This is a genomic window from Pseudomonas sp. Marseille-Q0931 (assembly GCF_940789645.1).
GTDB lineage: Bacteria > Pseudomonadota > Gammaproteobacteria > Pseudomonadales > Pseudomonadaceae > Aquipseudomonas.
In genome coordinates this window covers 1-55,299 of the sequence record NZ_CALNWT010000020.1, presented here as the reverse complement: position 1 = coordinate 55,299, position 55,299 = coordinate 1, and the positions used below count along the sequence as shown (strand labels likewise).

The 55,299-nt window shown below is 63.8% G+C and carries 54 protein-coding genes and 2 pseudogenes (1 of these 56 only partly in view); 36 read left to right on the top strand and 20 right to left on the bottom strand.

Annotated elements, in window-relative coordinates:
- The 15 genes and pseudogenes from fliI to P3C50_RS23265 form a co-directional block, all read left to right on the top strand.
- On the top strand, positions 1 to 176 hold the 3' portion of the coding sequence (gene fliI / locus P3C50_RS23335) for a flagellar protein export ATPase FliI (RefSeq protein ID WP_013717781.1). 1,141 nt of this gene lie to the left of the window's left edge; the window shows 176 of its 1,317 coding nt (coding positions 1,142–1,317); the start codon falls outside the window, past its left edge; it ends in the stop codon at positions 174 to 176.
- On the top strand, positions 173 to 598 hold the full coding sequence (locus P3C50_RS23330; protein WP_197858541.1) for a flagellar FliJ family protein: 426 nt from the start codon (positions 173 to 175) through the stop codon (positions 596 to 598). The genes fliI and P3C50_RS23330 overlap by 4 nt, the downstream gene beginning before the upstream one ends.
- A 78-nt stretch (positions 599 to 676) precedes the next feature.
- Positions 677 to 955 carry a flagellar biosynthesis anti-sigma factor FlgM gene (flgM, locus tag P3C50_RS23325; protein ID WP_161867928.1) on the top strand — a complete coding sequence of 93 codons (279 nt, stop codon included), beginning with the start codon at positions 677 to 679 and terminating at the stop codon, positions 953 to 955.
- Positions 952 to 1,398: a flagellar export chaperone FlgN gene (gene flgN, locus P3C50_RS23320; RefSeq protein ID WP_275547780.1), complete on the top strand. Its 447-nt coding sequence runs from the start codon at positions 952 to 954 to the stop codon at positions 1,396 to 1,398. The genes flgM and flgN overlap by 4 nt, the downstream gene beginning before the upstream one ends.
- A 180-nt stretch (positions 1,399 to 1,578) precedes the next feature.
- Positions 1,579 to 1,725, top strand: a pseudogene (locus tag P3C50_RS23315) (flagellar protein FlgN); the annotation flags it as partial.
- Between the two features lie 454 nt (positions 1,726 to 2,179).
- Positions 2,180 to 2,731 carry a chorismate--pyruvate lyase family protein gene (locus tag P3C50_RS23310; protein WP_275547779.1) on the top strand — a complete coding sequence of 184 codons (552 nt, stop codon included), beginning with the start codon at positions 2,180 to 2,182 and terminating at the stop codon, positions 2,729 to 2,731.
- A 197-nt stretch (positions 2,732 to 2,928) separates the two neighbouring features.
- Positions 2,929 to 3,819, top strand: a complete 891-nt coding sequence (ubiA, locus tag P3C50_RS23305) for a 4-hydroxybenzoate octaprenyltransferase (protein WP_275547778.1) — start codon at positions 2,929 to 2,931, stop codon at positions 3,817 to 3,819.
- 87 nt (positions 3,820 to 3,906) lie between these two features.
- A complete protein-coding gene (gene phoB, locus P3C50_RS23300; RefSeq protein ID WP_003242584.1) occupies positions 3,907 to 4,596 on the top strand; it encodes a phosphate regulon transcriptional regulator PhoB in 690 nt (229 codons plus the stop codon).
- A 36-nt stretch (positions 4,597 to 4,632) separates the two neighbouring features.
- Positions 4,633 to 5,952: a phosphate regulon sensor histidine kinase PhoR gene (gene phoR / locus P3C50_RS23295; RefSeq protein WP_275547777.1), complete on the top strand. Its 1,320-nt coding sequence runs from the start codon at positions 4,633 to 4,635 to the stop codon at positions 5,950 to 5,952.
- A 62-nt stretch (positions 5,953 to 6,014) separates the two neighbouring features.
- A complete protein-coding gene (locus P3C50_RS23290) occupies positions 6,015 to 7,355 on the top strand; it encodes a hemolysin family protein (RefSeq protein ID WP_197858546.1) in 1,341 nt (446 codons plus the stop codon).
- A gap of 230 nt (positions 7,356 to 7,585) precedes the next feature.
- Positions 7,586 to 8,341 carry an outer membrane beta-barrel protein gene (locus P3C50_RS23285; protein WP_275547776.1) on the top strand — a complete coding sequence of 252 codons (756 nt, stop codon included), beginning with the start codon at positions 7,586 to 7,588 and terminating at the stop codon, positions 8,339 to 8,341.
- 256 nt (positions 8,342 to 8,597) lie between these two features.
- The gene (locus tag P3C50_RS23280) at positions 8,598 to 9,746 is read left to right on the top strand and encodes an NAD(P)/FAD-dependent oxidoreductase (RefSeq protein ID WP_275547775.1); all 1,149 of its coding nucleotides are present in this window, start codon (positions 8,598 to 8,600) and stop codon (positions 9,744 to 9,746) included.
- Positions 9,747 to 9,934: 188 nt separating this feature from the next.
- On the top strand, positions 9,935 to 10,207 hold the full coding sequence (locus tag P3C50_RS23275) for an HU family DNA-binding protein (protein WP_003242571.1): 273 nt from the start codon (positions 9,935 to 9,937) through the stop codon (positions 10,205 to 10,207).
- Positions 10,208 to 10,356: 149 nt separating this feature from the next.
- Positions 10,357 to 10,752: a helicase gene (locus P3C50_RS23270; RefSeq protein ID WP_197858549.1), complete on the top strand. Its 396-nt coding sequence runs from the start codon at positions 10,357 to 10,359 to the stop codon at positions 10,750 to 10,752.
- Between the two features lie 82 nt (positions 10,753 to 10,834).
- Positions 10,835 to 11,587, top strand: coding sequence for a hypothetical protein (locus tag P3C50_RS23265; RefSeq protein ID WP_275547774.1), 753 nt, complete (start codon positions 10,835 to 10,837; stop codon positions 11,585 to 11,587).
- Positions 11,588 to 11,605: 18 nt separating this feature from the next.
- Here P3C50_RS23265 and P3C50_RS23260 read toward each other — a convergent pair whose 3' ends face one another.
- The 3 genes from P3C50_RS23260 to P3C50_RS23250 all read right to left on the bottom strand — a co-directional run bounded on the left by P3C50_RS23260 (position 11,606) and on the right by P3C50_RS23250 (position 16,117).
- Positions 11,606 to 13,012 (bottom strand): aminoacyl-tRNA deacylase and HDOD domain-containing protein, encoded by a 1,407-nt coding sequence (locus tag P3C50_RS23260; RefSeq protein WP_275547773.1) that lies wholly within the window; start codon positions 13,010 to 13,012, stop codon positions 11,606 to 11,608.
- A gap of 91 nt (positions 13,013 to 13,103) precedes the next feature.
- Positions 13,104 to 15,179: an ATP-dependent DNA helicase RecG gene (gene recG, locus P3C50_RS23255; RefSeq protein WP_275547772.1), complete on the bottom strand. Its 2,076-nt coding sequence runs from the start codon at positions 15,177 to 15,179 to the stop codon at positions 13,104 to 13,106.
- An 8-nt stretch (positions 15,180 to 15,187) separates the two neighbouring features.
- Positions 15,188 to 16,117, bottom strand: coding sequence for a hydrogen peroxide-inducible genes activator (locus tag P3C50_RS23250; RefSeq protein WP_017360510.1), 930 nt, complete (start codon positions 16,115 to 16,117; stop codon positions 15,188 to 15,190).
- A gap of 251 nt (positions 16,118 to 16,368) precedes the next feature.
- On the opposite strand from P3C50_RS23250, the gene P3C50_RS23245 reads away from it, so the two are divergent.
- Both P3C50_RS23245 and P3C50_RS23240 read left to right on the top strand, forming a co-directional pair.
- On the top strand, positions 16,369 to 17,226 hold the full coding sequence (locus P3C50_RS23245; RefSeq protein WP_275547771.1) for an NAD-dependent epimerase/dehydratase family protein: 858 nt from the start codon (positions 16,369 to 16,371) through the stop codon (positions 17,224 to 17,226).
- A 33-nt stretch (positions 17,227 to 17,259) separates the two neighbouring features.
- Positions 17,260 to 18,027 (top strand): AraC family transcriptional regulator, encoded by a 768-nt coding sequence (locus P3C50_RS23240; protein ID WP_275547770.1) that lies wholly within the window; start codon positions 17,260 to 17,262, stop codon positions 18,025 to 18,027.
- Here the strand turns inward: P3C50_RS23240 and P3C50_RS23235 are convergent.
- Positions 17,990 to 18,567: pseudogene (locus P3C50_RS23235) on the bottom strand (AAA family ATPase). The gene P3C50_RS23240 and the pseudogene P3C50_RS23235 sit on opposite strands and share 38 nt — an antisense overlap.
- Before the next feature lie 78 nt (positions 18,568 to 18,645).
- On the opposite strand from P3C50_RS23235, the gene P3C50_RS23225 reads away from it, so the two are divergent.
- Positions 18,646 to 19,263 carry a LysE family translocator gene (locus tag P3C50_RS23225; protein ID WP_275547768.1) on the top strand — a complete coding sequence of 206 codons (618 nt, stop codon included), beginning with the start codon at positions 18,646 to 18,648 and terminating at the stop codon, positions 19,261 to 19,263.
- A gap of 35 nt (positions 19,264 to 19,298) precedes the next feature.
- Here the strand turns inward: P3C50_RS23225 and P3C50_RS23220 are convergent, their stop codons facing one another.
- From P3C50_RS23220 to P3C50_RS23195, 6 genes are all read right to left on the bottom strand, one after another.
- The gene (locus P3C50_RS23220) at positions 19,299 to 20,024 is read right to left on the bottom strand and encodes a hypothetical protein (protein WP_275547767.1); all 726 of its coding nucleotides are present in this window, start codon (positions 20,022 to 20,024) and stop codon (positions 19,299 to 19,301) included.
- A gap of 56 nt (positions 20,025 to 20,080) precedes the next feature.
- The gene (locus P3C50_RS23215; protein WP_024310054.1) at positions 20,081 to 20,461 is read right to left on the bottom strand and encodes a RidA family protein; all 381 of its coding nucleotides are present in this window, start codon (positions 20,459 to 20,461) and stop codon (positions 20,081 to 20,083) included.
- 68 nt (positions 20,462 to 20,529) lie between these two features.
- The gene (gene spoT / locus P3C50_RS23210; RefSeq protein WP_275547766.1) at positions 20,530 to 22,641 is read right to left on the bottom strand and encodes a bifunctional GTP diphosphokinase/guanosine-3',5'-bis pyrophosphate 3'-pyrophosphohydrolase; all 2,112 of its coding nucleotides are present in this window, start codon (positions 22,639 to 22,641) and stop codon (positions 20,530 to 20,532) included.
- Positions 22,642 to 22,704: 63 nt separating this feature from the next.
- Positions 22,705 to 22,968 (bottom strand): DNA-directed RNA polymerase subunit omega, encoded by a 264-nt coding sequence (rpoZ, locus tag P3C50_RS23205; RefSeq protein WP_003242550.1) that lies wholly within the window; start codon positions 22,966 to 22,968, stop codon positions 22,705 to 22,707.
- Between the two features lie 94 nt (positions 22,969 to 23,062).
- A complete protein-coding gene (gene gmk / locus P3C50_RS23200) occupies positions 23,063 to 23,683 on the bottom strand; it encodes a guanylate kinase (protein WP_197858558.1) in 621 nt (206 codons plus the stop codon).
- A gap of 147 nt (positions 23,684 to 23,830) precedes the next feature.
- Entirely contained in the window at positions 23,831 to 24,694 is an 864-nt protein-coding gene (locus tag P3C50_RS23195) for a YicC/YloC family endoribonuclease (protein ID WP_275547765.1), read from the bottom strand.
- A 175-nt stretch (positions 24,695 to 24,869) separates the two neighbouring features.
- Between P3C50_RS23195 and rph the strand changes: the two genes are divergently transcribed.
- From rph to P3C50_RS23180, 3 genes are read left to right on the top strand one after another with little or no spacing between them, the layout of a single operon-like run.
- Positions 24,870 to 25,589: a ribonuclease PH gene (rph, locus tag P3C50_RS23190; protein ID WP_024310050.1), complete on the top strand. Its 720-nt coding sequence runs from the start codon at positions 24,870 to 24,872 to the stop codon at positions 25,587 to 25,589.
- Positions 25,590 to 25,616: 27 nt separating this feature from the next.
- Positions 25,617 to 25,988: a DUF4870 domain-containing protein gene (locus tag P3C50_RS23185; protein WP_197858560.1), complete on the top strand. Its 372-nt coding sequence runs from the start codon at positions 25,617 to 25,619 to the stop codon at positions 25,986 to 25,988.
- Positions 25,989 to 26,047: 59 nt separating this feature from the next.
- Positions 26,048 to 26,737, top strand: coding sequence for a tetratricopeptide repeat protein (locus P3C50_RS23180; protein ID WP_232106471.1), 690 nt, complete (start codon positions 26,048 to 26,050; stop codon positions 26,735 to 26,737).
- Positions 26,738 to 26,979: 242 nt separating this feature from the next.
- On the opposite strand, the gene P3C50_RS23175 is transcribed toward P3C50_RS23180, so the two are convergent.
- Positions 26,980 to 27,759, bottom strand: a complete 780-nt coding sequence (locus tag P3C50_RS23175; RefSeq protein WP_275547764.1) for an exodeoxyribonuclease III — start codon at positions 27,757 to 27,759, stop codon at positions 26,980 to 26,982.
- An 81-nt stretch (positions 27,760 to 27,840) separates the two neighbouring features.
- On the opposite strand from P3C50_RS23175, the gene pyrE reads away from it, so the two are divergent.
- A complete protein-coding gene (gene pyrE / locus P3C50_RS23170) occupies positions 27,841 to 28,482 on the top strand; it encodes an orotate phosphoribosyltransferase (protein ID WP_013717752.1) in 642 nt (213 codons plus the stop codon).
- 20 nt (positions 28,483 to 28,502) lie between these two features.
- Positions 28,503 to 29,105: a DUF4124 domain-containing protein gene (locus P3C50_RS23165; protein WP_275547763.1), complete on the top strand. Its 603-nt coding sequence runs from the start codon at positions 28,503 to 28,505 to the stop codon at positions 29,103 to 29,105.
- Between the two features lie 11 nt (positions 29,106 to 29,116).
- Here P3C50_RS23165 and P3C50_RS23160 read toward each other — a convergent pair whose 3' ends face one another.
- From P3C50_RS23160 to ltrA, 6 genes are all read right to left on the bottom strand, one after another.
- A complete protein-coding gene (locus tag P3C50_RS23160; protein WP_197858563.1) occupies positions 29,117 to 29,563 on the bottom strand; it encodes an acyl-CoA thioesterase in 447 nt (148 codons plus the stop codon).
- A gap of 222 nt (positions 29,564 to 29,785) precedes the next feature.
- Positions 29,786 to 30,691, bottom strand: coding sequence for an acetylglutamate kinase (argB, locus tag P3C50_RS23155; protein WP_197858564.1), 906 nt, complete (start codon positions 30,689 to 30,691; stop codon positions 29,786 to 29,788).
- A 24-nt stretch (positions 30,692 to 30,715) separates the two neighbouring features.
- The gene (gene algC, locus P3C50_RS23150; RefSeq protein WP_275547789.1) at positions 30,716 to 32,110 is read right to left on the bottom strand and encodes a phosphomannomutase/phosphoglucomutase; all 1,395 of its coding nucleotides are present in this window, start codon (positions 32,108 to 32,110) and stop codon (positions 30,716 to 30,718) included.
- 1,231 nt (positions 32,111 to 33,341) lie between these two features.
- The gene (gene dut, locus P3C50_RS23145) at positions 33,342 to 33,797 is read right to left on the bottom strand and encodes a dUTP diphosphatase (RefSeq protein WP_197858565.1); all 456 of its coding nucleotides are present in this window, start codon (positions 33,795 to 33,797) and stop codon (positions 33,342 to 33,344) included.
- A gap of 2 nt (positions 33,798 to 33,799) precedes the next feature.
- Positions 33,800 to 35,008 (bottom strand): bifunctional phosphopantothenoylcysteine decarboxylase/phosphopantothenate--cysteine ligase CoaBC, encoded by a 1,209-nt coding sequence (gene coaBC, locus P3C50_RS23140; RefSeq protein ID WP_275547762.1) that lies wholly within the window; start codon positions 35,006 to 35,008, stop codon positions 33,800 to 33,802.
- Between the two features lie 207 nt (positions 35,009 to 35,215).
- Entirely contained in the window at positions 35,216 to 36,949 is a 1,734-nt protein-coding gene (gene ltrA / locus P3C50_RS23135) for a group II intron reverse transcriptase/maturase (RefSeq protein WP_275547761.1), read from the bottom strand.
- Positions 36,950 to 38,081: 1,132 nt separating this feature from the next.
- Here ltrA and radC point away from each other — a divergent pair.
- The 3 genes from radC (at position 38,082) to rpmG (ending at position 39,547) form a co-directional block, all read left to right on the top strand.
- The gene (radC, locus tag P3C50_RS23130) at positions 38,082 to 38,756 is read left to right on the top strand and encodes a RadC family protein (protein ID WP_197858567.1); all 675 of its coding nucleotides are present in this window, start codon (positions 38,082 to 38,084) and stop codon (positions 38,754 to 38,756) included.
- Between the two features lie 388 nt (positions 38,757 to 39,144).
- Entirely contained in the window at positions 39,145 to 39,381 is a 237-nt protein-coding gene (gene rpmB / locus P3C50_RS23125; protein ID WP_003242523.1) for a 50S ribosomal protein L28, read from the top strand.
- A gap of 10 nt (positions 39,382 to 39,391) precedes the next feature.
- Entirely contained in the window at positions 39,392 to 39,547 is a 156-nt protein-coding gene (gene rpmG / locus P3C50_RS23120; RefSeq protein WP_003464575.1) for a 50S ribosomal protein L33, read from the top strand.
- A 260-nt stretch (positions 39,548 to 39,807) separates the two neighbouring features.
- Here the strand turns inward: rpmG and P3C50_RS23115 are convergent, their stop codons facing one another.
- Positions 39,808 to 42,687, bottom strand: a complete 2,880-nt coding sequence (locus tag P3C50_RS23115) for an EAL domain-containing protein (RefSeq protein WP_275547760.1) — start codon at positions 42,685 to 42,687, stop codon at positions 39,808 to 39,810.
- Positions 42,688 to 42,850: 163 nt separating this feature from the next.
- Complete coding sequence (locus P3C50_RS23110; RefSeq protein ID WP_275547759.1) at positions 42,851 to 43,909, bottom strand: fatty acid desaturase; 1,059 nt, start codon at positions 43,907 to 43,909, stop codon at positions 42,851 to 42,853.
- 103 nt (positions 43,910 to 44,012) lie between these two features.
- On the opposite strand from P3C50_RS23110, the gene P3C50_RS23105 reads away from it, so the two are divergent.
- From P3C50_RS23105 to P3C50_RS23075, 7 genes are all read left to right on the top strand, one after another.
- Complete coding sequence (locus tag P3C50_RS23105) at positions 44,013 to 45,026, top strand: AraC family transcriptional regulator (protein WP_275547758.1); 1,014 nt, start codon at positions 44,013 to 44,015, stop codon at positions 45,024 to 45,026.
- Entirely contained in the window at positions 45,023 to 46,099 is a 1,077-nt protein-coding gene (locus P3C50_RS23100; protein ID WP_197858571.1) for an FAD-dependent oxidoreductase, read from the top strand. The genes P3C50_RS23105 and P3C50_RS23100 overlap by 4 nt, the downstream gene beginning before the upstream one ends.
- 341 nt (positions 46,100 to 46,440) lie before the next feature.
- Positions 46,441 to 48,012 carry a methyl-accepting chemotaxis protein gene (locus P3C50_RS23095; protein ID WP_275547757.1) on the top strand — a complete coding sequence of 524 codons (1,572 nt, stop codon included), beginning with the start codon at positions 46,441 to 46,443 and terminating at the stop codon, positions 48,010 to 48,012.
- A gap of 154 nt (positions 48,013 to 48,166) precedes the next feature.
- On the top strand, positions 48,167 to 48,328 hold the full coding sequence (locus tag P3C50_RS23090; protein ID WP_275547756.1) for a hypothetical protein: 162 nt from the start codon (positions 48,167 to 48,169) through the stop codon (positions 48,326 to 48,328).
- Positions 48,329 to 48,448: 120 nt separating this feature from the next.
- Positions 48,449 to 49,816, top strand: a complete 1,368-nt coding sequence (locus P3C50_RS23085) for a glutamine synthetase family protein (RefSeq protein ID WP_275547755.1) — start codon at positions 48,449 to 48,451, stop codon at positions 49,814 to 49,816.
- Between the two features lie 214 nt (positions 49,817 to 50,030).
- Positions 50,031 to 51,338, top strand: coding sequence for an NAD(P)/FAD-dependent oxidoreductase (locus tag P3C50_RS23080; RefSeq protein ID WP_275547788.1), 1,308 nt, complete (start codon positions 50,031 to 50,033; stop codon positions 51,336 to 51,338).
- A gap of 92 nt (positions 51,339 to 51,430) precedes the next feature.
- Positions 51,431 to 52,426: a LysR family transcriptional regulator gene (locus P3C50_RS23075; protein WP_275547754.1), complete on the top strand. Its 996-nt coding sequence runs from the start codon at positions 51,431 to 51,433 to the stop codon at positions 52,424 to 52,426.
- Here the strand turns inward: P3C50_RS23075 and P3C50_RS23070 are convergent.
- Positions 52,423 to 52,884, bottom strand: a complete 462-nt coding sequence (locus P3C50_RS23070) for a RidA family protein (RefSeq protein ID WP_197858576.1) — start codon at positions 52,882 to 52,884, stop codon at positions 52,423 to 52,425. The genes P3C50_RS23075 and P3C50_RS23070 overlap by 4 nt on opposite strands.
- A 262-nt stretch (positions 52,885 to 53,146) precedes the next feature.
- On the opposite strand from P3C50_RS23070, the gene P3C50_RS23065 reads away from it, so the two are divergent.
- The 3 genes from P3C50_RS23065 to P3C50_RS23055 all read left to right on the top strand — a co-directional run.
- The gene (locus P3C50_RS23065) at positions 53,147 to 53,833 is read left to right on the top strand and encodes a hydrolase (RefSeq protein WP_197858577.1); all 687 of its coding nucleotides are present in this window, start codon (positions 53,147 to 53,149) and stop codon (positions 53,831 to 53,833) included.
- A gap of 65 nt (positions 53,834 to 53,898) precedes the next feature.
- Positions 53,899 to 54,477 carry an antibiotic biosynthesis monooxygenase gene (locus P3C50_RS23060; protein WP_275547753.1) on the top strand — a complete coding sequence of 193 codons (579 nt, stop codon included), beginning with the start codon at positions 53,899 to 53,901 and terminating at the stop codon, positions 54,475 to 54,477.
- A 137-nt stretch (positions 54,478 to 54,614) separates the two neighbouring features.
- Positions 54,615 to 55,299 (top strand): amidohydrolase (locus P3C50_RS23055; protein WP_275547752.1); only part of this gene is annotated, 685 nt, incomplete at its 3' end.

Here is a 55,299-nt window from a genome sequence, read left to right as displayed (position 1 = left end):
CCTATGAAAAGATCAAGGAGCTGATCCCGCTGGGTGGTTACACCCCGGGCATGGACGCCAAGACCGACCGCGCCGTGCAGCTGGCGCCCAGCCTCGAACGCTTCCTGCGCCAGGAGGTCGGTGCCAGCGCCGAGCTCGGCGCCAGCATCGCCACCTTGCAGAGCATCATCAAATGAAAGAACAGCTGGAAATGCTCGGACGCCTGGCCAGCCTGCGCGGCAGCAAGGTGCAGCAAATGCTCGGCCGGGTCAGTTATCAACAGAACCTCTGCCAGCGCTACCGCAACAACATCACCGGCCTCAGCCGCTTGTGCGGCTTCACCGTGCCGATGACCACGCCTCTGCAGCGCGACAATCAGCAGCGCTACAAGGCGACCCTGTACAAGATGGTCGAACTGCAGCGTCGCGAGCTGGCGCTGGCCGAGGAGAACCTGGCGCGTATTCAGCGCGAGCTGCTGGCGGCGATGCGCAGCGAGAAGGTCATCACCCAGTTTCTCGAGGGCAAGATGGGGCAGTGGCAGGAGCAGCTTGCCCGCCAGGAGCAGAAGATTCAGGATGGTCTGGCCGCGCAGGCCTGGTGGCGCACCCAGGTCAGCTAATTTTCATTCGACGTGTTTAAGTTCTTGCCGTGCCCGGTCGCTCTTAGGCCATAACACCACGCGAGTTGGATTCGAATCATGGAAATCAGCAGGCATCTCAAGCCCAGCCTCAACCTGCCCAGCGACGCTCCGGCGCAGGTGCAGAGCGCCCGTCCGCAGCCAGGCGCCAATGCCCGCACCAGCACCAGCCAGGAACCGCGTCTGGAGCAGTTGCAGGACGCCCTGCGCAGCCTGCCGGACGTCGATCTGGACAAGGTCGCTCAGCTCAAGGCCGCCCTGGCGCGCGGTGAACTGAGCAGCGATCCGGCCGCACTGGCCGGCAGCATGCTGACCTACCACAGCGGTAGCGATGCGTGACCACTGCGCGTGAGCAACAGCTGTTGCAGATCGTCGAGCAGGACCTGCATCAGGACTGCGCCGACTATCTGACCCTGCGCGGTCTGATGCAGGAGCTGTATCAACAGTTGCTCAAGCGAGACAGCAGGCAGATCGACCTGCTCAACGAACAGATCCTGCCGCTGGTCGACCAGGCCAAGGCGCGCGCGGAACGCCGCAGCAAGGTGCTCGCCGCCTTCCAGCTGGGCAGTGGCAACAGCGCCATGCAAAAGCTGCTGGCGCGTTATCCACAGGCCCAGCGCAAGCACCTCGAACTCACTTGGGAACAGCTCGGCCAACTGGCCGGCCAGTGCAAGCGTCTCAACGAGCGCAACGGCAAGCTGCTGGCTATGCATAACGAGATTCTCGAGCAGTTGCTCGGCGAGCCGGGCGCCGGCCAGCTGTACACACCGCAGCCGTATTGAGCACTCAGCACCTCCTTGGCCCTTGTTGGAGCGGACTCGTCCGCGAGCTTTAGGCAGGCCAGCATTCGCGGACAAGTCCGCTCCCACGGCCTGGCGCCTGTATCTCCAGCGACGAACTGAAGGCACCTGCCGCAGCTGCTGGCGCGTTATCCACAGGCCCAGCGCAAACACCTCGAACTCACCTGGGAGCAGCTCGGCCAACTGGCCGGCCAGTGCAAGCGTCTCAACGAGCGCAACGGCAAGCTGCTGGCTATGCATAACGAGATTCTCGACCAGTTGCTCGGCGAACCGGGCGCTGGCCAGCCGTACACACCGCAGCCGTATTGAGTACTCAACACCTCCTCGGCTCTTGTGGGAGCGGACTCGTCCGCAAGCTTTAGGAAGGCCAGCATTCGCGGACAAGTCCGCTCCCACAGTCTGGCTCCTGTACCTCCAGCGGCGAACTGAAGGCACCTGCCGCAGCTGCTGGCGCGTTATCCACAGGCCCAGCGCAGACACCTCGAACTAGCGCAACGGCAAGCTGCTGGCCATGTACAACGAGATTCTCGACCAGTTGCTCGGCGAGCCGGGCGCCGGCCAGCTGTACACACCGCAGCCGTATTGAGTACTCAACCCCTCCTCGGCTCTTGTGGGAGCGGACTCGTCCGCGAGCTTTAGGCAGGCCGGCATTCGCGGACAAGTCCGCTCCCATGGTCTGACGCCTGTACCTCCAGCGGCGAACTGAAGGCACCTGCCACGCCGTGCTAGACTCGCGCGCTTTCGATCCGTGGTGATTCCTCCCGTGCCTCACGCTGCTCTCGCTCATCCGCCGCGCTGGCTGACCTGCGCCCAGTTGCATCCGCAGCCGGCTGCCGGTGTGCGCGACTGGTTGTTCAACGAAGACTCGCTGACCCGCCGCCTCACCGCGCTGTCGCATGACGGCTTCTCCGTCACGCCGCTGCAGGAAGGCTGGCAGCGCCTGCGCAGCGACGAATGCGCGCTGATCGGCGTCGCCGAAGGCAGCCAGGGCTGGGTGCGCGAGGTGTACCTGCGTGGTCACGGGCAGCCCTGGGTGTTCGCCCGCAGCGTCGCCGCGCGTAGCGCGCTGGAAGGCTCGGGGCTGAACCTGGCCGAGTTGGGCAGTCGCTCGCTGGGTGAGCTGCTGTTCAGTGACCGTGCCTTCGACCGCGGCGAGTTGCAGGCCTGTCGTTATCCGGCTGCCTGGCTGCCACCGGAGGTGCGCGAAGAGCGCCTGTGGGCGCGCCGCTCCTGCTTCAGCCGTGGTGCGCTCGGCGTGCTGGTGGCCGAGGTGTTTCTGCCGGCGTTCTGGCTGGCGGCGGGCATCGAGGCCTAGAGTTCGCAATACCGTCGCTCAGGCATGTTGGCCCATGGCGTGCTGCTTCGCGACGACTGCATGGATGCAAGGTAGAGCGACGCAGCAAGCCAAAGCCGAGTACGCCCTGGGCGCCTGTGGCAGTGAGCATCGCCGCTAAAGCGCCTCCCACACGCGCTTGCCCGTATAATCCGCGCAACCTGCACGGAGACGCTTCGATGTACACCCGCCTGCTGCAATCGACCACCCGCCTGCACCCGCGCGCCTGGGACTTCATCCAGCTGATGCGCCTGGAAAAGCCGATCGGCATCTACCTGCTGCTGTGGCCGACCTTGTGGGCACTGTGGGTGGCGGCCGAAGGCGTGCCGAGTGCGAAGAATCTGTTCATCTTCGTCGTCGGCGTGATCCTGATGCGCGCCGCCGGTTGCGTGATCAACGACTATGCCGACCGCAACTTCGACGGCCACGTCAGCCGCACCCAGGCGCGCCCGCTGGCCAGCGGCAAGGTCAAGCCGCGCGAGGCGCTGGTGCTGTTCGCCGTGCTGGTGGCGCTGAGCTTCGTGCTGGTGCTGTTCACCAACGCCACCACCATCTGGCTGTCGTTCGGCGGCCTGGCCCTGGCCGCCTGCTACCCGTTCATGAAGCGCTACACCTTCTACCCGCAGGTGGTGCTTGGTGCGGCCTTCTCCTGGGGCATGCCGATGGCCTTCACCGCCGAGACCGGCAGCCTGCCGCCTGAAGCCTGGCTGCTGTACATCGCCAACCTGCTGTGGACCGTGGCCTACGACACCTACTACGCCATGGCCGACCGCGAGGACGATCTGAAGATCGGGATTAAATCCACTGCCATCCTCTTCGGTGACGCCGACCGCCTGATCATCGCCAGCCTGCAGGGCCTGGCGCTGCTCTGCCTGTTGCTGGCTGGCGCACATTTCGAGCTGGGCCTGTACTTCCACCTCGGTCTGCTGGTGGCCGCCGCATGCTTTGCCTGGGAATTCCATGTGACCCGCCGCCGCGAGCCACTGGTGTGCTTCAACGCCTTCCTGCACAACCACTGGGCGGGGTTGGCGATCTTTGTCGGAATCGTGCTGGACTACGCATTGCGCTAGGCACTGCCGCTTACCTGTCATATCGCTGCAATAATTCCGTTATCTAATGCGGCGCAGACAGAGAAACGAATAGAGGCTAAGGCCCCCATGGTTGGCAAGAACATCCTGATCGTCGATGACGAAGCACCGATCCGCGAGATGATCGCGGTGGCCCTGGAGATGGCTGGCTACGAGTGCCTGGAAGCGGAGAATACCCAGCAGGCCCATGCCGTGATCGTCGACCGCAAACCCGATCTGATCCTGCTCGACTGGATGCTGCCCGGCACCAGTGGCATCGAGCTGGCCCGGCGCCTGAAGCGCGACGAGCTGACCAGCGATATCCCGATCATCATGCTCACCGCCAAGGGCGAAGAGGACAACAAGATCCAGGGCCTGGAAGTCGGCGCCGACGACTACATCACCAAGCCCTTCTCGCCACGCGAACTGGTGGCGCGTCTCAAGGCCGTGCTGCGCCGCGCAGGGCCAAGCGACAGCGAGGCGCCGATCGAAGTGGGCGGCCTGCTGCTCGACCCGATCAGCCATCGCGTGACCATCGACGGCAAGCCCGCCGAGATGGGCCCGACCGAATACCGTCTGCTGCAATTCTTCATGACCCATCAGGAGCGCGCCTATACCCGCGGCCAACTGCTCGACCAGGTCTGGGGCGGCAACGTCTATGTCGAGGAGCGCACCGTCGACGTGCATATCCGCCGTTTGCGCAAGGCCCTCGGCGATGCCTACGAAAACCTGGTGCAAACCGTGCGTGGGACTGGGTATCGTTTCTCCACCAAGGGTTAATCGCTGGCGCGAATTTGCGCCAGCCGCTCGACAAGGATGCGCTCCATCGTGAATCAAGACTGGCGTGGCGCCGTGGTGCGTCGGCTGTTGCTGCTGGTGGGTGCTTGCCTGCTGCTCGGTTTCCTCACCGGCGAGTACGCCTGGGTGCTGGCCCTTGGTCTGGCCATTCACCTGGGCTGGACCCTCAGCCAATTGCTGCGCCTGCACAAATGGCTGCGCGAGCACAAACCCGATGAACCGCCACCGGATGGCTACGGCCTGTGGGGCGAGGTGTTCGACAGCATCTATCACCTGCAGCGTCGCAACCAGAAGGCCCGCGGCCGTCTGCAGGCGGTGATCGATCGCGTGCAGGAGTCCACGGCGGCGCTCAAGGACGCCGTGGTAATGCTCGACAGCCAGGGCAATCTGGAGTGGTGGAACCGCGCCGCCGAGACCCTGCTGGGCCTCAAGACACCGCAGGACAGCGGCCAGCAACTGGCCAACCTGGTGCGCGACCCGCGTTTCAAGGAATACTTCGAGCGCGGCAGTTACACTGATGCGCTGGAGATTCCCTCGCCGGTCAACGACCGTCGTCGCCTGCAATTCCATATCACTCGCTACGGCAATCGCGAGCACCTGCTGCTGGTGCGCGACGTCACCCGTCTGTATCAGCTGGAACAGATGCGCAAGGACTTCGTCGCCAACGTCTCCCACGAACTGCGCACGCCGCTGACGGTGATTGCCGGCTATCTGGAGACCCTGCTGGACAATGTCGAGGCGGTCAATCCGCGCTGGCTGCGGGCGCTGCAGCAGATGCAGCAGCAGGGTGCGCGCATGCAGACCCTGCTCAACGATCTGCTGCTGTTGGCCAAACTGGAAGCCACTGACTACCCCTCGGACAACCAGCCGGTGGCGGCCGACCTGATGCTCTTGTCAATCAAGAATGATGCCCAGGCTCTTTCGGGCGATCAGCACCACCGCATCAGCCTAGAGGCCGATCCACACCTCAAGCTCAAGGGCAGCGAGGCGGAGCTGCGCAGCGCCTTCTCCAACCTGGTGTTCAACGCCGTGAAGTACACCCCGGCCGGTGGCGACATCCGCATTCGCTGGTGGGGTGACGAGAAGGGGGCGCACCTGGCGGTCAGCGACACCGGCATGGGCATCGACGCCAAGCATCTGCCGCGTCTGACCGAGCGCTTCTATCGCGTCGATTCCAGCCGCGCCAGCAACACCGGCGGCACCGGCCTCGGCCTGGCCATCGTCAAGCATGTGCTGCTGCGCCACCGCGGCAATCTGGAGATCAGCAGCGTGCCCGGCAAGGGCAGCACCTTCACCTGCCATTTCGCTGCGGCGCAGGTGGTGCAGCGCGCGCGCTGAGTGCTTGCATTCGCCACGACGAAGCTCCAACCTCTAGCGATCATTGGCCAATCCGAACCTTCATGGACCCCTCCACGAGTCTCCCCGCTTCTGCCTACTTTGCCGATTTCGGCCTCATGCTGTTCGCCCTGTTCCTGGTACTGCTCAACGGTTTCTTCGTCGCCGCGGAGTTCGCCATCGTGCGCCTGCGCGCGACCAAGGTCGATGCCCTGGCCGAGGCCCACGGCTGGCGCGGGCACATCCTGCGCACCGTACACAACCAGATGGACGCCTACCTCTCGGCCTGCCAGCTGGGCATCACCCTGGCCTCGCTGGGCCTGGGCTGGGTCGGTGAGCCGGCCTTTGCAGAATTGCTCACGCCGCTGCTGGTGGCGGTGGGCGTTGAGTCACCTAAGCTGATTCACGGTATCGCCTTCTTCACCGCGTTCTCGATCATTTCCTACCTGCACATCGTCATCGGCGAGCTGGCGCCCAAGTCCTGGGCCATCCGCAAACCGGAGCTGCTGTCGCTGTGGACAGCCGCGCCGCTGTACGCCTTCTACTGGCTGATGTATCCGGCGATCTTCGTGCTCAATGCCAGCGCCAACGCCATCCTGCGCATCGCCGGGCAGGGCGAGCCGGGGCCGCACCACGAGCACCACTACAGCCGTGAAGAGCTCAAGCTGATTCTGCATTCCAGCCGCGCCACCAGCGACAACGACCAGGACCTGCGCGTGCTGGCGTCGGCGGTCGAGCTGGGCGAACTGGAAGTGGTGGACTGGGCCAACTCGCGTGAAGACCTGATCTTCCTCGAGCTCAACGCTGGTCTGGACCAGGTGTTCGCCACCTTCCGCCGGCATAAGTACAGCCGCTACCCGATCTTCGACGAGAGCAAGGGCGAGTTCGTCGGCGTGCTGCACATCAAGGATCTGCTGCTGCATCTATCGCTGCTGGAGATGCTGCCGTCGGCGCTGAAGCTGGGGGACCTGATGCACCCGTTGGAGCGCGTCAGTCGGCATATGCCGCTGTCGCAGCTGCTCGAACAGTTCCGCCAGGGCGGCGCGCACTTCGCCCTGGTCGAGGAGGCCGACGGCAAGGTGATCGGCTACCTGACCATGGAGGATGTGCTGGAAGCGCTGGTGGGCGATATCCAGGACGAACACCGCAAGGCCGAGCGCGGCATTCTCGCCTACCAGCCGGGCAAGCTGCTGGTGCGCGGTGACACGCCGCTGGCCAAGGTCGAGCGGCTGCTCGGCGTCGACCTCGACCATATCGAGGCCGAGACGCTCGCCGGTCTGATCTACGAGACCCTCAAGCGCATGCCTGAAGAAGAAGAGGTGCTGGAAACCGATGGCCTGCGCATCATCGTCAAGAAGATGAAGGGACCCAAGGTGGTCCTGGCCAAAGTGGTCAAGCTGGACTGACGCCGCAGGGCGCCAGGCGACGGCGCCGCTGCGGTGAAAGGCCTCATGGCGATTGATCGCTGAGTCGGAACTTGACGACAAGTTCATGGACGTTAGCTGCTCGTTCAGCGCCTGTTCAGCTTGGCGACCGCTCATCGGGCGGGGCGAATCACTCCCTACAGGCTCAGTCTAGGTACTTGCGTCCCACCTCGCGCGGGGACGTTATCCACTCAATTGCCAAGGAAATCGTCATGCAGCTGTCCAGCATAACCCCCAAAGCAACACTCGCCCTTTGCCTGGCGGGCGCCTCGCAGGCCTATGCAGACTCGGTCACCGACCCCATCTCCACCTTTGGTGTCATCGCTTCGCACAATCAGTACAAGCTCACCGTGGACGATGAAAGCGACAAGGAACGCCTCAACCAGGGCGGCCTGTTCTACCACTTCGGCAACAAGCTGACCGGGCAGGAAGGCTTCATCTACCAGGCGGGCATCGAAGGCCAGTACCGTGACAAGGACGATGTGGAATACAAGTCCGCGCGTGCCGATATCGACCTCGGCCTGCGCGCCGCGCTGAGCACCAACAATTATGTCGACGTGATCGTCGGTGGTGGCTACGACTGGGGCCGCATCGAGCAGGACGACGTCGGACCGTTCGACAGCAACGTCAAGCTGACCAGCAAATCGCCCTTCGCCAAGGCCGGGCTCGGCTACAACTACCTGACGCCGGATTACACCCTGCGCCTGGAAGTGGGTGCTCGCTATTCGATCGACGCCGAAGCGCGCCTGAAGATCGATGGCGACAGTGATTCCGTGGACCTCAAAGACAAGGTCAATCCCTACGGTGAACTGACCGTGCTGTGGAACAAGGGCATCAATAACCTGCCGATCAGCACCAGCCTGTACTACACCCAGACCCGCTATGAGCTCGACAGCAACAGTGCCGTCGCCGAGCGCAGCAAGCTCAAGCAGGAGCAGGTCGGCCTGCGCGTCGGCCTGGCGTTCTAAGCCAAGCCGCATTCTAGAAACCGCCCGCGCTGTCGGGCGGCTCTACCTTCGCTACCGCGCCACTTCTGGCCAGTTGCTGCCTGATCCAGTAGGGTGTGGTGGCGCCACTTCCAGTGAGATCTCTCAGTCGACTGACCCAGGCCTGCAACGACTGCGGCCCAGTTCACTTCGAGCGTATCGAGCGCACCTGAATCTTTTGAATCAATGGTGACGGCCAGCGGGCCGTTGCGTTGTTTGTGTAGCGAGGAATCACAGCATGAGTGCACCAGTCGTCATCGTCGGGACCGGCCTGGCCGGCTACAACCTGGCCAAGGAATGGCGCAAGCTCGACACGCAGACGCCCCTGCTGCTGATCACCGCCGACGACGGCCGTTCCTACTCCAAGCCAATGCTGTCCACCGGCTTCGGCAAGAACAAGGATGCCGATGGCCTGGCCATGGCCGAAGCCGGCGCCATGGCCGAGCAGCTCAACGCAGAGATCCGCACTCATACCCGCATCACCGGCATCGACCCCGGCCACAAGCGTCTGTGGATCGGTGAGGAGGCCGTGCCTTATCGCGATCTGGTGCTGGCCTGGGGTGCCGAGCCGATTCGCATCCCGGTGGAAGGTGATGCCCAGGACGCGGTGTTTCCGATCAATGACCTGGAGGACTATGCGCGCTTTCGGAGCGCCGTGGCCGGCAAGCGGCGCGTGCTGATTCTCGGCGCGGGCCTGATCGGCTGCGAGTTCGCCAACGATCTGACTGCCGGCGGCTACCAGGTCGAGTTGCTGGCGCCCTGCGAGCAGGTGATGCCAGCTCTGCTGCATCCGGCTGCGGCATCTGCCGTGCAGGCTGGCCTGGAAGATCTGGGCGTGCGTTTTCATCTCGGCCCGGTGCTGGCCAGTCTCGACCGCCAGGGTGACGCGCTGCAGGCCACGCTGTCCGATGGTCGCCTGATCCCATGCGATGCTGTGGTTTCCGCAGTCGGACTACGCCCGCGCACCGCACTCGCTGCAGCAGCCGGTCTGGACATCAACCGTGGCGTGATGGTCGACCGCCACCTGCGCACCTCGCACGCCAATATCTATGCCCTGGGAGATTGCGCCGAGGTCGATGGCCTCAACCTGCTTTATGTCATGCCGCTGATGGCCTGTGCCCGGGCATTGGCCAAAACCCTGGCCGGCGAGCCGACAGCGGTGGGCTACGGGCCGATGCCGGTGACGGTCAAGACGCCGGCATGCCCGCTGGTGGTCTCGCCGCCGCCGCGTGGTAGCCAGGGAGAGTGGACCGTCGAAGGCAGCGGCCGCGATATCAAGGCGCTCTGCCGCGAGGCTTCCGGCGCACTGCTCGGTTATGCGCTGACCGGCGCCGCGGTGCAGGAGAAACTGGCCCTGAACAAGGAGCTGCCTGCGCTGCTGGCATGATTGCCTGCCGTTCTGTCGGATACGCCACGAATTTGCCTGGTTAAAGTGGCGGGCGAGACTGGCGCGGCGCGATGCGGCATGCCATTCTCCCAAGGGTCTGCCGCAGCGCAGAGCTGTTGCGGCGCCTTGGGCGCTGTTCTGGAAGAACAGCACGGACACAACAACAAAAAACCGTCAAAGAGGCATCTATGCGCAAACCGGAACTCGCCGCCGCCATCGCCGAAAAGGCTGATCTGACCAAGGATCAGGCCAATCGTGTACTCAACGCCGTACTGGAAGAAATCACCGGTGCACTGAACCGCAAGGACAGTGTCACCCTGGTTGGTTTCGGCACATTCGTTCAGCGCCACCGTGGCGCCCGTACGGGCAAGAACCCGCAAACCGGCCAACCGGTGAAGATCAAGGCCAGCAACACCGTTGCCTTCAAACCGGGCAAGTCCCTGAAAGACGCGGTCAACTGAGCCCGCTGCCCGGAGCCGCTCGGCTCCGGGATCCCCTACGCAGTCTGCTTACCTCACCAGCCATCGCAGGCATGCTTTCGCCAGGCTGTAGTCTTGCTGAAAAACCACTACAATGCGCGCCCATCATCTTCGATCACGAGGGCCTGTGCATGAAATTCCGTTTTCTTTTGTGGATGCTGGGCCGCCTGATGGCCAAGGCCAGCCGTGAAAATCCGGCATTCCGCCAGCAGCTCGAAGGTCGCGACATGGTCTTTCAACTGCATACCCTGGATGGCAAGGTCGCCCGCCACTTCATCGTGGCCGGTCAGCGCGTCACCAGCAAACGCGGTGTGGCTCAAGAGCCCGCTTTCGCCATTGGTTTCAAGGACGCCGTCTACGGCTTCGAAACCATGACTGCGAAGAACAAGCAGCTGGCCTTCATGCAGGGTATCCAGAACAAGGACATCCAGATCCAGGGCAATCCGGCGCTGGTCATGTGGTTCCAGGGGCTTACCAAGTACCTGATGCCAAAGAAGAAGACCGAGGCACCCAAAAAGGCTGCCTGATAAGCACCAATTCGCGTCGCGGCTGGCCGCGACGCTGCGCTTTGGTTAGGCTGCCAGGCACGTTCCTGTGGAAAGCCTGAGCATGCGCCTTTTCCTCCTGCCCCTGCTGTTGCTGGCCGCCGTCACGGCGCGAGCCGAGCCAGCCTCCGCCAAGACCCTGTTGCCGTTGTTCGAGCTGGCGGGCATCCATCTACTCTGCGAGCAGAGTGCGCCGCTGCTGCAGCGCGGCCAGGGTGATGCCGAACAGAAACGCCTTGCGCGACTGTTCGCGAGCGAGGCGTTTTGTCTCGATTTGGCTAAACGGGTCGGATCCCGTTTCGATGCTACGCAAGCCGAGCAGGCTCATGAGCGTCTCGACAGTCCACTGGCGCAGCGCTTCACCGCTGCCGAGAGTGCGGTTGGCGAGCAGCCCGAAGGCCTGGCTGAGTATCGCCAACGGCTGCAGGCGCAACCGCCACGAGGCGCGCGCCTGGAGTTGATCAAGCGGCTCGATGCGGCTGCGCGCACCACCGAGTTGGCCAGCCTGCTGCGTTACGAAGTCGGCAAGACCCAGGCACTGCTGGCGCTAAGGGCGCGGGGCGAGAATCTCGCTGAGGCCGAGCTGCAGGCGCAGACGCAGAAGCAGGCCGATGCCATTCGCCAGTCCAGCGAGCAGGCAGTGGAAACCTTCATGTTCTATGCCTATCGGCAGATGCCCAGCGATCAACTCGCCGAGTATGCGGCGCTGTACGAGCACGCCAGCGTCAGCCAACTGCTCGCCATCAGCCTGGAAGTGGTGCCGCAGCTGTTCGCCGAGCGTCGTGAACAACTGCGCAAGCGGGCCGGCAAGCCGTAATGATCGAGCCGGGCGCTGTCAGAGTGGATGCTGATACTGCGCCGCCAGCTCGCGCAGGGCGACCTCGGCACTGAGCACCTTGCTGACTGCGTCTTCGGCTTTTTCCCGGCTCACGCCCAGGGCCTCGAACAGGTCATCTGGAATATCGCTCTGCGGCCCGGCGCCGATGCCACGGTTACGCAGCAGGCTGACCGCCAGGCACACCAGATTGGGGAAGGCCGCGCTGTCACCGGCATAGGACGGGTCGTGCTGGAAGCGCAGGGCGCTGGACAGCTCCTCCGGCATATCCCAGTGGCGCATCAGCCAGGCACCGATCTGCTCGCGGGTGATGCCCAGCAGGTGCTGCTCGATATGGCTGTGCGACAGATGCGGGTTGACCTCCAGATGACGGCAGATCAGCGAAAAGTGCGGCGGGAAGACGTGCGCCAGGACCAGATAACCGAAGTTGTGCAGGAGGCCGGCAAGGTAGGTCAGGCCGGCTTCCGGGCGTTGTGCGCGCGGCATGGCGCGGGTCAGGCCTTCGATCACCGCGGCGGTGTAGATCGCCTGTTGCCAGTAGGGCGTGGCGTGTTGCGGCTGGTCCTTGGGCAGGCTCAGGGTCTTGCCCAGGGCCAGGCCTAGCGCCAGGTTGATCACCAGGTCGAAGCCCAGCACGCGGACGATGGCATCTTCCACCGAGCGAATCCTGCCGGGCGCGGCGTAGTAGGGCGAGGCGGCCCAGCTGACCACCTGGGCCGCCAGTGCCGGGTCGGTCTCGACCACACCGGTGATATCGTCCACCGTGGCATTGGGATCGACCCGCAGCTTGATGATCTTCTGCGCGGTTTCCGGCAGTGGCGGAATCTCGATGGTTTCTTCCAGGCGCTGCTGGATGCGCCGCGCGGTAAAGGCCTGCACGGCCTGGGTAATCTCCGCGCGGTCATCATGCGGGCGATCCAGATTCGGTTTGATCGCGCTAACCGGCTCACCGAAACGCGCGGCGCTGGCCTTGCTCAGCAGCGTCTTGAAGGCTTCGGTGGGGACTTCCAGCAACACGCCGGGCTGGCCGGAGTCGATCAGTAGGCTGGGTACCTGCAGCAGGCGCTCTTCATAGAGGCAGGGCGAACTGGTCAGCGGTGGCAGGCCAGGCAGGGCGGCCAGGTTGTGCTTGCCGAGCATGCGCTCCAGGCGCTCGGGTTTGACCGCAGTGAGCTGACGCCCGGTCAGTTCCGCCAGACGCGACAGATCCAGCAGGTGGCTGCGCGGGTAGAGCACCAGCAGCGCGCCGACGGCATCGTCCACCAGTACGGCCTGCAGGCGCGCCTCGCTCGGCTGGCCTGGTCGCTCCGCACGCACCTGGTAGGGTACGGCGAGTTTCTTCAGCAGTTGCACGATCACGGCGGGCGGTTGCGCAGTGGCGTTGGCGGCGAGGGCAGCTTCAGTCATATCGATATCCAGCGTTGGCGCATATGCCTCGGAGTATAACCAGCGAGGATTTGCGCAATGGTTCGTGGCGACGGTTGTCCTGTGAACAGGTTCACACTTGACCGTATTGCTGGCCATGACGCAACCAGCGTTCCAGCAATGGAGCCACATGTTGTGGCCAATGTTCCAGAAGTGCCTGCGCGGCATCGCGAACCGCAGGTAGCAGATCGGCGTCGCGCATCAGATCGGCGACCTTGAACTGCAGCAGACCGGTTTGCCGGGTGCCGAGCATTTCGCCGGGGCCACGCAGTTCCAGGTCTTTCTCGGCGATAACGAAGCCATCGGTGGTTTCACGCATGATCGCCAGGCGTTCGCGGCCGAGCTGCGACAGCGGCGCGTGGTAGAGCAGCACGCAGTGGCTGGCCGCACTGCCCCGACCAACCCGGCCGCGCAACTGGTGCAACTGGGCCAGACCGAGGCGCTCGGGGTTCTCGATGATCATCAGGCTGGCGTTGGGCACGTCGACGCCCACCTCGATCACCGTGGTGGCCACCAGCAGCTGCAGGTGACCCTGCTTGAACTCGTCCATTACCGCGGCCTTCTCGGCCGGTTTCATGCGTCCGTGGATCAGCCCGACGCGCAGCTCGCCGAGCGCGGTGGAGAGTTCCTCGAAGCTGGTTTCCGCAGCCTGGCAGGTGAGCTCTTCGGATTCTTCGATCAGGGTGCACACCCAGTAGGCCTGGCGGCCCTGCTGGCAGGCGTTGCGCACCCGTTCGACGACCTCATCGCGGCGGCTGTCGGCGATCACCAGGGTATTGACCGGCGTGCGTCCGGGCGGCAGTTCGTCGAGGATCGAGGTGTCCAGATCGGCGTAGGCGCTCATCGCCAGGGTGCGTGGAATGGGCGTGGCGGTCATGATCAGCTGATGCGGGCTCAAGCGCCCGTCGATGCCTTTCCGGCGCAGGGCCAGGCGTTGCTGCACGCCAAAGCGATGCTGCTCGTCGATGATCACCAGGGCCAGGCGCTTGAACTTTACTTCCTCCTGGAACAGCGCGTGGGTGCCGACCACCATCGGGCAGCCGCCGGCGATCTGTTCCAGTGCGGCGGCGCGGGCCTTGCCCTTGAGCTTGCCGGCCAGCCAGGCCACTTCCAGGCCAAGTGGTGCCAGCCATTTGCTGAAGTTGAGGAAGTGCTGCTCGGCAAGAATTTCAGTGGGCGCCATCAGCGCCACCTGATAATCGGCTTCCAGCGCCTGCAGCGCGGCCAGGGCGGCGACCACCGTCTTGCCGGCGCCGACGTCGCCCTGCACCAGCCGCAGCATCGGCTCGCTTTGCGCCAGGTCGTATGCAATCTCGGCGCTGACGCGCTGCTGCGCGCCGGTGGGGGCGAAGCCGAGGTTGGCCAGGTATTGCTGCGGCAGCTTTTTCGCCGGCGGCAGCGCCGGCGCCTGTTGCGCGCGCACCTGTTCGCGCAGGCGCTGCAGGGATAACTGGTGAGTCAGCAGTTCTTCGAAGGCCAGGCGGTGTTGCGCCCAGTGACGACCCTCGGCGAGTTCTTCGACATCAGCGTCTGGCGGCGGCCTGTGCAGGTAGCGAATGGCCTCATCCAGGGGCGCCAGGCGATAGTCGCGGGCCAGCTCGTCGGGCAGCCAGTCCGGCAGGCTGCGCGGGCCGAGCCGCGCCAATGCCTGCTGGCTGAGCTGGCGCAGGCGCTGTTGGGTCAGGCCTTCGGTGGTCGGGTAGATGGGCGTAAGGCTCTGTTCCACCGGCGCCGCTTCGTCACCGCTCTGTGCGCGGTACTCCGGGTGGTAGATCTCCAGGCCGGTGGCGCCGGGGCGTACTTCACCGTAGCAGCGCAGGGCGGTGCCGCGCTTGAGGCCTTCCTTCTGCGCCTGGCTGAAGTGGAAGAAGCGCAGGCTCAGGGTGCCGCTGCCGTCCTGCAGGCGCACCAGCAGGCTGCGCCGGCGGCCCATGACCACGTCGGCACCTGCGACGATGCCTTCGACCACCGCATCCTGCCCGGGGCGCAGCGCGCCGATGGGGGTGATGCGGGTGCGATCCTGGTAGCGCAGCGGCAGGTGGAACAGCACGTCCTGCAGGTTTTCCAGGCCGACCTTGGCGAGTTTTTCCGCCAGCGCGGCGCCTACGCCTTTCAGCTCGGTGACGGAAACCGCTGACAGCTCGCTCACTTCCGGCCTCAGGCGCTCTTGGTCTGCGGGCTGCGGGCGACCGAGCAGAGGCGGATGGAGTCGGCCAGTACTTCGATGGCGTTGGGCCGCGGGAAGCTGGCGCGCCAGGCGATGGCCACGGTACGGAACGGCACTGGCGCGCTGAGCGGACGCACTTCGATCACGCCAGGCGCATAGTGATGGCTGTCCACCGCCGAGAACGGCAGGATCGACACGCCCAGGCCGGAGGCGACCATATGGCGGATGGTTTCCAGCGAGCTGGACTCCACCGTGGTGTGCTTGCCGTGGTCATCACCGCCCTTGCGCAGGGTCGGGCAGGCTTCCAGCACCTGATCGCGGAAGCAGTGGCCTTCGCCGAGCAGCAGCAGGCTCTTGTCGTTGAGCAGCTTGGTGTCGATGGTTTCCATCGCCGCCCAGGGGTGGCCGGCTGGCAGGAGAGCGTAGAACGGCTCGTCGTACAGCGGCTTGGTCAGTACATCGGCTTCCTGAAAGGGCAGGGCGATGATGATGGCGTCCAGCTCGCCGGTGCGCAGCTTGTCGCGCAGGATGTGGGTGAAATTTTCCTCGATGTACAGCGGCATGTCCGGAGCGACCCGGTGCAGCTGCGGAATCAGGTGCGGGAACAAGTAGGGGCCGACGGTGTAGATCGCGCCGATCTTCAGCGGCGCGGCCAACTGGTTCTTGCCGGCCTGGGCCAGCTCGCGAATGCCCTGGGCCTGCTCCAGCACCTTCTGCGCCTGGGTGACGATGCCTTCGCCGACCGGTGTCAGGCGCACGGCGCTCTTGCTGCGCTCGAAGATCAGCACACCGAGCTCGTCCTCCAGCTTCTTCACGCCGACCGACAAGGTCGGCTGGCTGACATGGCAGCGCTCGGCGGCGCGGCCGAAATGCTGTTCCTGGGCAAGGGTGACGATGTAGCGCAGCTCGGTGAGGGTCATAGTGTTTATCCATTAAGTTGCCGCCAAGCATAGCCTTTGCAAACAGATGAACCAACCGCGCTAATAGGCTGTTGCAAAACTATCTCGACTTTCTCGTTTGCGGCGCCCTTTTCCCTACAGCCGATGCGGTCCGCTAACTGCCTCGGCTCGGGTGTCCTGCTTCGCTCTACCTCTGCATCCATGCAGTCGTCGCCGAGGTTTTCAAGCGGCCTGTTACACTGCCCGTTCGCTTAAAAGTCAGGGAGAAAAGCATGTCGGGATGCAACAGCCTGCTGATCGCCGGGTGCGGGGACGTCGGTACCCGTCTTGGTCTGCGTATGGCCGAACAGGGCTGGCGCGTGCTGGGCATGCGCCGCAACGTGGCCGCGCTGCCGGCAGCCATCGAAGCGCTGGAGGGCGATCTGCATGCCGATGCCTGCCCGCGAGATTGGCCGCAGGGTCAGCTGGACTATCTGGTGTACTGCGCGGCGGCGACCCAGCACGATGAAGCGGGCTACCGCGCCGCTTATGTCGATGGCCTGCGCCGCGTGCTGGGCTGGCTGGCGCAGCATGGCCAGCGACCCCGGCGCATTCTGTTCGCCTCCAGTAGCGGCGTATACGGGCAGCAGGAGGGCGAATGGATCGACGAGGACTCTCCGGCCGAAGCCCAGAGTTTTTCCGCCGTGATCATGCGTGAGGCCGAGCGTGTGGCACTGGAAAGCGGCCTGCCGGCGACCACGGTGCGCCTGACCGGCCTCTACGGCCCCGGTCGCGAATGGCTGCTGAGCCAGGTGCGCGGCGGCTATCGGGTCAGCGAGACGCCACCGCTCTATGGCAACCGCATTCATGTCGATGACGCAGCGGGGCTGCTCGCCACGCTGCTGCAAGCCGACGCTGCGGGCATGCCCCTGGCTGATTGTTACCTGGGTGTCGACGACGAGCCGACGCCGTTGCACGAAGTGGTGGGCTGGTTGCGTGAGCAACTGGGCGTCAGCCATTGGAGCGATGAACAGCGCGTGCGCCGAGCCGGCAGCAAGCGTTGCAGCAACGCCCGCGTCCGTGCGCTGGGTTGGGCGCCGCAGTATCCCAGCTATCGCGAGGGTTATGCGGCGATCCTCGCCGAGCGCTGAGGTGGGCGCCAACAGCCTGTTGGCCAGCCCTGGTTGCCGGGCGTCGAGCTGTTTCACGCCGATTTCTCCGGGCAGGCGTTCGGCCGGCACAGCCACGATGCCTTTGCCATCGGCGCCATCGTGCAGGGTGTCGGGGGCTACCAGTGCCGTGGTCAGCGCTATGCGCTGCCTGCCGGCACCCTGTCGCTGATGAGCCCGGACGAGGCGCATACCGGGCACGCCGAGTCTGCGCGGGTGGTCTATCGCATGCTTTATATCGAGGAGTCGCGTCTGCCCGCGCTGCTCGGCCGCAAGCGTCTGCCCAATGGCTTCAGTACGCTCAACCCGCATGACGACGGTCAGGTCGCGACAGGCCTGGCGCGGCTGGCGGGCGAGTTCGAGCGGGGCGATGCGCTGGCGCTGGAGAGCGAGTTGCTGGCGCTGTTGGAGCTGGTGTTCGTGCGTCACGGCGGCTTGCGCCAGGCGCGGCCGGCATCACGCGACAGCGGAGTGATAGCGTATTTGCGTGATTACCTGGAAGCGCACTACACCGAGGCCGTCAGCCTGGAGCAACTGGCCGCGCTGGTGCAGCGTCATCCACGTCACCTGATCGAGGCGTTTCGTCGTGCCTATGGCGTGCCGCCGCATACCTATCTGCTGCAGCGCCGGGTGCGTGAGGCCAAGCGCAGGTTGATGAAGGGGCAGGCGCTGGCCGAGGTCGCGCTGGGCCTGGGCTTCTACGACCAGGCGCATTTCAACGGCGTTTTTCGCCGCTTTACCGGGGTCACGCCGGGGCGTTTTCGTGAGTTAGCGAAGGGTTGAGACCGCTGCACTGCAGCACGAAGTCGCGACGCTGCGCCAGGCTCATCCGCGGTACCTCGATGAGTTGATAACCGGCTTCTACATAAACCTCACGCATCACCGCGCAGGTTCGTTCGGCCTCGGCCGCATCCTGGCGGCGCTCGTTGTCGTTGCAGTAAATCTGCGACCAGTGCGGCAGCAAGAACACCTGCCTGTGGTAACGCAACTGGCGCACCGCTTGCAGTAGATGTTGGCCGACCGGCAGGTCGTTCAGGCGCAGGTAGCCGATGATATCGACCAGGCTACGGTCGAAGAACACCGGACCTTTCATCGTCAGTGCCTGGCGGTGAGCCCTGAGCTCCCAAGCCAGCATCAGTTCGGCGAACAGGCTCGGGTCGCGCCAGGGAAGCCCCGCGCCTGCGATGGACTGCTGATCGCGGATATCGCCCGACCGGCCTCCTCGGCGACGCTGTAGTCCGCCTGGGCCAGGACCGCCAGCAAGCTGCTCTTGCCGCTACCGGGGCCGCCGGTGAGGATATGCAAAGGTGGGTGACAGGGCATGTGGTGGGCTCCTCTGAGTTTTTTCCAATACAGCGCTACCGGTCATTGTCGACACTGCCTCCGCCAAACGGAGGTCCCATGTTCGCGTTGTTTATGCTGGTTGCCGGTACCCATTTCGCTGCCTTGCTGTCGCCGGGCCCGGACTTCTTTCTGTTGATTCGTACCGCGCTGACGAAAGGGCGGCGGCAGGCCGACGGTTGTGCCTGCGGCATCGCCCTGGCCAATCTGCTGAGCATGCTACTGGTGTTGTTCGTCATGGCGTTGTTGCCCGCCGAGGGCAGTTGGCTGTGGCGCGGACTGCAGGTTGTCGGCGGGCTGTATTTCGCCTGGATCGGCCTGCAGGCGCTGGCCTCACGGCGGGATCTGGTCCTGCCGCAGGGTGATCAGCTGAGGCTGGGCGGGGTGTGGAAGGGCATGCGCCAGGGTCTTCTGGCCAGCAGCCTCAACCCCAAGCTGCCGCTGTTCTATGCCGGTCTGTTCGGGGTGCTGCGCGAATCGGCGATACCGGCATGGGGGCTGGGCCTGGCAATGCTATGGATGACCCTGGTGGTGCTGTTCTGGGATCTGGCGCTGGTGCGCCTGCTGGATCAGGAACGCTGGCGCGGCTGGTTGCAGCGTCGTGTGCGCTGGCTGGACCGTGGCTGTGGCGGCTTGCTGCTGGCGCTGGGTGGCTGGTTGTTGCTGGGTGCCTTGTAGCGTGGCGCCGCTCCTTTGCGGGCGGCGCATAGCGATCAGCGGCGCTTGAGCAACCAGCGCTGCGGGCCGGGCTGGTACTCGGGCATCTCGTCGAACTGGGCGCGGTTCTGCGCTTCGAAGATGCGCAGCTGATTGCCTTCATGCACGAACAGCCAGGGGCTGCCCCGCTCGCCGGCCTGCAGCCAGATGCTGTCATGTTCGCCGCTCATGGCCGCGCAATCACCCGCCAGGCACAGGGCGAAGCGTTCGGCGCCAGGCAGGCCCTGGACCTGACCGTCGCTGTTGAAGCGCACCAGGCCGCCCTGGCCGAGACCTTCCTCGATCAGCCAGTCGCCGCCCAGGTAGTCGCGGTACAGCGCCTGTTCGAAGCTGCTGCCCAGCGCTTTGGACTCGCCGGAAACACGGGCAAAGTGCTGTTCGGGCCAGTAGCCGCTGACGATCTGCACCAGTTCGCCGTTCTGAATGGCAAGCTGCTCCTTGTAGTCGCCATAGAAGGTCACCTGCCAGCGGCTTTCCCCTGCGCTCTGCAGCTTGCCCTCGGCCAGTTCGAAGCCGTTGCTGTAGCTGGCCTGCTGCTGCTCGGGGGCGATCTGCCATTCCAGATTGGGGCCATAGGCGAGCAGGGCTTCGCGCAGGCGACCGCTTTCGCGGGCGGCATCGATGGCCGCCTGGTTGATCCAGGTTCCGCTCGGGTCGTTGTTCGGCGCGCTGGCGCAGCCGCCGAGCAGGGCGGTCAATAACAGCAGAGCAAGCAGACGCATGGCGATCTCCATGCCGGGAAAGGGGAGAGCGGGGCCTGGTGCCCCGCTCGAACGACTTACTCGATGACCAGGATGGCGTCCATTTCCACCTGCGCACCCTTCGGCAGGGCGGCCACACCGATGGCGGCGCGCGCCGGGTAGGGTTGCTCGAAGTAGCGGCCCATCACCTCGTTGACCTTGGCGAAGTGCGAGAGATCGGTGAGGAAGATGTTCAGCTTGACGATGTCCTTGAACGAGCCGCCGGCGGCTTCGGCAACGGCCTTGAGGTTCTCGAACACCTGCACGGTCTGTGCTTCGAAGCCTTCGACCAGTTCCATGCTCACCGGGTCCAGCGGGATCTGGCCGGACATGTAGACGGTGTTGCCGGCCTTGATCGCCTGGGAGTAGGTGCCGATGGCGGCGGGGGCCTTGTCGCTGGTGATGACGGTCTTGCTCATGAATCGCTCCTTGTGAGAACTGGCTGGGTCGAGCGCCCAGCCTACAGAATCGAAATAGGGGAATTGTGTCAGGCGCGTACTCGGGTGATACGCATCACGCCCTTGAGCGCGCGCAGTTTCTTGATCACCCGGGCCAGGTGCACGCGGTCATGCACGCTGACCACCAGCTGCACGACGCTGATGCGGCCGTCGCGTTCGTCCATGCTGATCTTCTCGATGTTGCCATCGGCGGCATTGACGCTGCTGGCCAGCAGGGCGATCAGGCCGCGCTGGTGCTCCAGTTCGACGCGCAGTTCGACGTTGAATTCGCCGGTGACGTCCTTGGCCCAGTTGAGCTGGATGCACTTTTCCGGGTTGTGGCGGATGTCGACGATGTTCCGACAGCTTTCCATGTGCACCACCATGCCCTTGCCGGCGGACAGGTAGCCGACGATAGGGTCGCCCGGAATCGGCGTGCAGCACTTGGCGTAGCTCATCACCAGGCCTTCGGTGCCGCGGATCGCCAGCGGCCCTTCGCTGCTCGGCAGGGTCTCGTCGCCACTCTCGGCCAGCAGGCGACGGGCCACGACATAGGCCATGCGATTGCCCAGGCCGATGTCTTCGAGCAGATCCTCGATGACTTCCTGGCGGTATTCACCGAGCACCGCCTGTACGCGCTCGGGGGCAATCTTCTCCAGGTGCGTGTCGAAGCTGGCCAGGACCTTGTTCAGCAGGCGTTCGCCGAGGCTGATGGATTCCGAGCGGCGCTGCTGCTTGAGGGCGTGGCGAATGTGCGTGCGCGCCTTGCCGGTGACCACGAAGTTGAGCCAGGCCGGATTCGGTCGGGCGCCCGGCGCGGTGACGATTTCCACCGTCGAGCCGCTTTCCAGCGCCTGCGACAGCGGTGCCAGGCGGCGGTTGATGCGGCAGGCGATGCAGGTATTGCCGACGTCGGTATGCACCGCGTAGGCGAAGTCGACCGCGGTGGAGCCTTTCGGCAGCTCCATGATGCGGCCCTTGGGCGTGAACACGTAGACCTCGTCCGGGAACAGGTCGATCTTCACGCTCTCGATGAATTCCAGGGAGTTACCCGCTCTCTGCTGGAGTTCGAGTACACCCTTGACCCACTGCCGTGCACGGGCATGGTTGCCCTTGGGCACTTCGTCGTCGTTGGACTTGTACAGCCAGTGCGCGGCGATGCCGTTGTTGGCCATCTCCTCCATTTCGCGGGTGCGGATCTGGATTTCGATGGGCACGCCGTGCATGCCGAACAGCGTGGTGTGCAGCGACTGGTAGCCGTTGGCCTTGGGAATCGCGATGTAGTCCTTGAAGCGGCCCGGCAGCGGTTTGTACAGGTTGTGCACGGCGCCGAGCACGCGGTAGCAGGTGTCGACCTTGTCGACGATGATGCGGAAGGCGTAGACGTCCATGATCTCGTTGAACGCCTTACGCTTGCCGCGCATCTTCTGGTAGATGCTGTACAGGTGCTTCTCGCGGCCGATCACCTCGCCTTCCATGCCTTCGCGTTGCAGGCACACCTGGATCGATTCCTCGATCTTGGCCACGATCTCCTTGCGGTTGCCCCGAGCGCGGCGCACGGCGGCGCGGATGCGCTCGGAGCGCATCGGGTGCATGGCCTTGAAGCCCAGGTCTTCGAATTCCACGCGCATGTTGTGCATGCCCAGTCGGTTGGCGATGGGCGCGTAGATTTCCAGGGTTTCCTTGGCGATGCGCCGGCTCTTCTCGTGCGGCATGGCATCGAGGGTGCGCATGTTGTGCAGGCGGTCGGCGAGCTTGACCAGAATCACGCGGATGTCGCGCGCCATGGCCATGGCCATTTTCTGGAAGTTCTCGGCCTGCGCCTCGGCCTTGGTTTCGAAGTTCATCTGGGTCAGCTTGCTGACCCCGTCGACCAGTTCGGCCACGGTTTCGCCGAACTGCGCGTTGAGCGCTTCCTTGGCGATGCCGGTGTCTTCGATGACATCGTGCAGCATGGCGGCCATCAGGCTCTGATGATCCATGTGCATGTCGGCGAGAATGCTGGCCACGGCTAGCGGATGGGTCACATAGGCTTCGCCACTGCGGCGGCGTTGGCCATCGTGCGCCTGTTCGGCGTAGAAGTAGGCTCGGCGAACCAGGTTGACTTGGTCATGGCCGAGGTAGGCCGAAAGTCGGTCGGCGAGAGCGTCTATGCCAGCCATGAGAGACTCTCCCGTTGGCAGCTGTGGCCCCGCGCCGCGCGACTTCGACCCGGCATCATCGACTTAAAGAGGCTCGTTCGCCTCTTCCTCGAAGGCAGCGAACAGCGGTTCTTCTTCGACGATGTCTTCCTGGGCGACGACTTCATAGTCCACCAGGCCGGCAGCGATTTCGCGCAGGGCCACTACGGTGGGCTTGTCGTTTTCCCAAGCCACTTTCGGCTCTTTGCCGCCGGTGGCCAGCTGGCGCGAACGCTTGGTCGCGAGCATGACCAGTTCGAAGCGGTTATCAACGTTGTCCAGGCAATCTTCGACGGTAACGCGAGCCATGGTGTTCCTCGTAACTTGTGCGGATAAGCTTGGCCCGAGCGGGCGAGCGGACTGAATAGTCTAAAAAATCACCAGCGACAATGGAAGCGCTGTTTTACGCCAGCAGTTCGCTGAGCAGGCCGGCGTGGCGCTGCTGCTGCTGCGTCTGCGCCAACTGGTTGCTGCGGAAGATGGCTTTCAGATCGCTCAGGGCGTGATTGAAGTCATCGTTGATCACCAGGTAATCGTACTCGACGTAGTGGCTCATTTCGCTGACCGCCTCGCGCATACGGCGCTCGATGATCTCGCCGCTGTCCTGGCCGCGGTTGGTCAGGCGATGGCGCAGCGCTTCCTGGGTCGGCGGCAGGATGAAGATGGACCTGGCCTGAGGCATCAGTTTGCGTACCTGCTGCGCGCCCTGCCAGTCGATCTCCAGGATCAGGTCGAAACCTTCGGCCAGGGTCTGCTCGACCCACTTCTGCGAGGTGCCGTAGAAATTGTCGAAGACCTGGGCGTGCTCGAGGAACTCGCTGCGCTCGATCATGGCGCTGAACTGCGCATGGTCGACGAAGTGGTAGTTGACTCCGTCCTGCTCGCCCGGCCGCATGGCGCGCGTGGTGTGCGAAACCGAGACGCGAATGAGCGGTTCGCTTTCGATCAGCGCCTTGACCAGGCTGGTCTTGCCGGCGCCCGAGGGTGCGGAAACGATATAGAGGGTGCCGGTGGTGATGGCCATGAAAACATCCTGAGAAATCTTGCGGGATTTTAAAACGTAGCGAGCGACGGCTAGGCAAGGCGAAATCAGGTGAGAAAGCGGAGTTTACGACTGTAAATGAGCATTTCGAACCTTATTTCAACGCGGTATAGCCTAGCGCAGCAGTTTTCACTCGATATTCTGAACTTGCTCGCGCATCTGCTCGATCAAAACCTTCAGGTTGACTGCAGCCTGCGTGCTACGTGGGTCGAAGGCTTTGGACCCGAGGGTATTGGCCTCGCGGTTGAGCTCCTGCATCAGGAAGTCCAGGCGCCGCCCGGCAGCGCCGCCGGCCTTGAGCACGCGACGCACTTCGCTGACGTGGGTGCTTAGGCGATCCAGTTCCTCGGCTACGTCGCTCTTCTGTGCGAGCAGCACCAGTTCCTGCTCCAGACGTTGCGGGTCGAGCTCGGCCTGCATCTCGGCGAAGCGGGTTTCGATCTTCTGGCGCTGGCCGGCGAGCATCTGCGGCACCAGTTCGCGCAGGGCAGCGACTTCATCGAGGATGCTGTCGAGGCGCTCGTTGAGTAGCTTGGCCAGCTCGGCGCCTTCGCGGGCGCGGCCGGCCTTGAGTTCGCCTAATGCCTGGTCGAACAGCTTCATTGCGGCGGCGTTGAGCGCCTGCGGATCGGCCGAGTCGGCCACCAGTACGCCGGGCCAGGCCAACACTTCCAGCGGGTTGAGCGGCGCCGGTTGCTGGATCAGCGCGGCGACCTGTTCGGCGGCAGTGATCAGCTGGCGCGCGCGCTCGCTGTCGACCTGCAGTTGCTTGCCGGCACTCTCTTCGGCGAAGCGCAGCGTGCATTCCACCTTGCCGCGCGACAGACCCTGGCGCAGGGCTTCGCGCACTGCGCCTTCGAGATCGCGGAACGCCTCGGGCAGACGCAGGTGCGGCTCGAGGTAGCGGTGGTTGACCGAGCGCAGTTCCCAGCTCAGTGTGCCGTGGGCGGTTGCCTGCTCGTTGCGGGCAAAGGCCGTCATGCTGTGAACCATGGGATACCTCGCGAAAGTCAGCTCGAAAAACGCAGGATTGTAGCTCACGGCGCCTGCCCATTTCATGTGCAGGCCATCAGGCCTGCCGTCAGTCGCTGCCAATTCGGCATGTCGCCGCGGCCGACCGCCCCCTATAATGCGCAGTGTTTTTATTTAATGAAGTAGGTATCGCTCAATGAAACGTCCCAGTGGCCGCGCCGCCGATCAGTTGCGCTCGATTCGCATCACCCGCAACTACACCAAGCATGCCGAGGGTTCGGTGCTGGTCGAATTCGGCGATACCAAGGTGATCTGCACCGTCAGCGTCGAATCCGGTGTGCCGCGTTTCCTCAAGGGTCAGGGCCAGGGTTGGCTGACTGCCGAGTACGGCATGCTGCCGCGCGCCACCGGCGAGCGTAACCAGCGCGAAGCCAGTCGTGGCAAGCAGGGTGGCCGTACCCTGGAAATTCAGCGCCTGATCGGCCGCTCGCTGCGCGCTGCGCTGGACATGAGCAAGCTGGGCGAGAACACCCTGTACGTCGATTGCGACGTGATCCAAGCTGACGGCGGTACCCGCACTGCCTCCATCACCGGCGCCATGGTGGCGCTGATTGATGCGCTGAAAGTGCTGAAGAAGCGCGGTTCGCTCAAGGGCGAGCCGCTCAAGCAGATGATCGCTGCCGTATCGGTCGGCATCTATCAGGGCGAGCCGGTGCTGGATCTGGACTACTTGGAAGATTCCGCCGCCGAGACCGATCTCAACGTCGTGATGACCAACGCCGGTGGCTTCATCGAAGTGCAGGGCACGGCCGAGGGCGCACCGTTCCAGCCTGACGAATTCAACGCCATGCTGGCGCTGGCGCAGAAGGGCATGAACGAGATCTTTGAACTGCAGAAGGCCGCACTGGTCGACTGAAACCCTTAGCGAGCAAGGAGCATCAGGATGAACGACGATATGCAAAGCCCGCTTCCGACGCCCAGTCAGGAAGCGCGTCAGTGGGCCATGTTCTGCCACTTCGCCGCGTTTCTCGGCCTGGTGTTCCCCTTCGGTAATCTGCTCGGCCCGCTGATCATCTGGCAGATCAAGAAGGATCTCGATCCCTTCGTCGACGCCCAGGGCAAGGAAGCGTTGAACTTCCAGATCAGCGTGGCGCTGGCAGCGATCGTCTGCTTCATCCTCATGGTGGTGGTGATCGGCTTCCCGCTGCTCATGCTGCTGGGTCTGGCAGCGCTGGTGCTGACCATCATCGCCGGGATCAAGGCCAACGAGGGCCAGGCTTATCGCTACCCGTTCAGCTGGCGGCTGATCAAGTAATTCAATGGAGTTGGACGGCGGGGGTGACCTCCTCCGCCATGCCAGGGAAGGACAGTTTGATGAAAGTGCGAATGTTGATGCTGGCTCTGTTTCTGACAGCGCTAGTCGGCTGCGGTGATGCTGCTAGGACGCTAGCCGAGCAGGCGAAACTGCAGGCCTTGAGGGTCGAGGCTGCGCAATTGCACGACGCGGGGCAGTCGCGGCAGGCGATTGCCAAGTTCGAAAAGGTAGTCGACAGCCCGGTCGCAACGGATGCGGAGAAGGCTCATGCGCTGCGCTTCATCTCGCTGGGCTATTACGAGCTGAATGACTTTCCGCGCTCGGGCGAGTACGCGGCCAAGGCTGCAGCCTACTATCCGCAGGGTTCCTACGATTACCTGGTGAATATGGCTGACGCCGATCTCATGCAGGGCAAGGTGCCGGAAGCCGCCACCAAACTCGAGCAGGCACATGCGCTGGAGCCCCGCGGTCTGGCAGCCAATAACGTGCTGGGCCTGCTCTATCTGGGCGATAACGGCGAGCAGTACTCCGATCATCGCAAGGCGCTTGCCTATAACCGGGCTGCTTTCGAGATCGAGCCGGGGCGTATTACCGGGATCGCCCTGGCGCGCAACTATGTAGCGTTGCATGAGTACGAGCAGGCTCGTGCCCATCTGCTCGATCTGAGCCAGCGCTATGCCGATGATGCGTACATACGCAACTTGCTGGTGCAGACCGAGAACGGTTTGACGCCGGATCGCGGGCAATGAAACCCCACGACAAGCCTAATGTCAGCCAGATAAGAAAAACACCAGTGATGCTGTGCAGAATCGCAGCATTTTCACTTGACTAGGCCGCGGCGGATGCCTTGCGTGAATCAAAGCGTTATCGCGGACAAGTCCGCTCCCACGGTCAGCGTTTGCAGCGCTGGTAAGGTTGGTGGGAGCGGACTTGTCCGCGAAGCCTTGTGTCCTGGATGACGACAGGCATCATACGCTTTCGTGCCTGTCGATCAGACGCTGAGAATCCAGTCGTAATCGACGATCAGCGGCGCATGCTGGGAGAAGCGCGGCTGGCGAGGCAGACGTGCGCTGCGCACGCTGCGGCGCATACCGGGCGTCAGTATCTGGTAGTCGAAGCGATACCCCAGATTGAGCATTTCCGCCTGCTCGCTATCCGGCCACCAGCTGAACTGGTCACCTTCGCGGCTGACTTCACGCAGGGCGTCAACATAGCCCATGTTGCCAACCACCTCGTCCATCCAGGCGCGCTCGGGCGCCAGGAAGCCCGGTGATTGCTGGCAGTCACGCCAGTTCTTCACGTCCATCTTCTGGTGCGCCACATGTAGCGAGCCACAATAGATGTACTCGCGACGCTTGCGGCGTTGCTTGTCCAGATAATGGGTGAAGTCGTCCATGAACTTGAATTTCTGATTCAAGCTCTCGTCACCGTCACGCCCGCTGGGTAGCAGCAGGGTGGCGATACTTACCTTGTCGAAATCGGCCTGCAGGTAGCGCCCGTAGCGATCGGCCGTCTCGAAGCCGAGGCCGCTGATCACCGCCTTGGGTTGCAATCGCGAGTAGAGTGCCACGCCACCTTGGCTGGGCACTTCACCGTCGCATGCATAGAGGAAATAACCATCCAGCTGGAAGGCTTGGTCGTCCATTTCAAAGGCAGAGGCACGGGTGTCTTGCAGGCAGATCACGTCGGCATTCTGGGCTTGCAGCCAGCTGAGCAGACCTCGCTCGGCCGCAGCCTGAATACCATTCACGTTCACACTGATGATCCGCATAAATGGCCCCCAAAAACACGTGCGTGTATGATACCCGAGCTCACCTCAATTAGCTAAATCCGTGCCGTCCGGGACTTTTTCATGCAAGCGTACCAGCGCGATTTCATTCGCTTTGCCATCGAACGCGGGGTTCTGCGTTTCGGTCAGTTCACCCTCAAGTCCGGGCGTACCAGCCCCTATTTCTTCAACGCCGGCCTGTTCGACAGCGGCCTGGCGCTGGCCCAGCTGGGGCGCTTCTATGCCGCGGCCATCGTCGACAGCGGTATCGATTTCGATGTGCTGTTCGGCCCGGCCTACAAGGGCATCCCGCTGGCTGCGACCACTGCCGTGGCGTTGGCCGAGCATCATCAGCGTGATCTGCCCTGGTGCTTCAACCGCAAGGAAGCCAAGGATCATGGCGAAGGCGGCACCCTGGTCGGCGCACCGCTCAAGGGTCGCGTGCTGATCGTCGATGACGTGATCACCGCCGGCACCGCCATTCGCGAAGTGATGCAGATCATCCAGGGTCAGGGCGCTCAGGCCGCCGGCACCCTCATCGCGTTGAACCGTCAGGAGCGTGGCCAGGGCGAGCTTTCCGCGATTCAGGAAGTCGAGCGCGACTTCGGCATGCCGGTAGTGAGCATCGTGTCACTGGAACAGGTACTGGAATATCTGGCAGGGGATGCTGAACTGAAGCAATATCTGCCGGCTGTCGAAGCCTATCGCGCCGAGTACGGAATCTAGCCCTAGCACAAGGTAGTCCTATGCCTGCACCGCTCCTGACCCGCTGTACGCTGCTCTGTAGCTTGCTGCTGCCGTTGTCCGGAATGGCTGCCGAGCTGTATCGCTACGTCGACGACAAGGGCGTGACGGTGCTCAGCCGTCAGGGCGTACCGCCGGAGTTCATCGGCAAGGGTTATGAAGTGCTCAATGACCAGGGGCGTGTCGTGCGGGTGATTCCGCCGGCACCGACGCCTGAAGAATTTGCCCGCATGCAGGCGGACAAGGCGCGCGCCAGCAGCGATGCGCAGCTGTTGCGCCTGTACACCAATCTTGATGACGTCGACCGCGCCCGCGAACGCAAGCTGGCCGAGCTCGACAGTGTCACCAGCGTGGCTCGCGGCAATCTGCAGTCGGTGCGCACTCAGCAGGCCAACCTGCAGAGCCAGGCCGCCGATCACGAACGTGCCGGGCGCCCGGTGCCGGAGCATTTGCTGGTACAAATCAACAACCTCAAGGAAGAACAGCAGCGTCTGCAGCGCGACATCGCCCGCTACAAGGAGACGCGTACCCAGGCCGAAGCGGGTTTCGCCGCTGATCGCGCACGTCTGACCGAGCTGTTTGGCGAGCCGCAGAAAAAGCCTTAAGGCTCGGTCATTCAGCCCTGCGGCTGAGTCTTCTCGAAACTTTCGATCTTTTCCCTGAGCCACTGCGGCAGCGGCGCACTGCTGCGTGTCGCGCCGTCGGCATGCACGTAGACGATTTCGCCGCTGGTCAGCAGTTCATCGTCACGCCAGATGCCGAGGGCAAAAGTCAGGCTGGAGCGGCCCAGGCGAGCGCTGCGGATACCGATCTGCAACTGGTCGTCGAAGCGCGCCGGTGCGCGGTATTCGAGCAGCGTGCGGATGGCGAAGAAGTCGCCGCCATCCTGTGCCAGATCAGCTGGGTAGGCGACGCCCAGGGCGCGGAAGTATTCGGTAATGGCGACGTCGGCGTAGGTCAGGTAGTGGCCGTTGAAGACGATGCTCTGCGGATCGACCTCGGCCCAGCGCACGCGCAAGGTGTGAAAGAAGGTGAACTGGCTGGCTTCGGGCAGGCTGCTCATGGGCGGTCCTTTATCGGGGTTGCCTGGTGAGCGTGCTGGTTGGGCGGGATTGCGGCAAGTTCGAGTCGCCACATGGATGTGGGGAGATAAGCGGGTTCGATGGCTGGTGGCGCTGGCCGACTCTCACCCTAGTCGTGTGGCGGTCGCAAAGCCCTCTCCCGCCCTGCGGGCACCCTCTCCCAGGGGGAGTGGGGCATCAGAAGGCCGCGTGGCGGCCGCTGTTCAGGGGCGCTTGCGGTTGCTGATCATGGTGCCGTTGCCGACATCGGTGAAGATTTCCAGCAGCACGGCGTTAGGTACACGACCATCGATGATATGCGAGCTGGTCACGCCACCCTGCACCGCTTCCAGTGCGCATTTGATCTTCGGCAGCATGCCGCCGTAGATGGTGCCGTCGGCGATCAGCTCGTTTACCTGCTCGGTGTTCAGACCGGTCAGCACGTCACCCTGCTTGTTCATCAGACCGGCGATGTTGGTCAGCAGCATCAGCTTCTCGGCTTTCAGCGCTTCGGCCACCTTGCCGGCGACCAGGTCGGCGTTGATGTTGTAGGACTCGCCATCCGGGCCGACGCCGATGGGCGCGATGACCGGGATGAAGTCGCCCTTGACCAGCATGTTCAGCAGATCGGTGTTGACCCCGGTGACCTCGCCGACATGGCCGATGTCGATAATCTCGGGCTGGGTCATCTCCGGCGTCTGGCGGCTGACCTTGAGCTTGCGCGCGCGGATCAGGCCGGCGTCCTTGCCGGTCAGGCCGATGGCGCTGCCGCCGTGCTGGTTGATCAGGTTGACGATGCTCTTGTTGACCTGGCCGCCGAGCACCATTTCCACCACGTCCATGGTGGCGGTGTCGGTGACGCGCATGCCATCGATGAAGTGGCTTTCGATGGACAGCCGCTTGAGCAGATCACCGATCTGCGGGCCGCCGCCATGTACCACCACCGGGTTGATGCCGACCGCCTTCATCAGCACGATGTCGCGGGCGAAGCCCTGTTTGAGCTCCTCGCTCTCCATGGCGTTGCCGCCGTACTTGATCACCAGGGTCTTGCCGACGAAGCGGCGGATATAGGGCAGGGCTTCGGACAGTACCTTGGCAACCTGGGCGGCAGCGTCACGCTCGAGGGTCATGCAGGGGGCTCCTGGAACAATCGATCAAAAGGGCAGTTGCAGGTCGGGGGCGACCTTGAGCAGTTGGGCGCGGAAGACATCCTGGATGCGCTCCAGCTCTTCCTGAGAGTCGGCCTCGAAGCGCAGTACCAGCACCGGCGTGGTGTTGGAGGCGCGGATCAGGCCCCAGCCCTTGGGATAGTCGACACGTACACCGTCGATGCTGGTGATGTTGGCTTCGCCCCATTGGCCTTCACGTTGCAGGCGTTCGATCATGCCGAACTTGGTCTGCTCGGTGACCTTGATGTTGATTTCCGGCGTGGAAATGTCGCTGGGGAAGGCGCTGAACACCTGCTCGGCGTTGCGTTTCTCTAGGCTGAGGATTTCCAGCAGGCGCGCGGCGCTGTAGATGCCGTCGTCGAAACCGTACCAGCGCTCCTTGAAGAAGATGTGGCCGCTCATTTCGCCAGCCAGCAGGGCGCCGGTTTCCTTCATTTTCTTCTTGATCAGCGAGTGGCCGGTTTTCCACATCACCGGGCGGCCGCCGTAGCCGCTGATCAGCGGGGTCAGGCGGCGGGTGCATTTGACGTCGAAGATGATGTCGGCGCCCGGGTTGCGCGAGACCACGTCCTTGGCGAACAGCATCAGCAGGCGGTCCGGGTAGACAATGTTGCCGGTGTTGGTCACCACGCCGACGCGGTCGCCGTCGCCGTCGAAGGCCAGGCCCAGGTCGGCATTCTCGGATTTGACGCGGGCGATCAGGTCGACCAGGTTCTCCGGCTTGCCCGGGTCCGGGTGGTGGTTGGGGAAGGTGCCGTCCACTTCGCAGAACAGCGGAATCACGCTGCAGCCCAGCGCCTCGATCAGTTGCGGGGCGATCACGCCGGCGGCGCCGTTGCCGCAGTCGACTACCACCCTGAGCGGTTTGGCCAGGGCGATATCGTCGCGGATGGTCTTGAAGTAGCGCGGCAGCACGTCGACCTGCTGCACGCTGCCGACGCCGCTGGCCAGGTCGTTGTCGTCCAGGCGGGTTTTCAGCGCCTGGATCTGCTCGTTGGCCAGGGTGTCGCCGGCGATGATGATCTTGAAGCCGTTGTAGTCCGGCGGGTTGTGGCTGCCGGTGAGCATCACGGCCGAACGGCCCTCAAGCACGTTGGCGGCGAAGTACACCACCGGGGTCGGCACCATGCCGATATCGGTGACTTCGCAGCCGCAGTCGAGCAGGCCCTGTACCAGTTGCTGCAGCAGCTCGGGGCCGGACAGGCGGCCGTCACGGCCGACGATGACCTTGGATTCGCCCTGGGCGAGGCTCTGCGAGCCGATGGCGCGGCCGATCCAGTAGGCGTATTCGGCGGTCAGGGTGTCACCCACCACGCCACGGATGTCGTAGGCGCGGAAAATGTCGGCGGGAAGTTTCGGGGCGCTTTGGCTAGTGGTCATTGCGGGGCTCTGCTCCAGTCCCAGGAGATCCTGGTCTTCATCGAGAATGTCGATATCGAGGATATCGGTGTCCTGAAACAGCGGGTCGACCAGCTCGGCGGGCTTCGTGACCGGCTGAGCGGCTGGGGCCGCGGCTGTTCCTTTAACGGGGGTACTGCTGCCTTCAGGGCTACTGCGGCGCGGCAGGCGCGCCAGACTCTGGGCCAGCGTATCGAGTGCCGGTACGCTGAGGCTGAAGGCTTTGACGTTCTTGCCGGCAGAGAGTTCTTTCAGCATTTGTCCGAGCTGCTGGGCATCGAGGTTGACGCGCCGCTGCAAAGCACCCTGCACCAGGATCAGGCCGATCAGGGCACCACCCAGGGCCAGCAGGAGCGCCAGGCCGAGCATGGTCACTGGAACGCTACCCTGAACCAGGGCCGGACCGGGAGTGAAGCTGATCTTCCAGTGTGGATTGCCGGTGGCGAAGGTCTGCGCGCTGCCTTCGCCGGGCTGGCCGCGTTGCAGCAGTACCTGTGCCGGAGTATTGGCGAACTGCTGGATCAACTGTACCTGGCCGTATTCGGCAGGCAGGGCCGGCAGAGCCGCGAGCAGGCGTTGCAGGTCGAAGGCCAGCAGCAGCGTGCCCTGTGCCGGCTGGCTGTCTCCGATGCGCAGGGCCACGGCGCTATAGGCCAGCCAGCGCTCTCCTACCCGGTAGGCTTCGACGGCGGGCTGCTGGCCGCTTTCGGCGCGGCGCAACATGTCCAGCCCGGCGAAATTCATCGGTGCGGTGCGGCTGGTGTCCTGTACGGCTTCGCCACGACGGTTGAGATGGGCATCGATTACGCCGTCCCGATAACCCAGGCTGCGTTCGGCCTCGCTGATCTGAAGACTGTCGCCGCTTTGCAGCGCCTGCAGCAGCTGCGGGTTACGTGCTGCGGCCAGGCTGTCGGCTTGCAGTTGCTTGAGCGCCTGCTGCACGGCGGTAGCCTGATTGCTGCCTAGGGCCTGGGTCAGCTCGGTCTGGTGAGCCTGGCTGCTGGTGCTATCGGCGAACCACAGCAACGCGCCGCCGGCACCGACGCCGATCAGCGCAGCCAGCAGGCCTGGCAGCAGTGCCCCCGGCGAGAGGCTGGTCGCCTTGCGCTTGGGCGGGTTCGCTACCAGGCTGGCGGCGCTATCGACTTCCTTGGCAGTACGCTTGAAGAGTTTCACGTAGGCGCTCCTCGGCGGGTCGTCCTGTGGGGTTGGGTCAGTGGCTACCGGAATGGCCGAAGCCGCCAGCGCCCCGTTGGGTCTCGTCGAACTGTTCGACCAGTTCGAAATGCGCCTGCACCACCGGCACCAGCACCAACTGCGCGATGCGCTCGCCGATGGCGATGGTGAAAGGCGCCTGGCCGCGGTTCCAGCACGACACCATCAGCTCGCCCTGGTAGTCGGAGTCGATCAGGCCGACCAGGTTGCCAAGCACGATGCCATGTTTGTGGCCAAGGCCCGAGCGCGGCAGGATCATCGCCGCCAGGCCGGGGTCGCCGATGTAGATCGACAGGCCGGTGGGAATCAGCACGGTCTGGCCCGGCTCGAGGACGATGTCTTCCTTGAGCATGGCGCGCAGGTCGAGGCCGGCCGAACCGGGCGTGGCGTATTGCGGCAGCGGGAATTCCTGGCCGAGGCGAGGATCGAGGATCTTGGCTTGCAGAGCGTGCATGGTCAGTTCTTGTTCAGTCGTTCGGCGATAAGGGTGATCAACTGGCGGGCGATCTTGCCCTTGCTGGTCTGGGCGAAGCTGAATTGCTGCAGCCCGCGGTCGATCACGGTGATGGCGTTCTCTTCACTATTGAAGCCGATGCTGGGGTTGGCCACATCATTGGCGACGATCAGGTCGAGATTTTTGTCGCGCAGCTTGCGCGAGGCGTATTCGAGCAGGTTCTCGGTCTCGGCAGCAAAGCCCACGCTGAAGGGGCGATCCTCACGGCCGGCGATGGTGGCGAGGATATCCGGGTTACGCACCATTTGCAGGAGCATCCCTTCGCCGCTGGTGGGGTCTTTCTTCAATTTGTGCTGCGCGACCACTTCCGGGCGGTAGTCGGCCACGGCGGCAGCGGCGATCAGCACGTCGCAGGGCATCGCCGCTTCGCAGGCGGCGAGCATGTCGCGGGCGCTGACCACGTCGATGCGACTGACCCGATCCGGCGTCGGCAGGTGCACCGGGCCACTGACCAGGGTGACCTTGGCGCCGGCCTCGGCAGCGGCTTCGGCCAGGGCAAAACCCATCTTCCCGGAGCTGTGATTGGTGATGTAGCGCACCGGGTCGATGTTTTCCTGGGTCGGGCCGGCGGTGATGAGAACGTGCAGGCCTTCGAGCGCCTGACGCTGGAAGCAGTCGGCGGCCAGGTTGGCCAGGTCATTGGGTTCGAGCATGCGGCCGAGGCCGACGTCGCCGCAGGCCTGGCTGCCGGAGGCCGGACCGAACAGGCGCATGCCGCGCTGCTGCAACAGATCGAGATTGGCCTGGGTGGCCTCGTCGCGCCACATCGCCTGGTTCATCGCCGGCGCCAGGGCGATCGGCGCGTCCGTGGCCAGCACCAGGGTGGTCAGCAGGTCGTTGGCGATGCCCTGAGCCAGACGTGCGATCAGGTCGGCGGTGGCCGGTGCGATGAGAATCAGGTCGGCCCAGCGCGCCAGCTCGATATGGCCCATCGCCGCTTCGGCGGCCGGATCGAGCAGGTCGAGATGAACGGGGTGGCCGGACAGCGCCTGCAGGGTCAGCGGGGTGATGAATTCTCGTCCGCCCTGGGTCATCACCACGCGGACTTCGGCGCCCTGATCCTTCAGCCGGCGAACCAGCTCGGCGCTCTTGTAGGCAGCAATACCGCCCCCCACGCCGACGATGATGCGTTTGCGATACAGCCGCTGCATAGGCTTGCCTTTTATATACCGGTGGATGTGCGCCACGTGGCCAACGCCTCCCCAGGCCGGCCCCGTGTAAAGTCGGGTAGGGATAGGCCATTGCTGGCCCATCCCCCCCTAAGAACCGTACGTGCGGCTTTCACCGCATACGGCTCAAGCCTACGTGAAACCAAGTAGCTTGGCCGGCAACGTACGGAGGTGCGTCGGATTCTACAGCTATAAACCGCTAAACCGTAGAGGTGTATCTTTTTGCTGGCTATGAAGCCGCGCGTGGCAGTTTGGATGAAGCAATACGCGGTTTTGCAGATTGTCCGAACCGCCGTCCACACGTCTTATGACGTGATGGTCATGCCATCCGGTTTCCTTGCTCACCGCTTGCCCACACGAGGCGCAAACACCCCGCTGTCTGCGGAAGAGGCTGAGAATTTGTCCTCGATAACGCAGCTTGTGCTGCATTCGCTGGACTCTCAGTGCCTCCCACTTCAGTTCGTGTTCCGCGTCGTAGGGGTTGTAGTCCCCCGGAAGACGTTTGTGGCGCACGATTGCGGTTCCCGCCAACAGGTATAGCCGGCGGTACTGCTTTTCTCCCTTACCATTCTTGTAGGGGTACGCGAACACCCAGCTCTGCCCGCCTATGGATCGGAAGTATTTATTCCTGATCCAGTCAGCTGACTTCCTCGGATGCCTACGCTTCACCCACCTCCAGATTCGCCAAAAGATCAGGTGATCCAGCTTGCTGAAGGTTTCCTTTGCCACGACCGGGGAGTGATATTGCGCCCACCCCTTCAGTACCGGGTTCAGTTGGCCGATCAACGCTTCCTGCGTCATAGCCCCGCTACTTTTGATGATCTCGCGCACCTTCCGATACAACGCCGAGGCGTTCTTCTTCGAGGGCTTGATCAGCAGCTTGGCCTTCCTGCGTGGTGACTTCGGCACGTACTTCCTGAAATTCCACCCCAAGAAATCGAATCCCTGGTGAATGTGCGTGATGCGCGTTTTCTCCCGAGATAACTCAACCCCTCGTACTGACAGGAATTGCTCTACCCAGGGCTTGACCTCTTCCTCCAGCAGCTCTTTCGAAGCCGCCAGGATCACGAAGTCGTCCGCATACCGTACACACTGCACCTTGGTCTTCTCGGCCTTCTTGATGCCTAGCTTCTTCGCCAGATGACGTTTCAGCTGAGTTTCCAGACCGTTCAGAGTGGCATTGGCCAGACAGGGCGAAATAATTCCACCCTGCGGCGTCCCGGCTTCCGTTGCCATGAGTTGTCGCCGGTCGATAACCCCGGCTTTTAACCACTTGCGCAGTACCTTCGTGTCCATCGGGACATTCCGACACAGCCATTCGTGGTTGATGTTGTCGAAGAAGCCCTTGATGTCCCCCTCCAGAACCCAGACCGGTGCCACTTCGGGCGCCAGCAGGTGGAAAAGTTCAACCATGGCATCAGCGGTCGATCGGTCAGGCCGGAAGCCATAACTTTTCGGATCGCTGGTGCTTTCTATTACAGGCTCCAACGCTTGCAGATACAGCGCTTGCATGGCCCGATCCAACATCGTCGGGATACCCAGTGGGCGCTTCTCCTGCTTGCCGGGCTTCGGTATCCAGACCCGCCGTAGCGGTTTGGGCCGATAGCCTCGTTGTTTCGACAGACGTTTCACGGCATGGAACTTGGCTAGGGGCGTACCCCAGGTTTCTCCATCGACGCCCGGAGTCTTGCGACCCCGGTTCTCCGTGACTCGCCTTACAGCCAAGCAGCGACCGTAAAACGAGCGAGTCAGCATCCGTTGCAGGCGTTTAACCCTGCGCCAGTTACCTTCCCGTGTTGCCTGCGCAATCTTCAGCTGCGTTCTCCGAACGGATTGTTGAACTTTGGCCCAATCGAGATCGTGCCAGTTCGCCCCTCCGCCTGAGGACGCAGACGCTTCCGGTGTTGCTGGTTGCGTTTTCATACAGTCCTCCCGAGATGAACGACACTCAGGACGGACTACTCCCCTATGGGCAGTAGTTCGCCCATAGGGTCGTTTTTGGTTATCGCTGGAATCAGCGGCTGTTTTTGCGCTCGTAGACCAGATGCACGTCAGCCAGAGTTATCCCCTGCCGGTAATGTTCCAACCGGTATGCCACCCGTTACAGGCGACCGTTCGCTTCTTGCATCCTCCCATTCCCCACACCCATCAGCGCCCTTTGCGGTTTGCCTGCCTGCCCGATGTTGCTGGGCAGGCGAGTGGTCGGGATTGCCACGTTCCCCGAGTCGCATCTATTCCCCGTTTAGGCTTCGTCTTTCCCCCGGTAGTCGTATTGGTACCGCAGCGCATCATCCCACTGCGCTGTCCGACTACTATGCCGATTTTGGCTAAGGCCAATAATTGCCGTAGGCCTATCCGTAGTTACGAAGGTTCAGGCGACGATTCACATGCGTTAGCCATGCGGGTTGGGTCATTAGCCTCGTTACGTCCGTGCAATTCGGACGTATAGCGTTCTCCGTCACCGGATAACACCCTCATAAGAGCGAGACATTGTTAATCGGGCTTCACACCCCAGGGTTGGCCCCTGACGCATGCCGATCTAATGAACTGGCAGGTACATGCCAGGCTCGGTACTTCCTATGCAAGCGAAGTTGAGCAATGCGATTCGGAGCTTTTCGCTCCGTGCTTGGTTCAACATCCCCCCCAACGTCTCACGACGGTGAATTGGCTCACTGCCAGACTTGCGAGGATGAGTTCTGCCCGGAGGGCAAATTCACCCTCGGGTCAGACATTTTTAGTAACAATTCGGTGATAGCTGAACGTTACTGTCCTGTTTCTGTAACCGCTCATTGACCCATTTTAGGGTTTGAACAGATACAGCTTTTGTTATCCATCCCCGCCAAAACGAAGCGTTTCCAGGGTGTGGATTAACCAGGCTGAGCCGGTTTGTTGAATGCTTTTTCGGGCTTAAAACCCCCTGATAGCAAGGGATTAAGGTGCCTAGGCGCATTAACCAAACCAAGCACGACACGGTCAACGTGTCGCACAAGATGGGCTACGATAGCACAGCGCCCGCAGCGGAACAGCGGGCGCCTGGCTCAATAGGGAGGTGTATATGAGCATTCGCGACTGGCCCGCGGCAGAGCGCCCGCGGGAGAAATTGCTGGAGCAGGGCGCGGCGTCGCTGACCGACGCCGAGCTGCTGGCGATCTTCCTGCGTACCGGGGTGACCGGCAGAAGTGCGGTGGACCTGGCGCGCCATCTGCTGAGCGAGTTCGGCAGCCTGAGGGCGCTGCTGGAAGCCGACCTGGCTGGCTTCAGCCAACACCTGGGTCTGGGGCCGGCCAAGTACGCACAATTGCAGGCCGTGCTGGAAATGTCGCGGCGGCATCTGGCCGAGCGGTTGCGCCGCGATTCGGCGCTGGAGAGTCCGCAGGCCGTGCGCGACTATCTCAAGGCGCAGTTGCGTCACGAACCGCATGAGGTGTTCGGCTGCCTGTTTCTCGATGCGAAGCACCGTGTGCTGGCCTTCGAGGTGCTGTTTCGCGGCAGCATCGACAGCGCCAGCGTGTATCCCAGGCAGGTGGTCAAGCGTTCGCTGGCCAACAACGCCGCGGCGGTCATCCTTACCCACAATCATCCATCCGGGGTTTCCGAGCCCAGTCAGGCCGACCGCGTGCTGACCCAGCGCCTCAAGGACGCTTTGGCGTTGGTCGAGGTGCGCGTGCTGGATCATTTCATCGTCGGCGATGGCGAGCCGCTGTCGATGGCCGAGCTGGGGTGGATGTAGCTCAGGTCGGTTCGACCTGGGCCTCGAGGCTGTTCAGCAGGTGCCGACTGTGGCCGATGACAAAGCCGGCAGGCCAAGCGTGCGACCCTGGCCGATTTGCCGGGCGCCGCACCTGATCGAGGCGACGAGCGGTCGAATGCTGAGCAGGCCGCAAAGGCCCTGCTTCCGGCCGGTCTGCGTGCGGAGCTTTGAGTTTTATCCTGCGGTTTCCCTTGTTGCTCCCGGGGCTTTCTGGTATAAAGCAGCGCTCTTTTCTAGGGGCCCGGTTCTTGCGCTATTCAGTGCGCCCGGTAAGACCCTCGAGAAACGCGGCGCTGAGCGCCAATGACATTGAGTTTAAGCGGCCAACCCATGCCGGGTTGGGCATGTGGTTTTAGAGGGCTGAGGCATGTCGAGAGTCTGTCAAGTTACCGGTAAGGGTCCGGTAACCGGGAACAACATTTCCCACGCAAACAACAAAACCCGTCGTCGTTTCCTGCCGAACCTGCAGCACCATCGCTTCTGGGTCGAGTCCGAGAAGCGCTTCGTGCGTCTGCGCGTTTCTGCCAAGGGCATGCGCGTCATCGACAAGCGTGGCATCGACGTAGTGCTGGCTGAGCTGCGCGCTCGCGGCGAAAAGGTTTAAGGAGAGAGTCATGCGTGAACTGATCCGTTTGGTGTCCAGCGCCGGTACCGGCCACTTCTACACCACCGACAAGAACAAGCGCACCACCCCCGACAAAATCGAAATCAAGAAATTCGATCCGGTCGTACGTAAGCACGTGATGTACAAGGAAGCCAAGATCAAGTAATTGATCGGCTACCTGTCGAAGAAGCCCGCCTTTATGGCGGGTTTTTTTATGCCCTCGGTATTTGCGCCATTTTTCGCGCAATTCGTTATGTCTTCCAGGAGCGCGACTGGGCTGTGCGGTTGCCGCAGAAATGAGCTTTGCTGATTGGGGATGATGGGGCGGGCAGCCTTCGTTCGTCATTCGCCCTGGGGCGCACAAGCGCTGCGGCTTATTGTGTGGACGTTCTGCTCGCCGCAACGGCGCCTGCCGGCCGAGCTCTATCAGGCTTGCTGAGTACCGTGGCGGCGGGCGTCGTCGGCGAGCTGGCGCAGGGGCTGCGGGTGACCGACGAAATAGCCCTGGGCGTAGTCGATACCCAGGCGGCGCAGGCAGTCCAGGCTGGCCTGGGTTTCGACGAACTCGGCGACTGTGACCAGACCGAGCTGCGCCGCGATCTGGCGCATCGAGCCGACCATGGCCTGGTTGATCGGGTCGTGCTCGATGCCGCTGATGAAGCTGCCGTCGATCTTCAGAATATCCAGCGGCAGGTGACGCAAGTAGGCGTAGGAGGCAAAGCCGCTGCCGAAATCGTCCAGCGCGACCTTGAGGCCTTTGCCGCGCAATTTCTCGATCCACTGTGCCGATACGCCCAGCTCGCCCAGAGCGACCATTTCCGTGACCTCGATGCACATCTTGCCAGGCGACAGGCCATGACGGGCCAGTTCCTGTTCCAGCAACTGGTGGAAGTCGCAATCGAGCAGTGAGCTGGCACTTAGGTTGACGTTGACCTGGCCCAGCTGCGCCAGATGGTGCGGATTGGCAGCCAGCCAGGCGCACAGGTGCTGGATCACCCAGCGGTCGATGGCGCCGAGAAAGTCGTAGCGCGCCGCCGCGTCGAGAAACTGCGCCGGGCTGATCCACTCGCCACTGTGTGGGTCACGGTAACGCAGCAGCACTTCGTAATGCAGGCCGGCCACGGTGCTCTGCAGCGCCTGTACCGGTTGGAAGAACAGCTCGAAATGACCGCGCTCGGTGGCCTCGCGCAGGCGGGTGATCCACTGCAGCTGGCGCTGATGTTCGAGCAGCGCGCCATCGGCCGGGTTGAACTGCTGCACGCGGTTGCGTCCTTGATGCTTGGCCAGCTGGCTGGCGCTGCTGGCCCAGTTCAGCGCGGTTTCCCAGTCGCGTACGCCAGAGCTCAAGGCCAGCATGCCAATGCTGACGTGCAGGCGAAATGGCCGTCCCTGCCAGGTGAAGACGAACTGTTCGACAGCTCGCCGTAGCTGTTCGGCCTGGTCCAGTGCGGCGCCGTCATCGACCTCGCGCAATAACACGGCGAACTCGTCTCCGCCGACGCGCGCCAGCTCGGCATGGCGCGGCAGCTGGTGCTGCAGCTGGCCGGCCAGCTGGCGTAGCAATTGATCGCCCGCCGAGTGACCGAACAGGTCGTTGACCTGCTTGAAGCGATCCAGCCCCAGCAGCAAGAGATGGCTGAAGCGCCGTTTGGCGGTGCCGCCAAGGGTTTCCGCCAGCAGCCGCTCCAGCTCGCGGCGGTTGAGCAGGCCGGTCAGGGCGTCGTGGGCCGCCAGGCGTTGCAGACGTTCTTCCAGAACACGACGCTCACTGAGATCGACCACGATGCCCTCGATGCAGTCTCGCTGAACGCGCAGATGCAGTGACAGGTAGACCCATAGCGGGCGCTGCTTGAGGTCGTAGAGTTCACACTCGCAACTGACCATGCCGGCCTGCTCGTCGAGCTGGCGCAGCAGTGAACGCCACTGCGCTTCACCCAGCAGACGCTGCAGGGAGAGCTGGTCGATATCGTCCGGCAGGTTTGCAGCGCCGAGCAGACGCGCCAGGCTCGGGTTGGCCTCCAGCAGTCGGCCGTCGCGCTGACAGCGGAATATGCCCTCACCACTGTTGCGAAACAGCGCCTGATACTGTTCCAGGTTGTCGATGGCCTGCGCCTGGCTGCTCAGCAGCACGCGGCGCACGCGCTCCAGCTGCTTGTCGAGCAGGGCACCGAACAGCAGCATGCTCAACGCCGGCAGGTAAGCGTACAGCGCATAGAATCCGGTGGGCAGCGCAATCAACCCGGCGCGACTCAGCGGTACCAGCAGCATCAGCGCCAGCGCGGCACTCCAGCACAGCAGGTAACCGGGCGCATAGGGGCGGCGCTGGGCGATGCCGAGCCCCATCAGCAGCAACTGATAGAGGCCGGTGGCCAGGATCAGCAGGTTCAGCGTTTGGTAGGCATAGGGATGCTCGACCAGCAAGCTGCCCACGCTGACCAGCAGCGTAGCGGCGAACAGGGCGTCGCGCAGCCAGCGCAGGCGACCCAGTCGCAAACCGAGCGCGCTGGCGATGAATAGCGAGCTGAAGATCATCATGCCCGCGGTGGGCAGGTTGACCAGTAATTTGGGCAGATGCGGCCACTGCGGCCAGAGCAGCCCGGCCAGGTTGTACAGACTGGCGTTGTACAGCGCCACGCACAGCGAGGTGAGGCTGAAATAGGCCAGTTGCGCTTCGCGCAGGGTGCTGTACTTGACCAGATAGAACAGCGCCAGGGCTATCAGTACGCCGATCAGCAGGCCGCTCTGCAGCCAGCTGTAGGCGATCAACCGCTGGCCCTGCTGCGCACCGACCAGTTGCAGCGGCAGGTTGATCGCCGAATGGCTCTGCACGCGCAGCAGCAAGCTGTGCGGGCCATCGGTCAGGCGGGGTAGATTGAGCAGGAACTGTGGATAGGGCTCGCCACGTTCGGCGAAGGCACGCCGTGCCCCGCTGTACAGCGGGCCGAGTGACTGCTCACCGTCGAACAGCCAGACCTCCAGATCATCGAGGAAGGCCTGGCCGATGATCAGTTGCAGACGCTCGGCCGCTGGAGCCTGCAGTTGCACGGCGAGCCACCAGGCGCTGCGCGTATAGCCGATGCGCGCGCTGCCCTGAATCTGCCGACCTTCCGTCTCGATGCGCTGCAGGACTTCGCTGGCGCTCAACTGGCCGCTGGGATCTTCCAGCAGCAGGCTGTGCTCGATGCTCACCGGCCTGGCCAGGTCGTCAGCGCTGAGCTTCATTAGCGGCAGCCCGCTGCCTGCCCAGGCCGGCACGGCACCGGCCAGGCAGAGCAGCAAGATCAATGCGCGAAGCGGTCGAAGCATCCTGGGCGCCTCATGGCTACTACGAGGGCGCCGATGGCCGATGGACGCTGTACTGTCAGCGGAGCGGTAGGGCGCTGGCGGATTCTAGCCGACTACTGGCGCGATGATTGCGCAGCGGGTCTCATCGGCCGGTATCGCATGACCGATGGTCGCCCCCCAGGGATCAGGCTGCCTGCGTGCGCTCCTCGGTCGCCTTCTGCTGGCGTGTCCAGCGATTGGCCCGGGCGAAGGTGCCAAAGTCGTTGAAACGCACGCCCATCTTGCGCATCACCCGATGGGCGAAGGGCACGGTCAGTTGGCGGATATAGAACGGCTCCTTGACCACGAAATGGTGGATCGCATGGCTGCTGCCGAAGTTGAAGCAGAAGGCCTGCAGCGGCCAAAGCCACCAGGGGTTGAGCACCTGGGTCTGCTGGATCACGTTGCCCGGCTCGACGTCGCCGTAGTAGTGCATGTTGGAGCTGACGAAGTGCAGGCAGAAGGTGCGCAGTACGTTGGGGCCAACCAGTACCACCACGGCGATGTTCACCACTGCCATCACGTTCAGCGTAGTGGCCGACCAGACGATCGGGGCGCCAAGCGCGGCGCTGGCCCAGTCCAGCAGATGAAAACCGAGGAACAGGTACCAGGTCGCCCAGTTCAGCAGCCCCAGCGGCGCGTAGACCTTCAGCGTGCGGGTAAGAATCAGCCTGCGGTGCGCGGGATTCTTCGCCCGCAGCCAGCGGATGAACGAGCTCATCATGTTGTCGCCGACCATCAGCAGGCGCGCGATGCCCCAGGGCTCGCCGTTGGTGATGGCGCGCTCCTCCATGTCGGCTTCGCTGCCGGACACCTTGTGATGGTTCAGATGCAGATGACGGCGTACCCACGGATTGATGGTGCTCGGCCGCGCCAGCCAGACCAGCGCCAGCATCAGGTTGTGCGGCCGCGGCCGCTTGCGAAAATACATCGAGTGGATCAGGTCGTGCTCCAGCTCGTGGGTCAGCGAGGCGAAGAAGGCGTTAAGCAGCAGGCACGCCCACCAGGCCAGATGGCCACTGATGTACAAGGCTGCCGAGCCGATCATGCCAAGCAGGGCGAAGGCCAGGATGCCGGCGCCGAGCGCGTCCTGATGCTGCAGGATCGGGTAGCGCTGGCGCAGGGCGTTGCCGTGGGCCATCACCTGTTCACGGATATAAGCGGCGCGTTGCTGGTCATTAAGGCTTGCGGGAGAAGGGGACATGCCGACATCCTCTTGTTATCGGGTTGTGACTTCACTGTGCCGTGACGGTCGTCAGAGCGCCCGACCGTGCACGCCAACCTGCCTACCGGATACGCCAATCTGCATGACCGCCGAACCCACCACCCTGGCCAGCTGGACCCGCGCCCTGCGCAAGCAGCTCGATGCCCTCGGGCTCGATAGCGCTGCCCTGTGTCGCGAGGCAGGGCTCGACCCGGCGCTGCTCGACGACCCCAACGCACGCTGCCCGCTATCGCTGACCACGCGCCTGTGGCAACTGGCAGTGGCCGCCAGCGGTGACCCGGCGCTGGGCCTGAAGACCTCGCAGTACGTCAGCCCGACCACCTTCCATGCCCTGGGCTATGCGCTGATCGCCAGCAGCAGCCTGCGTGAGATGTTCGAGCGCATCGTCCGTTACCACCGGGTGGTCAGCGATGCGCTGCAGCTGGAGCTGTGCGAGGTGGGCGATGTCTACGAGTTTCGCTTCCGCGTACCACCAGGCAGCCCGGCACCGGCGCCCGAAGCGCTGGACGCCTTCGCCGCGATCTACGTGCGCAGCTGTCGCAACCGCCTGAACCGGGAGTTCTCACCCCTGCTGGTGCAGCTGCAACGCCCGCGGCCGGCGGACCTGACGCCCTGGCAGGCGGTGTTTCGTGCGCCGCTGCAGTTCGATGCCGACGAGAGCCTGCTGCGTTTTCCCCGTGCGGCATTCGAGCAGCGCCTGGATGACGGCAACCCTGAACTGGCCGAGCACAACGAGACGGTACTGCGGCGCAATCTGGAGCAATTGCAGGCGGCCAGTTGCAGCGAACGAGTGCGCCGCTGCCTGGAGGCGCAATTGCCCGATGGCGAGCCCTCCGCCGAGCGCATCGCCCAGACCCTGCACCTGAGTCTGCGCAGCCTGCAGCGTCACCTGGCCGAGGAGGGCACCAGCTACGAAGCGCTGCTCGGCGAGACGCGCCACGCCCTGGCCCTGCGGCATATGCGCGACCCGCGCTGCTCGATCAGTGAAATCGCCTACCTGCTCGGCTTCAGCGACAGCAGCAGCTTTGGCCGCGCCTTCAAACGCTGGACCGGTCAGACGCCGAGCCAGTACCGCGATGGATGCAACGACGCATGAGTCAGTACGACCTGATCCTGGCCGGGGCTGGCCATGCCCATCTTGGTGTGTTGCGCCGCTGGGCGCTGGTGGAGCGCCCGCCGGGGCGCATCGCCCTGCTCAGCCTTGGCCCTGAGGCCTGGTACGCCGGCATGTTGCCGGGGCTGATTAGCGGCCGCTTCAGCGCGGCGGACTGCCGCGTGGAATTGCAGCCGTTGTGCCGCGCGGCCAAGGTCGATCTGATCGAGGGCGAGATCGCCTCATTCGATGCCGATGCGCGGATCCTGCAACTCGAAGACGGACGCCGCCTGCACAGCGAGTGGTTGTCGCTCAACGTCGGTGCCGGCATGGCCATTCCGCCGCAGCAGGGCGATGCCATGCAGGTGCTGGCCGCCAGGCCCATCGACAAGCTGCTCGAAGGCTGGCAGCAATGGCAGGCCGAGCCACGGCGCATGGCCATTCTCGGTGGCGGTGCCGGCGGTGTGGAACTGGCCCTGGCGTTGGCCGACCAGGTGCCGGCGCTGGCGCTGTTCTGTGGCGGCACCTTGCTCGATGGTTTGTCGCCGGGGTTGCGCCTGCGTGCACTGGGCCATCTGCGTCAGCGTGGCGTACAGGTGCGCGAGCATTGTCCGATCGGGCGCATCGAGGATGACTGGCTGCTCAGCGGCGACGAGCCGGTATGGCGCGGGCGGCGCCTGCTGCTGGCCAGTGGCGCACGACCCTGGCCATGGCTGACCGCCAGCCAGCTGGCCAGCGATGCAGCGGGCTTCATCGCCATTCGCCCGACCCTGCAGAGCGAATCCCATGCCCAGATCTTCGCCGTCGGCGACAGCGCCAGCCTTGACGGCATGCGCCGCAGCGGGCGTTTTGCGGTGCGTCAGGCGCCGGTACTGGCTGCCAACCTTCAGGCCGCGCTAGAGGATCGCCCGCTGCGTCAGTACCGTGCGCAATGGCAGAGCCTGGCGCTGCTCGCCACTGGCGACGGCGGGGCGCTGCTCGGCTGGCATGACTGGAGTGCTGGCGGGCGGTTGTACGGACATTGCAAGGACTGGCTGGACCGGCGTTTCGTGAAACGCCATCGCATGGTCGGATAGCCGGCTGTCGAGGCCGAGGTAGAGTTGTTTTCGGCCGCTCGCTAATGCCACGCGGTCAGGCGTCGATACAGTGGATGGCGCTCTTACGAAACGGCCCGCCAAGAGTGCTGACCGTCCAAATTCATGGCAGGGTGCTACCAAAGTTTTATGGTGCTGGTGCTTCCAAGCTGCTCGAATCGCGGTCATGGTGCCCGGCCTGCATACGCTGATTTTTCGCCGGGCCTGTCGTACACGTAGCCTGCTGCCCAGGTTGCGTGGGATATTCCAGGAGGGAACCCGTCGTGACCCCGTCCGCCTACAGCGCCTCTTCGCGCACCAGAACAAGAACTCTGAGGTCGGTCATGCAAGCTGCCTTTGTCCGTTCACCCGTTGCCTGTCTTCTTCACGCCCTGGGGCTGGCCGCGCTGATGCTGGTCTACCAGCAGGTGCAACTGCCGGCCTACGTCAGCGTGCCGTCCTTCCTGTTGCTGGCGCTGTGGCCGTGGCTCGGTCCCTGGCAGCGCCGTGACGATGCCGCTCCCGCCGCGAAACAGGCTGTCGCTACCGATTTCGTCGAACTCAGCCGCGGCCTGTCGCGGCATACCTGCCACAACGCGTTGTCCGCGGCCAGGGTGGCCCATGCCGTCAAGCACCTGGCCGAGCGCCTGCAGTCGCAACTGGCGGCGGTGCAGCAGGTCAGTCAGGCGTCTGAGGCCATTACCCATACCGAGCAGGACAGCGCCGCCCGTGCCGAGCACACCCTGGCTGCCGCGCAGCATGTGCGTGAAGCCAGTGCCAGCGGCCAGGCCGAGCTCAACCAGGCTATCGAGCGCATGCAGCAGCTTAGCGCGCAGACCCTGGCCAGCCGCGAGCTGATCGACGGCCTGGGCAGCCGTACCGAACAGATCGAGCAGGTCACCCAGGTGATCCAGTCCATCGCCAGCCAGACCAACCTGCTGGCGCTCAACGCCGCCATCGAGGCCGCGCGCGCCGGTGAGATGGGCCGTGGTTTTGCCGTGGTCGCCGACGAGGTGCGCAACCTCGCCGCGCGCACCGCCAGTGCCACCGAGGAAGTCAGCCAGATGATCGCCGACATCCGCCAGCAGAGCACGGCGGTGGTCGCTCATATTCAGCGCCAGAGCGTCGAGCTGGAACAGGCCGCGCAGCAGATCGAGACGGCCGGCAGCCGCCTGCACGGCATTGCCGATCAAGCCGAGGAGGTCGAACAGCAAGTGGCGCAGATCAGCGCCGGCACTGCCGACAATCACCAGCGCCTGGCCAGCCTGTCGGCGGCCGCGCTGCAGCTGCAGGATGACGTGCAGGGCAGCGAGGGGCAGACGCGGCAACTGGCCGCTGCCGCCGATCACCTGGTCGGGCAGGCCGAGACGGTCAGCGAACAGCTCGCCGAAGTGGGCCTGGACGACTATCACCAGCGCGCCTATGACCTGGCCCGCGAAGGCGCGGCAGCCATCGCCGCACAGTTCGAGCAGGACCTGCAGGGTGGTCGCATCAGCCTCGACGACCTGTTCGACCGCCACTACCAACCCATCGCAGGTACCCAGCCGCAGAAATACCGTACGCGCTTCGACCAGTACGCCGATCAGGTACTGCCGGCGCTGCAGGAGCCTCTGCTCAAGCGCCACGAAGGGCTGGTATTCGCCATTTCCACTACGCCGGAAGGCTACGTGCCGACCCATAACGCCGCATTCAACCACCCGCCCAGCGGCGACCCGGCGCTGGATGCCACCCGCAGCCGTGGCAAGCGCCTGTTCAACGACCGCACCGGCATCCGTTGCGGCAGCCACACACAGGCGCTATTGCTGCAGACCTACATGCGCGATACCGGCGAGCTGATGCACGACCTGTCGGTGCCGATCATGGTGCGTGGGCGGCATTGGGGTGGTTTGCGTCTGGGCTATCGGCCGGAGCCGTAGGATGCGCTGTCTGTCGTGTGATTAATGGTGCGCACACGGCGCACCCTGCGGGCCGATTTGGTTTGCATGGGCAGGATTGTTTAGCCAGCGCATAACCAAGCGTATGAAAAACCCGATTTAACGCACGTCAAACCCTGTGCGACGCTGCCAAGCCATGATCTCCCTGGCCTGCCAAGTCCATGTTCCGCTGTACCGCGCGCCTGCGCGGCGGCGCCTGTTGGAGCGGCTCAACCCGCTGCTGACGATCATCCTCGCCTTCTGGGCGCTGTGGCATTGTCGCCACGCGCGCCCGCCGGACGCCGTCCCCACCCGCTGACACCGATGGCTGCGCCATGTCCGCAGCCGCTGATGCCTATTTGTCTGCCTGCGCCACCTGTTCGAGAGTCGAACGGGCCGTGCGGACACCGAGCGCCCAACTGGCGCAAGCGAGTGCGATATGACGACTTTCGCTGCTGTGCAGGAGGCCCAGGAATTCCTGGCCAGCAATCCCGATATCGAATTGATCGAGTTGTTTATCCTCGATGCCAACGGTGTGCCGCGCGGCAAGCTGCTGCACCGCGAGGAACTGCTGGCGCTGTACCAGAGCGGCCGGCCGCTGCCGAGCACCATGCTCGGCCTGTCCATCCAGGGTGAGGATGTCGAGGATACCGGCCTGGTCTGGGAGGTCGGCGATATCGACTGCCGCGCCTATCCATTGCCCGGCAGCCTGGTGCGCCTGCCCTGGCGGCAGATGCCCACCGCCGCCGTGCAGGTGTCGATGCACCCCACCGAAGGCCTGCCGGCCACGCCCGCCGATCCGCGGCAGCTGCTGGTGCGGGTGATCGAGCAGCTGGAGGCCGACGGCTACCACCCGGTGATGGCCTGCGAACTGGAGTTCTACCTGCTCGACCAGAAGCGCGATGCCCAGGGGCGCCCGCAGCCGGCGCTGGACGCCGATGGCGGCCGCCCACGACAGACCCAGGTTTATGGTTTGCGCGAGCTGGAGCAAATCGAGCCCTTCCTGCGTGATCTCTATGCTGCCTGCAAGGCGCAAGGGATTCCCGCGCGCACGGCAATTTCCGAATACGCCCCCGGCCAGGTAGAGATCACCCTGGAGCATGGCCCGGCGCTGGCGGCCATGGACCAGGCGGTGCGCTACAAGCGCCTGGTCAAAGGCGTGGCTCATGCCCATGGCATGCAGGCCTGCTTCATGGCCAAACCGTTCGCCGAGATCGCCGGCACCGGCATGCACATGCACGTGAGCTTGGCCGACGCGGCGGGTGCCAACCTGTTTGCCAGTGACGACCCAGCTGGCACGCCGCTGCTGCGCCAGACCATCGGTGGCATGCTCGCCAGCCTGCTCGACTCGCTGCTGCTGTTCTGCCCCAACGCCAATTCCTACCGACGCTTTCAGGCCAACAGTTATGCGCCGCTGGCGCCCACCTGGGGTGTGGACAACCGCACCGTCAGCCTGCGTGTGCCCGGTGGCCCGGCCAATACCCGGCACATCGAACACCGCATCTGTGGCGCCGATGCCAATCCCTATCTTGCCGCCGCGGCGATTCTGGCCGGGATTCATCGTGGCATTCGCGAACAGCTCGATCCCGGTGCGCCGATCGAGGGCAACGGTTATGCCCAGGCCACGGAACATCTGCCCACCCAATGGTCGGCCGCGATCCACGCGCTGGAGCATTCCGAGTGGGCGCGGGAGGCTTTCGGTGAGCCATTTCTCAAGGTCTTCCTCGCGGTCAAGCGTGCCGAGTATCGCCAGTTCATGGGCGAGGTCGGCGAGCAGGACTGGCGCTGGTACCTGAGCAACGCCTGAGTCGAGGGATAACAGCTTCGCGGCCAAGGCCGCTCCCACAGGGCGCAGCAGGGGCTTGAGGGAGCGGACTTGTCCGCGAATACGGATTCTGAACAGCATCGCGGCTGAAGCGGAGTGCCCCCAGCCGTTCCTACGGGTCAAGCATGGTAGGAGCGGCTTCAGCCGCGATCCCAGATTCATCGGTGCATGCGCACCCCAAGGACATGCAATGAACATGATCGAGCAACCCGTCAAACCCGCTGCCGAACGCGCGCCGTCCTACTACGCGGCGTCGCTCAATTTCGAGAGCGACTACCCGACGCTGCAGGGCAGCGTAACCGTCGACGTGGCCATCATCGGTGGCGGCTTCACCGGCATCGCCACGGCGGTGGAGCTGGCCGAGCGCGGCCTCAAGGTCGCCGTGGTGGAAACCAACAAGGTCGGCTGGGGTGCCAGCGGGCGCAACGGCGGCCAGGTCACCGGCAGCCTCTCCGGCGACGAGGCCATGCGCAAGCAGATGCGCAACACGCTGGGCGAGGAGGTGGACGACTTCATCTGGCACCTGCGCTGGCGCGGCCACGAGATCATCAAGAGCCGCGTGGCCAAGTACGGCATCGACTGCGACCTCAAGCACGGTCACCTGCATGCGGCGATGAAACCCAGCCATATGGACGAGCTCAAGGCGACCTACGATGAAGCGCTGCGCCGTGGCATGGAGAGCGATGTCACGCTGCTCGAGGGCGCCGGCGTGCGTGCTCAACTGGGCAGCGCGCTGTACTGCGGGGCGATCAAGAACACCCGCAACATGCACCTGCACCCGCTCAACCTGTGTCTCGGCGAGGCCAGGGCCGCTGAAAGCCTGGGCGCACTGATCTTCGAGCATTCCGAAGTACTGGAGATCGTTCACGGCGCGCGTCCCGCGGTGGTTACCACGGGCGGGCGGATCGAGGCCAAGCAGGTGCTGCTGGCCGGCGACGTCTACCACAAGCTGGAGCGGCGCAAACTCAAGGGCCTGATCTTCCCGGCCATGGGCGGCATCGTCACCACTGCGCCGCTGGGCGAGCTGGCCCGCGAGATCAACCCGCAGGACCTGGCCGTATACGACTGTCGCTTCGTGCTCGATTATTACCGCCTGACCGCAGACGGCCGTCTGCTGTTCGGCGGTGGTGCCAACTATTCCGGGCGTGATTCGCGAGACATCGCCGGTGAACTGCGGCCGTGCATCGAGCGCACTTTCCCGCAGCTCAAGGGGGTGCCGATCGACTTCCAGTGGAGTTGCGCCATGGGCATCGTGATGAACCGCATCCCGCAGCTGGGCAAGCTCTCGTCCAACGTCTGGTACTGCCAGGGCTACTCCGGCCACGGCATCGCCACCAGCCACATCATGGGCGAGATCATGGCCAAGGCCATCACCGGCGACCTGGAGCAGTACGACACCTTCGCCGCCTGCAAGCACATCAAGGTGCCGCTGGGCGATCAGCTCGGCAACCCGATGCTGGCGGCCGGCATGTGGTACTACCAGATGCTTGAGAAGCTGCGCTGAAAGTCCAGCGTTGGCCCGGATGACGGGGCTGCCTTGGTTCGCCGATAGCCTTTTCGTATGATGGGCGCACACCGTATTTGGGATGCCCTGGCGTGAGTTCGTCATCTAGAAGTGCTTCATCGAGCCCGAGCGTACCTGCTGGCAAATGGGATGCGGGCGAAGCGGTAAGCCAGCTTTCCTGGGACGATCTGCGCATCATCAAGACGCTGAGCGAGTGCGGCAATCGCGCCGCCACGGCGAAGAAGCTCGGCATCAACGTCTCGACCGTGTCGCGCCGCCTGGCGCAGGTGGAGAAGACGCTCGGTGTGGCGATGTTCGACCATCGCCGCTCCGGCTACAGGCTCACGGCCGAGGGCGAAGAGTTGCGCGCCCTCGGCGAGCGAGTCGAACTGGATATCGTCAGCGTCACGCGGCGTGTGTCGCGAGCGGGGCAGGGGCCACAGGGCAAGCTGCGCATCACCACCAGCGACTCGTTGCTGCTGCACTTCCTCACTCCCATCATCGCCGACTTCAAGGTCGTCAACGAAGGCATCGCGGTCGAGGTGCTGGTGGGCAACCAGACCCTGAGCCTGGCCCGGGACGAATCGGACATCGCCGTGCGCGCTACGAGAAAACCGGGGGAAAGCCTGGTCGGGCGCAAGCTGGCGATCATTGCCTGGGCGTCGTACGGGCGCGCTGGAAAAGTGTCGGGCACCGACCCGTTCGACGGCCACGCCTGGGTGTCGTATTCCGGCGCCTTGTCCGGTCTTAGAGCGGCCAGTTATCTGGAATGCCGAGTGGCGGCCGAGTGCATTGCCTACCGCACCGACTCGGTCGCGGCGGCAAGCGCCGCCATTGCCGCCGGGCTGGGTTTCGGCTTTCTGCCCTGCATGCTGGGCGATATCACGCCCGGGCTGGTGCGCGTCGGGCCGGTGGTGCCCGAGCTCCATGATGAGCTGTGGCTGCTCACCCACCAGGACATTCGCAAGTCTTGGCGGGTCAAGGCGTTCATGGCGTTCTGCGCCGCTGCCGTGGCCGAGCAGAAGGCGCTGATCGAAGGGCAGCGGGCTCTCCCGGTTGCGTTGGACGAAACCGGGAGCGGGACTTAGTTGGCGCGTGCACCGATCACCGCCCGGCAGGCGATCTCGATCAGTTGCGGCCGCTGCGCCAGCCGGGATACGCCGATGATGTTGCTGGCGCATTGTGGCCGCTCGGTGCCATAGGCCGCCTTGCGCACCTTGCCAACCACGGCGAATGCCGCATCCATGTCGAGGACGAACAGCGTCTCTTCGACGACGTCTTCGAGCGTCGCGCCATAGAGCGCCAGCAGCTTGGCGATGTTGTCGTAGGCGCTGCGCATCTGGTCGCCCATGGTCGAGAAATCGCTGGGTCGGCCTTCGTTATCCAGCGGCGCCGGCGCGACCAGATTGCCTTTTTCGTCGTGGTTGAACTGGCCTGAGACGAAGATTTCGTTACCCACCTTCCTTGCCTGCGGATAGCCGTAAGCGTCTTCCCATGGAACGCCCCAGTAGGCGGTGTTTTCGTTGTACGGACGTGAAGCTGCCATTGCCTTCTCCTTGAGTGTAAGGACCGCCTATTTCGCGGCTTCCCGAGTGGTCGGGAGGAAAATGCTAGCACCGCCCGGTCAATTGCAAAGGTGCATTTTTGCACTCATGGAGGCGCAAAAATGCACAAACGAAACGCCTGTCGATCCGCTAACTTGAGCACCTGTTCCGGTCGTGACCAGCGAGTCAACGACGCTAACGGGGCAAAGACGAGCACCCGGATATGTGCCCAACAACAATCAGTTCAACAGACAGGTAACCGCCATGAGCAACGTCAAAACCGAAGTCCTCACTCCCTTCAACAGCCAGCTGATCTTCATTGATCAGCAGCCGCAGATGGCCTTCGGTGTGCAGAGCATCGATCGCCAGACCCTGAAGAACAACACCGTTGGCCTGGCCAAGGCGGCGAAGATTTTCAACGTGCCGACCGTCATCACCACGGTCGAGACCGAAAGCTTCTCCGGCCACACCTACCCCGAGCTGCTCGCCGTATTCCCCGATGCACCGATCCTCGAGCGCACCTCGATGAACTCCTGGGACGACCAGAAAGTGCGTGACGCGCTGAAGAAGAACGGCCGCAACAAGATCATCGTCTCCGGCCTGTGGACCGAGGTATGCAACACCACCTTCGCCCTCTCCGCCATGCACGACGCGGGCTACGAGATCTACATGGTCGCCGACGCTTCCGGCGGCACCACCCAGGCGGCGCACGACTACGCCATGCAGCGCATGATCCAGGCCGGCGTGGTGCCGGTGACCTGGCAGCAGGTGTTGCTGGAATGGCAGCGCGACTGGAAGAACCGCGATACCTACGATGCCGTCATGAACCTGGTCAAGGAACATTCCGGTGCCTACGGCATGGGCGTCGACTACGCCTACACCATGGTTCACAAGGCGCCCGAGCGCGTGCAGCACGGCCCGACCCTGGCCCCTGTCGCCGCACCTATCTGAGCCGATGCCAGCCTCTGCATGGCGGAGGCTGGCCCCAACTCGCAGCAGATGCGGAGACAGCCGAAATGAACCCGATGCAAGCCGATACCGTCACGCTGGTGGTGCGTCACCAGGTGCAGCAGCAACACGAGCAACGTTACGAAACCTGGCTGCGCCAGATCATCGACATCGCCGGCGCTTGCGCTGGCCACCTGGGTGTCGACGTCGCGCGCGAGCGCCAGGGTGGCCTGGTGCACTTCACCTGCGTTTTGCGTTTTGACCAGCTGCAGCACATGCAGGGCTGGCTCGACTCCGAGGCGCGCAAGCAACTGGTCGCCGACGTGCAGCCGCTGTTGCGCGCTGGCGACGACACCGAGGTGTTGCTGGGCAAGGATTTCTGGTTCGTGCCGCGTGACGCCGTGCAGCCACCGCCGCGCTGGAAGCAGGCGATCGTCACCTTCCTGGTGATCATGCCGCTGGGCCTGCTGGTGCCGGCGCTATGGCAGCCGGTATTCACTATGCTTCCAGGGCTTGCAGGCCCACTGCTGAGCAAGGTGTTGATCACCCTGAGCATCGTCCTGCTCGTGGTGTATCTGTTCATGCCCATGGCCACGCGGGCATTTGCCGCCTGGCTGAGGCCTCACGGCCAGGAGCCACTTCGATGAGCACCGATTCATATGATGAAAAGCGCCGGCGCATCTTGGCTGCCGGTGGCGTATTGGGCGCCGCCGCGGCCGTGTACTCTGCCTTGCCTTTTTCCGCTTTCGCCAGTACCTCTTCCATCCGCTCCCAAGGAGGCTCCATGAGCGCCGATCTCATCCTGTTCAACGGTCGTCTGCACACGGTCGATCCCGAAAAGCCACATGCCAGCGCCGTTGCCATCAAGGACGGCCGCTTCGTCGCCGTTGGCAGCGACGCCGAGGCCATGGCCATGCGCGGTGACGCGACCAAGATCGTCGATCTGCAAAAACGCACGGTGATCCCGGGCCTCAACGACTCGCACCTGCACCTGATCCGCGGCGGGCTGAACTACAACCTGGAGCTGCGCTGGGAAGGCGTGCCGTCCGTGGCCGAAGCGCTGCGCATGCTCAAGGCCCAGGCCGACCGTACCCCGACGCCGCAGTGGGTGCGTGTGGTCGGTGGCTGGACCGAGTTCCAGTTCGCCGAAAAACGCATGCCGACCCTGGAAGAGATCAACCGCGCGGCGCCGGATACGCCGGTATTCATCCTCCATCTGTACGACCGTGCGCTGCTCAATCGCGCCGCACTGCGCGCCGTGGGCTACGACAAGAACACCCCCAACCCGCCGGGCGGGGAGATTCAGCGCGACGCCAACGGCAACCCCACCGGCATGCTGATCGCCCGCCCCAACGCGATGATCCTCTACGCCACCCTGGCCAAGGGGCCGAAGCTGCCGCTGGAATACCAGGTCAACTCGACCCGCCAGTTCATGCGCGAACTCAATCGCCTGGGCGTGACCAGCGCCA

Excerpts from the sequence above, each read along its gene's own strand:
- ubiA (WP_275547778.1), top strand. The coding sequence starts at position 2,929 with ATGTACACCCGCCTGCTGCAATCGACCACCCGCCTGCACCCGCGCGCC.
- P3C50_RS23185 (WP_197858560.1), top strand. The coding sequence starts at position 25,617 with ATGAACGACGATATGCAAAGCCCGCTTCCGACGCCCAGTCAGGAAGCG.
- P3C50_RS23065 (WP_197858577.1), top strand. The coding sequence starts at position 53,147 with ATGAGCAACGTCAAAACCGAAGTCCTCACTCCCTTCAACAGCCAGCTG.
- P3C50_RS23060 (WP_275547753.1), top strand. The coding sequence starts at position 53,899 with ATGAACCCGATGCAAGCCGATACCGTCACGCTGGTGGTGCGTCACCAG.
- P3C50_RS23110 (WP_275547759.1), bottom strand. The coding sequence starts at position 43,909 with ATGTCCCCTTCTCCCGCAAGCCTTAATGACCAGCAACGCGCCGCTTAT.
- flgM (WP_161867928.1), top strand. The coding sequence starts at position 677 with ATGGAAATCAGCAGGCATCTCAAGCCCAGCCTCAACCTGCCCAGCGAC.
- pyrE (WP_013717752.1), top strand. The coding sequence starts at position 27,841 with ATGCAAGCGTACCAGCGCGATTTCATTCGCTTTGCCATCGAACGCGGG.
- dut (WP_197858565.1), bottom strand. The coding sequence starts at position 33,797 with ATGCACGCTCTGCAAGCCAAGATCCTCGATCCTCGCCTCGGCCAGGAA.
- P3C50_RS23070 (WP_197858576.1), bottom strand. The coding sequence starts at position 52,884 with ATGGCAGCTTCACGTCCGTACAACGAAAACACCGCCTACTGGGGCGTT.
- P3C50_RS23085 (WP_275547755.1), top strand. The coding sequence starts at position 48,449 with ATGACGACTTTCGCTGCTGTGCAGGAGGCCCAGGAATTCCTGGCCAGC.
- P3C50_RS23180 (WP_232106471.1), top strand. The coding sequence starts at position 26,048 with ATGAAAGTGCGAATGTTGATGCTGGCTCTGTTTCTGACAGCGCTAGTC.
- P3C50_RS23280 (WP_275547775.1), top strand. The coding sequence starts at position 8,598 with ATGAGTGCACCAGTCGTCATCGTCGGGACCGGCCTGGCCGGCTACAAC.
- P3C50_RS23215 (WP_024310054.1), bottom strand. The coding sequence starts at position 20,461 with ATGAGCAAGACCGTCATCACCAGCGACAAGGCCCCCGCCGCCATCGGC.
- gmk (WP_197858558.1), bottom strand. The coding sequence starts at position 23,683 with ATGGCCATCACCACCGGCACCCTCTATATCGTTTCCGCACCCTCGGGC.
- rph (WP_024310050.1), top strand. The coding sequence starts at position 24,870 with ATGAAACGTCCCAGTGGCCGCGCCGCCGATCAGTTGCGCTCGATTCGC.
- spoT (WP_275547766.1), bottom strand. The coding sequence starts at position 22,641 with ATGGCTGGCATAGACGCTCTCGCCGACCGACTTTCGGCCTACCTCGGC.
- P3C50_RS23175 (WP_275547764.1), bottom strand. The coding sequence starts at position 27,759 with ATGCGGATCATCAGTGTGAACGTGAATGGTATTCAGGCTGCGGCCGAG.
- P3C50_RS23290 (WP_197858546.1), top strand. The coding sequence starts at position 6,015 with ATGGACCCCTCCACGAGTCTCCCCGCTTCTGCCTACTTTGCCGATTTC.
- P3C50_RS23245 (WP_275547771.1), top strand. The coding sequence starts at position 16,369 with ATGTCGGGATGCAACAGCCTGCTGATCGCCGGGTGCGGGGACGTCGGT.
- argB (WP_197858564.1), bottom strand. The coding sequence starts at position 30,691 with ATGACCCTCGAGCGTGACGCTGCCGCCCAGGTTGCCAAGGTACTGTCC.
- P3C50_RS23275 (WP_003242571.1), top strand. The coding sequence starts at position 9,935 with ATGCGCAAACCGGAACTCGCCGCCGCCATCGCCGAAAAGGCTGATCTG.
- P3C50_RS23105 (WP_275547758.1), top strand. The coding sequence starts at position 44,013 with ATGACCGCCGAACCCACCACCCTGGCCAGCTGGACCCGCGCCCTGCGC.
- algC (WP_275547789.1), bottom strand. The coding sequence starts at position 32,110 with ATGACCACTAGCCAAAGCGCCCCGAAACTTCCCGCCGACATTTTCCGC.
- P3C50_RS23270 (WP_197858549.1), top strand. The coding sequence starts at position 10,357 with ATGAAATTCCGTTTTCTTTTGTGGATGCTGGGCCGCCTGATGGCCAAG.
- P3C50_RS23225 (WP_275547768.1), top strand. The coding sequence starts at position 18,646 with ATGTTCGCGTTGTTTATGCTGGTTGCCGGTACCCATTTCGCTGCCTTG.
- rpmG (WP_003464575.1), top strand. The coding sequence starts at position 39,392 with ATGCGTGAACTGATCCGTTTGGTGTCCAGCGCCGGTACCGGCCACTTC.
- P3C50_RS23095 (WP_275547757.1), top strand. The coding sequence starts at position 46,441 with ATGCAAGCTGCCTTTGTCCGTTCACCCGTTGCCTGTCTTCTTCACGCC.
- P3C50_RS23115 (WP_275547760.1), bottom strand. The coding sequence starts at position 42,687 with ATGCTTCGACCGCTTCGCGCATTGATCTTGCTGCTCTGCCTGGCCGGT.
- P3C50_RS23285 (WP_275547776.1), top strand. The coding sequence starts at position 7,586 with ATGCAGCTGTCCAGCATAACCCCCAAAGCAACACTCGCCCTTTGCCTG.
- radC (WP_197858567.1), top strand. The coding sequence starts at position 38,082 with ATGAGCATTCGCGACTGGCCCGCGGCAGAGCGCCCGCGGGAGAAATTG.
- ltrA (WP_275547761.1), bottom strand. The coding sequence starts at position 36,949 with ATGAAAACGCAACCAGCAACACCGGAAGCGTCTGCGTCCTCAGGCGGA.
- P3C50_RS23220 (WP_275547767.1), bottom strand. The coding sequence starts at position 20,024 with ATGCGTCTGCTTGCTCTGCTGTTATTGACCGCCCTGCTCGGCGGCTGC.
- coaBC (WP_275547762.1), bottom strand. The coding sequence starts at position 35,008 with ATGCAGCGGCTGTATCGCAAACGCATCATCGTCGGCGTGGGGGGCGGT.
- P3C50_RS23160 (WP_197858563.1), bottom strand. The coding sequence starts at position 29,563 with ATGAGCAGCCTGCCCGAAGCCAGCCAGTTCACCTTCTTTCACACCTTG.
- P3C50_RS23330 (WP_197858541.1), top strand. The coding sequence starts at position 173 with ATGAAAGAACAGCTGGAAATGCTCGGACGCCTGGCCAGCCTGCGCGGC.
- P3C50_RS23260 (WP_275547773.1), bottom strand. The coding sequence starts at position 13,012 with ATGACTGAAGCTGCCCTCGCCGCCAACGCCACTGCGCAACCGCCCGCC.
- rpmB (WP_003242523.1), top strand. The coding sequence starts at position 39,145 with ATGTCGAGAGTCTGTCAAGTTACCGGTAAGGGTCCGGTAACCGGGAAC.
- rpoZ (WP_003242550.1), bottom strand. The coding sequence starts at position 22,968 with ATGGCTCGCGTTACCGTCGAAGATTGCCTGGACAACGTTGATAACCGC.
- P3C50_RS23080 (WP_275547788.1), top strand. The coding sequence starts at position 50,031 with ATGATCGAGCAACCCGTCAAACCCGCTGCCGAACGCGCGCCGTCCTAC.
- P3C50_RS23165 (WP_275547763.1), top strand. The coding sequence starts at position 28,503 with ATGCCTGCACCGCTCCTGACCCGCTGTACGCTGCTCTGTAGCTTGCTG.
- P3C50_RS23100 (WP_197858571.1), top strand. The coding sequence starts at position 45,023 with ATGAGTCAGTACGACCTGATCCTGGCCGGGGCTGGCCATGCCCATCTT.
- P3C50_RS23265 (WP_275547774.1), top strand. The coding sequence starts at position 10,835 with ATGCGCCTTTTCCTCCTGCCCCTGCTGTTGCTGGCCGCCGTCACGGCG.
- P3C50_RS23250 (WP_017360510.1), bottom strand. The coding sequence starts at position 16,117 with ATGACCCTCACCGAGCTGCGCTACATCGTCACCCTTGCCCAGGAACAG.
- P3C50_RS23090 (WP_275547756.1), top strand. The coding sequence starts at position 48,167 with ATGATCTCCCTGGCCTGCCAAGTCCATGTTCCGCTGTACCGCGCGCCT.
- phoB (WP_003242584.1), top strand. The coding sequence starts at position 3,907 with ATGGTTGGCAAGAACATCCTGATCGTCGATGACGAAGCACCGATCCGC.
- P3C50_RS23195 (WP_275547765.1), bottom strand. The coding sequence starts at position 24,694 with ATGGTTCACAGCATGACGGCCTTTGCCCGCAACGAGCAGGCAACCGCC.
- phoR (WP_275547777.1), top strand. The coding sequence starts at position 4,633 with ATGCGCTCCATCGTGAATCAAGACTGGCGTGGCGCCGTGGTGCGTCGG.